Consider the following 57,671-nt stretch of genomic DNA (forward strand, 5'->3'; position numbering starts at 1 on the left):
CACACCCGTAGCTTGCATTTTTAAAGCAACTAAACGATATAAAGCACCTGATTCCAGTAATGAATAAGATAACGATTTTGCTAAAGCTTTGGCCACCGTACCTTTACCCGACGCACTGGGGCCATCAATCGTGATAATCGGAATATCATTTTTTTCTGGACGCACCAAAGAGGCAAAATGAGCAAAATAATGAGGGAATGTTTTAGAAACACATTCTGGATCATTAATCACGATTTTTTCTTGGAAAAATGCCGTCAAAGAAAAACACATCGCCATACGGTGATCATCGTATGTATCGATTTGTGCAGGCTGGCACTGCTCGATAGGATAGACGGTTAGCCAATCATGGCCACTTTCAACTTTGGCACCTAATTTACGCAACTCAGTTTTCATCGCTTCAATACGATCAGTTTCTTTCACTCGCCAACTGGCAATATTGCGTAACGTACAAGGACCATCCGCATAAAGTGCTAATACGGCGGCAGTCATCGCAGCATCGGGAATCAGATTGAAGTCTTTGTCAAAAGCTTTCAGTTTTGTGCCTAACGCAGGGCCTTTGATTTCCACACTATCGTCATGCCATAAAACAGTCGCCCCCATATCCTTAACCACTTGTGCAAACTCAATATCGCCTTGAATGCTTTGTTGATTAATGCCATATATGCGTACTGGACCTTGTCCCAATGTCCCCAACGCCATGAAATACGAGGCAGAAGAGGCATCCCCTTCCACTAAAATTTTTCCTGGACTACGATAAGTTTGGTCAGGTGACACATAAAAATGCGTCCATCCGTTTTGTTGAACTTCCACACCAAAACGAGCCATCAAATTTAAGGTTAATCGCACATAAGGTTTAGAAATTAACTCACCCAACACTTCAATATGCACGGATTGCCCTGTTTTTTGGGCCAGCAAAGGCGCCACCATCAGCATCGCACTTAAAAATTGACTCGATACATTACCTTGAATTTTAATCGTTTCAGGTACATTTAACGTCGCTGGTTGAATATGAAGTGGGGGATAATATTCATTCAAGGTATAGGTAATATCAGCCCCTATCTGCAATAAAGCCTCCACTAAATCACCAATAGGACGTTCCCTCATGCGAGCAACACCATCGACCGTGTATTCGCCCTCAGATAAGGCTAACGCAGCGGTCAATGGACGAAAAGCTGTACCCGCATTACCTAGATGCAAACTGGCTTTTTTATTAGGAAAATAGCCCAATGAACGAACAAAACAATCTGAACCTTGACGTTGAACCTCCACACCCAGATTCTGTAAAGCAGCGATCATCACGCGTGTATCATCTGAATCTAATAAACCTTGAATATGCGTATCACCAATACTTAACGCACTTAACAAGAGGATACGATTGGAAATACTTTTTGAACCAGGTAAAACGATAGCCCCCTGAGCCGTTGTGGCGTAAGGCAAATAATACTGTCGAATAGGATTCATGCTATACCTTAATATGAGAGATTCTAGAAGTCATGGCTTGAGAACGTGCATTTTTAAGCCATTCATCAAGTTTTTCAATATCAGCGGCAGCCACCAATGCTTTGACTTCTTTAATGCTAGCTTCGAACGCTTCTAACTCATTTAAAATCGTGGGTGCATTGGTAATAAAAATATCTCGCCACACTTGTTCGGGGCCAGCCGCAATACGCGTAAAATCTTTAAACCCTGTCCCTGCTTTACCCCAATCGATTTCATCATGCTTTGTGAGTGCATTTAAATAGGCCGCCGACAAAAGATGAGGCAAATGCGATAACTTCGCGTAAATCTGATCATGTGTTGCTGGCTCCATCATACGCAAAGACGCACCACAAGCCAGCCACAAAGCTTCCACCAATTTGAGAGATAAGGTGTGTTGATTGGGCAAAGGGGTTATCACGACTTGTTTATGACGAAATAAATCCGCATCAGCAGACAAAGGACCATTTTTTTCAGAACCTGCAATGGGATGAGCAGGAACAAACTGAGGACTGCGTTCTTTCAATATCAACAAGGCTTTGTCAATAACAAAACACTTTGTGCTACAAGCATCGGTGATAATATGATGGTCCTTTAAATACGGGTAAATTTCCTTGAAAATCTGCTCAATGGCCATCACTGGCGAAGCGATAAAAATCACTTCTACTTCCTGAACTAATTCAGACAAATCTTTGGCCACCTTATCGACAATTGCCATTTCTTTTGCCAAAGCCATCTCTGATTGATCGGGACTGCAACCCCACACCAACGTTTGCAAACCTGCTTTTTTCAAGGCTAATGCAAAAGAACCCCCTATCAGACCGGGGCCAATAATACCTATTCGTTTTGATTGCCAGTTATTCATACGTGATCGATGGGGTAAGAGCCTAACATACGGAAGAAAGCAGAGTTAGCTTTAATATCATCCAATGCCAAACGCACATTTTCATCATCATAATGCCCCTCCACGTCAATGTAAAAATAATAATCCCACTGACCATTTTTCGCGGGCCTTGACTCAAAACGCGTCATGGAAACACCATATTGGTTCAAAGGCGTAATCAAGTGATACAAAGCACCTGAGCGATTAGGAACAGCCACAATAAAGCTCGTTCTATCCTTGCCACTAGGGAGCGATTTAATACGGCCAATCGCCACAAAACGCGTACGATTTTGAGGATCATCTTGAATATCTCTAGCCACAATATCCAATCCCCAATAATCCGCCGCATGTTCGGCCGCAATCGCCGCAATCTGTTTAGATTCAGAGGCTAGTTTGGCTGCTGCAGAATTGCTCGTTGCAGGTACACAAGGAATTAAAGGATAAAATTGTCTGAGCCAAAGCTGACACTGTGCCAATGCTTGTGGATGAGCGTGTATTTCTTGGATACCTTCCATATTCCCTGATTGAGTCATCAAATTGTGACGAATAGGCAAAATTCTTTCAGCATGAATACACAAAGGCGTTTGCAACAGCAAATCTTGGGTACGATTAACAGCCCCCTCTGTGGAGTTCTCAACGGCCACCATCCCCACATCAGCACGCCCCGTTTCTACTGCACGAAATACTTCATCAAACGATGGACAAGCCAATTTGTTCACCGCATGACCGTATTGAAGTAAGGCAGCTTCTTCTGAAAATGATCCCTCAGGCCCTAAAAAAGCCACTGTCAGGCCTCGTTCCAAACCTCGACAAGCCGAAATAATTTCCATCCATACGGCTTCAATTGCTTTTTTGGGAAAAATTTTAGATTGGTTTTGTGTTTGTAATGAACGGATAATCTGAGCTTCTCGTTCTGGACGCAAGATAGGACCATCTGGCACACCATATTGACGTTTTGCTTCCCCTACATCGATCGCGGCTTGGGCCCTTTCATTTAAGAGTTCAAGAATCTTTGAATCTATTTCATCAATCTTGGCTCTTAATGGCAATAAAGCTTCTTGCAACTTATCCATTTCGTTTGGCAAAATCCTTCATAAATGCTATTAGTTTTTCAACGCCCTCTACTGGCATCGCATTGTAAATAGATGCTCTCATACCGCCAGAAATAGGATGTCCTTTTAAATTCAGCAACCCAGCTTCTTTTGACTCTTTTAAAAACAGTTCATTTAAACGATCGTCTAACAAGAAACTTACATTACAGATAGAACGATCTTGATGAGCCACGCGGTTTTTGTAGAATCCACTTTGGTCAATGTATTCATACAACATACGTGCCTTTTTAAGGTTTGCTCTTTCAATCAACTCCATGCCACCGATAGACTGCATATATTCTAAAACCAAGCCCATCACATAAATAGCAAATACAGGCGGCGTGTTTAATAAAGAACGTGAATCTGCCAACTTAGTGTAGTTCGCAAAATCTGGACACAAAGGACTGGCTTTACCCAATAAATCACGGCGTATCATCACCAAACTTAAACCCGCAATGCCTAGGTTCTTTTGGGCCCCAGCATAGACGATGCCCGCATTTTCCCATGTTTGACGACGCGATAAAAAGCATGAAGTCATATCGGTCACCACAGGTACGGACATTTTGGGAATATCTTCATACCCCAAACCACTTAATGTTTCATTATGGCAATAATGTACAAATGTCGCATCAGGTCTAACTTTCCAATCTTCAGGTTTAGGGGCCCAGTGTAAGCCTGGCACACCATCTTTGGCCTCTTCATTATTTGCAGTGATACGCATATCACCGTAAGCTAAACCCTGTTCATAAGTGGTTTTAGACCAGTTTCCTGAAATCACATAATCCGCTTTTCCAGGTAAATTTAAAGCGATGAACGCGTTCTGCAATCTCGCTCCAGCAGACATAAACACAAAATCATAATCTGCTTCACTGACTCCCGTTAAATCATACAAAGCGGATCGGGTCGCCAATAAAATCTCTTCAAAGTCAGGACCACGATGTCCCATTTCTAAAACCGAAACACCTTTGCCATGCCAGTCCAACATCTCTTCTTGAATCTTTTCAAGAACAGGAAGTGGTAACTGTGCAGGTCCTGCCGCAAAGTTATAGGGTGCTCTCATGACTTATGTCTCCTCTGTGTCATGCTCATTTTGTGATGTCTCATCAGCAACCGTCTCTGATGATTCATTTTCCTCATCAGATTCTGCAACACGACTGACACCTTGTAATTTCGTATCATCATCGATTCTAATCAATGTCACACCTTGTGTTGCTCTACCCATTTCTCGAATTTCAGAAACACGCGTACGTACGAGAACACCACCATTAGTGATTAACATAATTTCATCGGTTTCTTTAACCAAAGTGGCCGCCACGACTTTACCATTACGTTCAGATGTTTGAATCGCAATCATACCTTTTGTGCCACGACCATGACGGGTATATTCCTCGATAGCTGTACGTTTACCATAACCATTCTCAGTGGCGGTCAACACACTAAAGCCTGCTTCATCAGACGTTACCAACATAGCAATCACGCTTTGGTCTTTATCCAAATTCATACCACGAACACCGCTGGCCGCACGTCCCATGGGTCGAACATCACTTTCACTGAATCGCACAGCTTTACCTGCATCAGAGAACAACATCACATCGCTTTGTCCGTTAGTGAGGCCGACTCCAATTAAGTAGTCATCTTCTTTCAATCCCACTGCAATAATGCCAGCTTTTCTAGGATTAGAGAAATCAGACAAAGGGGTTTTCTTCACCGTACCTCGGGAAGTCGCCATAAACACATACTGATCATCTGTAAATTCTTTAACTGGCAAAGTTGCTGTAATACGCTCACCATCTTGCAATGGGAACATATTCACAATAGGACGACCTCGAGAACCTCGTGTACCCTGAGGCACTTGCCATACTTTTAACCAATACAAACGACCGTAGTTTGAGAAACACAGTAAATAATCGTGTGTATTAGCTACATATAAACTTTCTACCCAATCATCCTCTTTCGTTGCAGTCGCTAATTTACCGCGTCCGCCACGTTTTTGGGCACGATATTCAGACAAAGGCTGACTCTTAATATAGCCAGTATTGGACATCGTGACCACCATATCTGTCGGCGTAATAAGATCTTCGGTTTCAATATCTGAAGTATGAAGCTCAATATGCGAACGACGTACATCTTTTGCACTAACCACGTACTCATTCTTCAATGCCGTCAATTCGTCGCCAATAATCTGAGTAATTCTTTCTGGTTTAGCAAGAATATCCAATAAGTCGGTAATTAATTCCATCACTTCTTGGTATTCCTGAATAATCTTATCTTGTTCAAGCCCTGTTAAACGTTGCAAACGCATGTTCAAAATCTCTTGAGCCTGACCATCAGACAAACGATAGGTATTATCCGCTTGCAATCCATAATGAGCAGGCAAGCCATCTGGGCGATACGCATCACGACCACCCTCACCTGACTCAACACGTTGTAACATGGACAAAACAACAGATGAATTCCAATTACGTGCCATTAATTCTTGTTTCGCAACAGGAGGTGTCGGTGCCGCTTTAATAATCGCGATAAACTCGTCAATATTCGCTAAAGCAACGGCCAACCCTTCTAAAACATGACCGCGTTCACGTGCTTTGCGAAGCTGATAAACCGTGCGACGAGTCACTACTTCACGACGATGTGCCAAGAAGCACTCAATCATCTGTTTTAAATTCAATAATCGTGGCTGGCCATTCACCAAAGCCACCATATTCACGCCAAATGAATCTTGTAATTGGGTTTGTTTAAACAAATTATTCAAAACAACTTCTGGCACTTCACCGCGTTTTAATTCGATGACCAAACGCATACCATCTTTATCAGATTCATCGCGAATGTCAGAAATACCCTCGATTCGCTTGTCATTCACCAATTCAGCGATTTTTTCTTGCAATGTGCGTTTATTCACCTGATAAGGCAATTCATCCACCACAATCGCTTGACGATCCGCACTCTTTGGAATAGGTTCAAAATGCGTTTTAGCACGCATAATCACGCTACCACGCCCTGTTCTATAGGCTTCTCTGACTCCTGAAACACCATAGATAATCGCCCCAGTCGGAAAATCGGGAGCAGGAATTAACTCAATCAACTCATCTACGGTGCAAGCTGGATGACGCAAACAATACAAGCAACCATCTACAATTTCGCCAAGATTATGAGGCGGAATATTCGTGGCCATCCCTACCGCAATACCGCTACTACCATTTACCAGCAAGTTTGGCAAACGCGTCGGCAATATCAAAGGTTCTTGTTCAGAACCATCATAGTTTGGTCCAAAATCAACCGTTTCCTGATCAATATCACTTAGCATCTCGCCAGCGATTCGTTCTAGTCTTACCTCGGTATAACGCATCGCTGCGGGGCTATCGCCATCCACTGAACCAAAGTTACCTTGACCATCGACCAAAGGATAACGCATAGAGAAATCTTGAGCCATTCGAACCAAAGTGAAATAAACGGCCGAATCACCATGAGGGTGGTATTTACCAATCGTGTCCCCGACAATACGGGCAGATTTTTTATAGGCTCTGTTCCAATAATTACTCATCTCGTGCATAGAATACAGCACTCTACGATGCACTGGCTTCAATCCATCGCGAACATCAGGCAAAGCACGCCCAACAATAACGCTCATGGCATAATCTAAGTAACTACGACGCATTTCCTGTTCTAACGACACAGGAAGCGTTTCTTTTGCAAAAGAAAAATTTTCTTCACTCATGGATGATTTAAGATTAAATTTAAAAGGCTTATTTTATCATGCACTGGGGGTAAATACGCCCTCTTTTGAGTAAAAACATATGTTTTTTTCTTGCTATCCACACTCAATATTCCAAGCACGCAAATTTCACAACAACTCCCCTCCCAAGGTTAATCATAAAGCGTCCAGAAAGCTAAAAAACACAATGATTTCAAGATAACCCTACTATAGGTTCAAATAAACAAATTCTTTAGGGAGAGGCAAAGAAACATCACTTCTAATCAACACGAATCATACTGAGAAAGGATGGGAAAACTGTGTTTAACGAATAGATACCCTATCTGGTAAAAAGACGAGAAAACTCGCGTTTAACTAACGGACTTCTTATTTGTCGAAAAGGCATGAAACATCACTTCTAATCAACATAAATCATACTGAAAAAGGATGAGAGAACTGTGTTTAACGAACAGACAGCCTATCTGTGAAAAAGACGAGAAAGTCACGCTTAACTATCAGGCTTCTTATTGGGCGAAAAGACGAGAAAATCACGCTCAACTATCAGGCTTCTTATTGGGCGAAAAAGACGCGAAAATCACTTTCATCTAACACGAATCATACTGAGAAAGGATGGGAAAACTCGCGTTTGACTAACGGACTTCTTATTTGTCGAAAAGGCGAGAAAAACACGTTTAACTCACAAGCATCTTATTGGGCGAAAAAGACGCGAAAATCACTTTCATCTAACACGAATTATACTGAAAAAGGATGGGAAAACTGTGTTTAACGAACAGACAGCCTATCTGGAAAAAGACGAGAAAATCACGCTTAACTATCAGACTTCTTATTTGCCGAAAAGACGAGAAAATCACGCTTAACTATCAGGCTTCTTATTTGAGAAATGAAAAAAGTCAGGATAAAAAACGCTTTAAAGGGGCAATTAAGATAGTTTTGATAAAAAAGAAAAAGCCACTCACGCAGAGTGGCTTTAGCATATCAGAAAGTAGCTAATTATTTAGAAGCTACGATATCCAATACTACACGACGGTTCTTAGCACGACCTTCAGCTGTAGCGTTAGAAGCAGCTGGATCAGCCTCACCTTTACCGATTGTAACGATTTGGTCAGCTGGAACACCCTGTGCAACTAAGAATGCTTTAACAGCTTTAGCACGTCTTTCAGACAATGCCAAGTTGTAAGCTTCGCTACCTACTGAGTCAGTGTAACCAGTAGCAATAGCAGACTCAAGTTTCAAGTTTTTCAACTGAGCAGCCAATTTTGTCAATACTTCTTCACCAGCTGGTTTTAATACAGCTTTATCAAAGTTAAAGAACGCATCTGCACTTAAAGTGATCTTGTCAGCAGTAACTTCTTGAACTGCACCACACTCAGCTGCTGCTGTAGCAGGAGTCCAGAAGTTATTTTGCCAGCAAAGACCAGTTGTGTTACGCCATACTTGGCCAGAGCTGTTTGTCCAGTTGTCACTAGCTGAAGCAACTGTAGAAGCTGCAGCAACAGCAAGAGCTAGTGTAATTTTAGAGGTAAGTTTCATAATTCTCCTCGTAGGGCTTATGCTAAAGTTTAACTTGCAGCGAATACGCCGCTTCAAAAATCCAACTGTAAGTATAACATATAAACAATAGATTACAAAGCCTGCAATCTATTTATGTCACTTACAACTAGGTTTTATCATACTCTTTTTTTAAAAACATTGCAGACAAAATCGTCAATTCCTTTAAAAAATAAAATATTTTTCATGAATTTAATATCATCATGTAGTATTTTTACTACACCCACCATCTTCTCACCAACCACACTCCTTTCAACTTTACATTCCCGCAAACAAAAAAATTCAACTCACCCCTGCTTTCCACTTCACTCCTCATTTTCCCCACTCCATCTTGCCAACTCTCCGAGCCTCGCGTTCAAAGACCCCCATTATCATTCACTGACACCTTAACTTTTCCCGCCATCAACACACACCACATCTCCCACCCATCACCACACACCCCTGCTTTCCATTTCACCCCTCATTTTCTTCACCCCATCGCCACAACTTTCTGAGCCTCACGTTCAAAGACCCCCATTTATCATTCACTCACACATTAACTTTTCCCACCATCAACCCCCACCTCACATGTTCCTCGCACCACCCATCGCCACAACTCTCTTAGTCTCGCAATCAGGAAGCATGTTAAAATTTGCGACAACTTTAATATCGTTTTGTACGGGAGAACAAGCTATGTCAGCCAACGTCAACCCCTCTGAAATCAACAAATTCTCTGCCATTGCAGCCAAATGGTGGGATCCTAATGGCGAATTTAAGCCTTTACACGACATCAATCCATTAAGATTACAGTGGCTGATTGAGATGGCGGGCGATTTGAACCAGAAAAAAATTCTCGATGTAGGGTGTGGCGGTGGCATTTATGCCGAATCCATGGCGCTAAAAGGAGGCATCGTTAAAGGAATTGATATGGCGGAACGATCTTTGCAAACCGCCCAATTACATCGCTTGGAATCTAAAATAGATAAGACACAACTTGATTATCAAAAAATTCCTGTAGAAGACCTTGCCAAAGAACAAGCTAATACCTACGATATAGTCACTTGCATGGAAATGCTAGAACACGTTCCCGATCCTGTATCCATCATGAAAGCTTGTTTTGAACTAGTCAAACCGAACGGCTGGGTACTTTTTTCTACATTAAACAGAACACCAAAAGCCTTTTTTATGGCCATCATGGGTGCTGAGTATTTAATGAAATTATTGCCCAAAGGTACGCATCAATACGAAACATTTATAAAGCCGGGTGAGCTAGCAGAAATGGCGAGAATCGCTGGTTTGACCCCTGTTGCTTTTAAAGGTATTAGCTATCGCCTTGTCCAAAAAGATTATGTCCTGAGCGACAATACCTCTGTCAACTACATGATGATGACACAAAAACGTTAACGTTAAGAAACTAACAAAGTCAAACGATTATGCTTGTATTATTTGATTTAGATGGCACATTAGCAGATACGGCTCACGATCTTATTGCCGCAACCAATCACGTCAGAATTAGTCAGGGACTTGCTCCCATGCCCCCAGAGTTATTAAGAAATTCTATTTCGGCAGGGACAGTAGGTTTATTAAAAGTAGCATTAGGCATCGATAAAAATGATCCTGATTTTCCTAAATTGCGTCAAATACTTTTAGACTATTACGCCGATCATTTACACACGCACACCACTTTATTTCCTCATATCCGTGAGTTATTAAACGGTTTATCGGATCAAAAAATAAAATGGGGAATCGTCACCAATAAGCCAACACAATACACTTTACCGCTTATTGCATTTCTAGGTTTAGACAAAGATAGCCAAGCTTGTGTATGTGGCGATACCTTAATACAGGCCAAACCACATCCTGCACCATTGTTTTACGCAGCAGGATTGGCCCACAGTCATCCATCTGAAACGATCTATATTGGCGACAGCCTCACCGATATACAAGCTGCTCAAGCCGCAGGCATGAAAAGCATTGCTGCAGCTTACGGTTATTGTGATAGCGACGATGCTTTATCATGGAAAGCGGATGCTGTTGCCTTTACAAGCGAGGAATTAAGCGATCATATCCATACGTTAGCTCAGACACTCAACACTACACATTAAAAAAAGAGGCGTATCTCAACGCCTCTTGTCACTCATCATTACTCAACATCTTTTTTCTTACCAAATATCTCTACCCAGTAATTTAGCGAGTTTAGGATATTTATCAAGATTAAATATCGGTTCATGAATATCATTTTTAAGCTGTCTTTGATAATCTCTCAATATAATAAACACAAAGGGAGATAACAATAAAATCGCCACTAAGTTAATCAATGCCATTATTGACATCGATAAATCCGCCATATTCCAAACCATAGGCGTAGCAATTACCGAACCAATATAAATCGTGACCAGTACAGAAATACGGAACAAAAACACTAACAAAGCATTGTTTCTAATAAAGCGAATATTGCTTTCTGCATAAGCGTAATTTCCCACAATCGTAGAAAACGCAAACAAGAACAAAATGATCGCTAAGAAATCCGCTCCCCAAGAACCGACTTGGTTAACAATAGCCGTTTGTGTAATCGTCACGCCCTCTTCACCTAGGGTGTATGGACGAGAAATTAAAATCATCACCGCGGTACATGTACAAATCACAAAGGTGTCAACAAAAACTCCCAACATTTGAATCATACCTTGACTAGCAGGATGCTTGACATCTGCGGATGCGGCAGCATTCGGTGCAGAACCCATACCTGCCTCATTGGAAAACAAACCGCGTTGGACACCTAATACCATGGCTTGTGAAAAAATACCACCAAAAATACCACCTGCCGCCGCTTTGACATTAAATGCATCGACAAAAATATCATGAATGATAACAGGCACAAGTGGCAAGTTCATAAAAATAATATAGAACGTCATTAACAAGTACAACAACGCCATCACTGGCACTATCGCCTCAGCAATTTTTGATACACGTCTAATGCCACCAAAAATAATAGGCAATGTTAACAACATCACAAACAAACCAGAGTAAACATGTTGCGTACCCCAAGCTTTATTGGCCGCATTTGCCAAAGAATTCGCTTGCACCATGTTAAAGACAAACCCATAACAAAGTATCAAAGCCAACGCAAACACAATACCTAACCAGCGAGCTCGCAACCCTCTTTGAATATAATAAGCGGGGCCACCTAAAAAATGACCATTTGAATGATCTCTGATTTTAAATAACTGGGCCAAAGAAGATTCAGCAAACGCCGAGCTCATCCCCACTAAAGCGGTCACCCACATCCAAAAAACAGCACCTGCACCGCCCAGACTAATAGCCAATGCAACACCTGCAATATTACCCACACCTACGCGACTGGCCAAACCTGTCACAAAAGCCTGAAATGGCGTGATACCATGCGGATCTTCAGGATCTTGGCGACCCCATAACATTTCTTTTACACTGCGAGCAAAAAGTCTCACCTGCACCAATCCTGTGGCCAAGGTAAAAAACGCACCTGTTGCCAACAATACCAAAATCAGCACATCGGTTAGATAACCGTTTAAAAAAGAAACAGAATCATTTAATGAAGTAGCAAAGCTACTATCCTCTTGTACCATAGATGATTTCCTTTAATACTCGCTTTTATCAACTAAAACAGTTTATTGTATAACATCTTGCAACACAAAAAATCACTTAATACATAAATATTCGTATTTCTCAGTCACCTTACCCTCCCATTGAAAAAAGATTTTGCTTTGCACCCCACTTTGCCTCTCACTTCACTCTAAACAGTGCTAATGTTATAATTTTCCCTCGTCAATATATTCTTAGACGATGTATGATTCGATTCCTATCATCCACGTTTACATTGATTTTCATCGAATCAAGCCCCTCTGTTTTATAAAATCTTTTACCGATATTATTACAAAAGGAACTATCTTTATGGCAAATGAAATCCAACCGCTCACATCAGGTCACACCTCTGATGTCATTGCTTCAGATATTGGACAAAAAATAGAAGTTGCCAAACAATTTTTAGAAAAAGATCAGCTCATCGGTTTAGTTAATGCGGCCATTCCTTACATTACAAACTTTATCATCGCATTAATTATTTTTTACATTGGTAAAAAAATTGCCAAATGGTTGAGTAAGTTTACCGCTCGCATGGTCTCCAATTCATTAAAAGATGACATGTTGAGTAGCTTTTTTGGGTCGCTCGCTCAGTTTGCATTTCTTTTATTTACCGCGATTGCAGCACTTTCCCAATTAGGCGTAAACACTAGTTCATTAGTGGCATTGATTGGTGCGGCAGGTCTGGCCATCGGTCTTTCTTTGCAGAACTCGCTACAAAACTTTGCGGCAGGCGTGATGATCTTAATTTTCAAGCCATTTAAAAAGGATCAAACCATTCTAATTGGTAGCAACGAAGGCGTGGTCACTCGAATTGGCATTCTCATGCTAGAGTTACGCACAAATGATAACCGCGTGATTTTGATCCCCAATAACAAGGTAATGAGCGACAGTATCACCAACTTTCATCAAAACCCTACCCGTCGTATTGACCTAGTTTTAGACATCGCCTACAGTGCTGATATCAAAAAAGCCAAGGAGGTTATCAAAGATGTATTTAGTGCTGATGAACGCATTCTAACCGACCCTGAACCCAGCATTATGGTGGGAGCTTGGTGTGCCAGCAGCATTCAAATCTGGGCGAGACCTTGGGTGAAAGTGGCTGATGCAGCGGCTGTTAGAGGTGATTTACTAGAACGACTGAAATATGCTTTTGATGAAAATGGTATTGAAATTCCATTTAATCAAATAGATGTTCGAATCAAAGAACAAGTCGCTCCTAAATCTTCAACCTATCAATCTTAATTCAATAGACGTTGTGCCCATAGCATAACGTCTTTTACTTTTATGAGAAAAACCTTATCCATTATCTTATTATCTTTAGGTCTTGTTGCGTGTGGAACGGCTCAACAAGCCTCCGTTCAAGATACTCAGCAAAGCACCATTAAACCTTTTACCAACGCGGCACTATTTGTTCAAGATACCGCACAACAGTATCACATTGATCCCACTTTTGTGTCCAATGTTTTAAAAGAAGCACAGTTGAACGAAAAAGTCCAAGCTATTCTCACTCCCAAAGCGTCACAAAAACGTGCCCGACAAGATTGGAATCAATATCGCCGCAATGCACTGCATCCCTCACGTATCAAAGACGGTATCGAATTTCTTCACGCACACCATGCCCAGCTTTCCAAAGCCGAACAAATCTATGGAGTACCTGCATCGATTATCGCCAGTATTATCGGGATAGAAACGCGTTATGGCAAGTATATGGGTAACTTCAAAACGTTAGACGCTTTATATACACTAAGTTTTTACTACCCCGATCCCAGCAGAGAAAATCGTATTCTTATGTTTAGACAACAGCTAGCTGCATTGATTTACCTAGCTCACGAGGGGCGTATTGACTTAAACCGTACCTATGGTTCCTATGCAGGTGCCGTGGGTTACCCCCAATTTATGCCCTTGAGTATTTTAAATTATGCAGTGAATGAACAAGGTAATGCTCACGCAAAAATTGATTTAGATAATCATATTGACGATGCGATTATGTCTGTGGGCAATTATTTTAAAGCTCATGGTTGGGTAACGGGTATGCCTGTATTCATCGAACATTCTGGCCCAATTAGCGATGAAGAACTTCAAGCAAAAGGCTGGCGACGCGTTGTACTCAAAAACTATTCCAATCAAACAGAAGATGTTCGTATTGCCACCAAAAATTTTGATGTGATTCGTGCCTATAACCTCAGCGACTTCTACGCGACTTCTGTTGCAGATTTTGCCAAGATTTTGGAGACCTCTTATGGAAAATAATATTCCTGCTAACATCGCCAATATACTTCATCGTATTGAAACCGCGGCCATTCATGCACAAAGGCAAGCAAACGAGATTCGCTTATTGATGGCCACGAAAACCGTTAGCCCTGACAGAATCAAAATAGCCTTGGCAACTGGACAAACCTTAATCGCTGAAAACAAGGTACAAGAAGTCAAAGAGAAGTTTGAGGCCCTTCAAGCTATCCCACATGAATCGCATTTTATCGGACATTTACAAACAAATAAAATTAATGAGTTACTACGATATGACATCCAATGTATTCATTCCATGGATAGATTGGATTTAGCCAAAAAATTACAAACCCGTTTAGAAGCCCAAAACAAAACGATGTCCGTACTCATTCAAGTCAATACATCGGGAGAAGAAAGCAAATATGGCTGTTCGCCTCAAGACACCTTATCTTTGATCAAAGAAATCCATCAAATGCCTTCTTTACAAATCAAAGGATTGATGACTATTGGTGCCAATACACAAGATGAACATACCGTTCGTCAATGCTTTCAGCTTCTTAAATCGTTACAAAACCAAGCTCAAGAGATGCTAGGAACGGCATTACCCGAGCTATCTATGGGTATGAGTGGCGATCTAGAACTTGCCATTGAGGAAGGTGCTACCATCATTCGCGTCGGCAGTGCGATTTTTGGACAACGTTCCTACACAAACGTCTAACGATTACTTATATAATATGTTTTTTTTGATTATTTTTAAGCAAAGGACCTCAAAATGAGCCAACACCACTACACTACGAAGTCAAATGGGTTATTAGAGCGACTGTTTCATCTAAGCTCGCTCAATACCAATCCTAAAACCGAGTTTATCGCTGGTTTAACGACGTTCCTTACCATGAGTTACATCATCATTGTCAATCCGCTCATCTTGGGTGATGCCGGCATGGATAAAGGTGCTGTGATGGTCGCCACATGTATTGCTGCAGCGATTGGATGCTTCATGATGGGATTGATCGCCAACTTTCCGATTGCACTTGCACCAGGGATGGGCTTAAATGCGTATTTTGCCTATAGCGTGGTTATTCACCAAGGCGTGAGTTGGCAAGTTGCTTTAGCAGCTGTTTTTTGCTCAGGTATTTTATTCCTGTTGCTAAACTTTTTTAAAATTCGTGAGGCCCTTGTTAATGCTATTCCAATGGCATTAAAAATGTCCATTACCGCTGGTATCGGCTTATTTTTGGCCCTTATCTCGCTTAAAAATACAGGCATCATTATTCAAAACAACAATACACTAGTCGCCATGGGTGACTTATTTACTTATAAAACTGGTTTAGCTGCCTTGGGATTCTTGCTCATTATCGTATTAGATCAGCTACGTATTAGAGGTGCTATTCTAATTTCTATCTTGTTTATCACGATAATTTCTGCCATTTTGGGTTACTCAGAGTTTCACGGCGTTGTGGGTGCCATCCCCTCGATTGCACCGACTTTCGCCCAATTAGACTTTAGTAATTTATTCCGCCCAGATATTGTTGCCATCATTTTTGTTTTCTTATTAGTGGATTTATTCGATAGTACTGGCACGTTGGTGGGGACTGCTCATCGTGCGGGTTTATTAGTAAACGGTAAATTACCTCGCTTAAAACGTGCTTTATTAGCCGACTCTACTGCTATTATTGCAGGTGGCGTGTTAGGAACCTCGTCAACCACTCCTTACATCGAATCTGCTTCTGGTGTGGCTGCAGGTGGACGTTCTGGCCTAACGGCTGTAGTGGTGGGTATTTTCATGCTAATTAGCTTGTTCTTTGCCCCAATCGTATCAAGTGTACCTGTTTACGCAACCGCTCCTGCCTTAGTTTACGTAGGTATTTTGATGATGCAAAGTTTATTGCATATCGATTGGAAAGATATGACAGAAGCGGCACCTGCGTTCTTAACCATCTTCTTTATTCCATTTACCTACTCTATTGCAGATGGTATTGCAGTAGGATTCATCAGCTACGCCGTCATTAAATTATGTACTGGCAAAGCTAAAACCGTTCCTTATATGGTATGGATTGTAGCCGCCATTTGGTTAGCAAAATTCTATTTCATTGGCGGTTAACCCCCTGACTCTTGTGAGTTTTTCAAAGCCTCTATCTCTCATGGATAGAGGCTTTTTTTAATACTTCTTCAATAACTCTCAATCTAGCCTGTTCAATGACGTGAGGAATATCCTTTTTTTCTACCTCCTTTAAAAGCGTAGAAATGGGAATATTGATGATCGCGTCTCGACAAGACTGCCAAAACGTTTTTTGATGATTCAGTTTTAACAAAGACATCGTCTCTAAACATGCGGCGAAACGTTCTGGACGACGTATGGCATCACATCCTAATAAAACAGACAAAGCTTGTGATGCCTGATTAGGTAGCATACTTAGCGATGGAGCATACCGTTGTAATAATCTGGCCAAATCATAACAATCATGAGGCAGTTTCAATACTGCATTTAATACGTCCAAATCCGCCTGATACGCTACCATGGCAAATCTTTTATTCAAGTCCACCGCGTCCGATAAACCATCTAACAACTGGCAGTTTAATAGTTGTCCGCCAAAGATAATATCCGCTGCCCCTACTGCCTCTAAAACAGACCACATTCTACTAGGTTGTGTTTGCAACAGTCCTCGTGAAACTTCTTTCCAAACACGTTCTGCTTGCAAGGCATTTACCTCACCTGAATGCACCATTTGTTCACAAAGTGCCTGTGTTTCTGGACTTAACTCAAAATCTGAAAACTTAGCTGCAAATCTAGATAATCTCAATATTCTCACGGGATCTTCAACAAATGCAGGCCCGACATGCTTTAACACTTTTTTTGATAAATCTTCGCGACCATGAAAAGGGTCATGAATTCTACCTTGACGGTCAACTGCTATCGCATTAATCGTTAAGTCTCGTCGCGATAAATCTTGTTCTAAAGTGACATCTTGTCCTGCATAGAATTGAAACCCTTTATATCCCAAAGCCGTTTTTCGCTCCGTTCTTGCCAAAGCATATTCTTCTTTCGTCATGGGATGCAAAAAAACTGGAAAATCAGCTCCTACTGGGATAAACCCCCTAGATTGCATGTCTTGAGGTGTACTTCCCACCACTAACCAATCTTTATCGCCCAAATCTTGACCTAATAAAAAATCTCTTACTGCCCCTCCCACCAAGTAGAGATTCAGCCCTTTTGTGTATTCGTCCTCTTTAGGCAATAACGATTTAACATCCATCTTTAATATCTTTTCAATCTATCAAAAAAACTGTTTAGAAATTTTTCTATACGACTTTTACACCTTAATCAACAACATTTTAATCGATCAACACATCATATTCTTTGACTGCACCTATCGTCCCACTACCACCGTTTATTCGGTAATTTTAGCCCCTATCAGAAAATCCAACTCCATGTATTCATCACACTGACGAAACCTACCATAGAACGATCGGTTTTTTACACTTGATTGTCAGGCAAATAAATTATTTAAAACTCATTTTTTATTATAGTGTTTTTAATCATCGCCAAAGTAGTATGATATGTAGTTAACAGCATTTAAGCCACTTTTAGGTATTCATGATGAACATTAGAAAAGAATTAATAAGCAAACGTCAGTCGTTAAGCCACGATTATCGTTCTCATGCTTCTGAATTGATTGCTCAAAAAGCATTAGATATCCTTAAAAAACTTCCAAAAGGAACATTGATCGGGCTATTTTACCCATTGGGAGAAGAAGTCGATACGAAAAACTTAATCACCACATTAAATCAATTGGGCTATGTTACTTGCTTGCCTGTTACGGTTTCCAACCAACCTCTAGAATTTTACCGTTGGCATCCTGAATTACCTTTAGAGGCTGATAATTTCGGGGTAATGATTCCCAAAGATCGCACAGAAAAAGTTTATCCCCAAGTATTTATCACGCCATTACTGGGTTTCTCCATAAAAGGCGATCGAATTGGTTATGGAAAAGGTTATTACGATCGCACCTTTCATGCGTTCCAAAAAATCCATCCTAACCTTAGAAAAATCGCTGTTGCGTTTGATATTCAGGAATTACCTGCCGATTATCAGGCCCAAGCACATGATGTTCCAATGGATATGGTGATCACTGAAAGTCGTTTGATAACGATACACGAATAAAAATCTTTATTCACTGCATTCTTCTTTCACATCTACCCATTCATTCACGCTTTTTAATATCGCCATTATCTATAGTAAAATAGGTCGTCTTAATCAAATGGCACACTGATTAATCATCTATATCATTCCAACCATTTGGTTAAATCATCTAAATAACCCTTTGATAAGGAGAATCCTATGAGTCAAGTAACATTAGGTGGACAAGGCATCGAAGTAAAAGGAACATTCCCTCAAGTTGGCGATGTACTTAACCATTTAACATTTACAAATAAAGAATTAGCTGACATCGGCTTGGATGCTTATGCTGGCAAACGTAAAGTATTAAATATTTTCCCAAGTATTGATACCGCTGTTTGTGCAACGTCAGTACGTCATTTCAATGCCGATGCAGCGAATTTAAACAATACCGTTGTCCTTTGCATTTCAGCCGACTTGCCTTTTGCACAAAGCCGTTTTTGTGGTGCAGAGGGATTAAAAAACGTTGAAACATTATCAACATTCCGTCATCACGAAGTTCATGAGGCATTAGGAGTGGCAATTACTTCTAGTATTTTAGCGGGTCTCACTGCTCGTGCCGTTATCGTTTTAGATGAAAGCAACAAAGTTATTTACAGCGAATTAGTTTCTGAAATCAAAAACGAACCTAATTACGAAGCTGCTTTACGTTCACTTTAATAAATCAACTCCACTCCTATTTATCTTTGAATCGATAGGAGTGGCCTCTCAAACCATCCTCCATACCATTCGTGTGCGTTGGCTAAGCATTAGAACATGATATGAATACCCGATGCTAAAACGTTAACATCGATATAAGCTGTAATGCCCGTTACATCACCTGTTATCGAATCCTCTTAGTCTATTCGGAATGATCTTAACATTTAAACACACAAAAAATTAAAAATCTTCTGCATAATCTAAGAAATTGATACTGAAGTATGGCATAGAATTACGGGAATTTAAGTTTTTACCACCTTTCCTGAACCACCCAAAAAAAATACCGATCGCATCAGCAATTGACAACGATCGGAATATTTGGCAATAGTCTATATTAAGTTTTACCAACGGAAAGTAACTCCTACTGATGTTGATAAATCACCATTTGAATTTACAGCGCCGGTAACTCTCATCGCTACTTTACCTGTTTTTGATAATCGTGAGAAACCTACCGCCATTGCATTTTCTCCTCTATAATTAGCGGCTCCCATAGCTATAGTCGAAGTACCTGGATGCACGGAAGACTGCAAGTTAGTGGAAGCCAAAGCACTTGCTACATTAGCACGTACTTCTTTTTGTAAATCCTTAATTGCTGTCTCGTAATTATTCTGCATCGCTTGTAACTGTTTCATGTTCACAACATCTGTTTCAGCCAACGCATTACCTACATTTTGAATACGATTGCCTCCGTTATTCAAGCCTGCATCGGTTAAACTCACATTAAGAGTAGGATCGGCATCTGATGGATCAATCATTATGCCTGATGACGTCAAATGAATAGTAGCATTTTGATCGTCACCTTTAAGCACGATACTGCCTGCACCGGTTGTCTTATCAGAAGATATGACAACACCATCTTGTCCGTTTGAACCATGTATCACAATCGACCCTGAGTTATCATCCGTGCTATTGGAATCACTACCCTTATCATGAACAATCGTCACCGTACCACCAGTCGGTATATTACCTTTTTCGGTCTTATTACCCACTGTAATCGATTCTTCAGCAGTTAGATCCGTGCCTGTCATATTATCAGCTAGTTTTATGATCAAATTACCATCTTGATCCATTTCTGTCAAAATATTATCAGCACTATATTCAGATTCATCGATAGCGGAATCACCTATATTCGGATCACCTTTAATACGAATCGTAGAACCTAAGGCAAAGGTCTTTTCTGTGACCCCAGAAGATCCTACTGACTCATCTGCCGATATGGTTAAGCCAGATTGGGCAACAGCCTGTAAATCAGCAATATTAACTGCTTTGTTTAGATCATCACCACTACTACCTAATAGACCTGACGTACCATCTAAATTAGATCCAGCAACAGTTTGACGAGCAGCTTGGATGACGTCAGCCGGATCAGTCGAAGTAGCGACCACGTGTTCAATACCATTAGCCACATTCGTCAACTGCATAGGATCTTTTAAAGCGACTTTGACTGCTACGTCATCTACCTTAGTACCTGATCCATCAGCCTGAGTATTATAAGTATCACCTACTTTATAAACTGGTATTAATGAACCGTCATCTTGTTCCACTACAAAATGAGCAGGGAAGTTCTTATTCGCCACCACATCATTAAGCAGAGACTCTTGATTAGCACTAATCGTTACCGTATTAGTAGTCGCATCAGCACTAAGTTTAATGCCTTTCCCCTCTTTCAAGGTCAATACTGAATTTGCAGGGTTAATTACCTCACCATTATTCGTCACGGTACCTTGATAATGCACTTTGCCATCATCCACTTGAGCCACTTTCACCGTCCAACCAGTGTCTTGTGCGTCTTTCACATCCTTAATCTGCTTGGTCAATGTACCCGCTTGCTCCTCTAGCTGGTCATAGGTTTGTGTTAAGTCAGCGACTTGCTTATCCAAATACTCAAGATTCGCTACACTATTAGGATCATCTGACATTTTCACATTCTGCAAACGCTTTCCTGCATTATCCAAACCTTGAACGGTTAACGACGGTCCTTTCGTACTATCTGTCTGATCAGATGGTGTAGTCGCTAACTGTATGCCCTCTTTAGTGACCGTCACTTCTGATAAGCTACCGTCATCTTGAGTATTTTTAAAGCTTGCCGAATTTAGGTTTTCTAACTCTTTTGACAAAGCAATCAATAAGCTTCTTTCTGCCTGAGCATCTTTTGTAACAACGATATTACCATCAGCGGTATGATCATCATCTAATTCAGTCATCGTTTCACCCGCAGCCACATAGCCACGAACTGCTAGTGCAGTGCCTAACATGCGATGAACGGATCCGGTGTTACCATTAAAATCCATGCCTGCCTGTGCCAAAGCTTGTAAATCAGCCACCGTTGCTACTTTTGTCAAATCGCTATCACTCATTGACAATAAACCATTTGTGCCGGCAATAGCTTGTTTTGCATCATTTTCAGAAATAGGTTTACCTGTTGTCGGTAACCCTAACCCACTAGCGATATTTCTTAATAAAATCGGTGTTGTGGTCTGTCCATCCGTATTTACCGCAGAAAGAATGATTTGATCTTTGGCAATGGCATCACCGGATGTTTTACCGTCTTTCAACTGACTATTTTCTGTGTCACTAGGACGGTAGTAATCATCACCAATTTTCACAAGTCGCTCACCATCAGGAGCGGTATAGACAATATTACCTGCCAAACCATTTCGTAACGAAGTAATCAAATTACCTGATCTACCATCCTGACCATCTTTAGCAGAGATATTCTGACCGGCAAGATTACTGTTGGTATCATCACCTTTTATCTGTTTTCTCACTACTTCATATTGGGATACATTGATCGCATCACCTTCTTCTTTACCCTCAGCAATACCTTTGATCTCAACAGGTTCTCCATTTTCATCAGCTAATTTCAAAGCACCATCATCCAAGACCGTCAAATCTATATGTTCATCGGGTGAACCAACTTGGTAAGATTCCGAGGTCACACTAGATAAGCCTGTTAAATCTTTTGATAATTGGATAGTCAAGTTTTTATCATCAGCTTTAACATACAGATTATTTGTTGCTGTATCTCCAGTTACCGTACCCTCGCCCTGAATAGACAAATCACCACCCAAAGTCACCGGTACTGTTGTCGTTGTGTCATTACCAGTAAAGTTCAATCCTGACGTTGCGACAGCCTTTAAATCAGCCAATGATACTAATTGATCAAAGTCTTCATCCGTCATGGTTAATAAAAGGGTGACTGCTTGTGTTACTTCATCAACCGTCAAAGGCTGATCACCCGTACTAATGCCCAAAGCTGTCGCCACATTTGACAAGGTTTCTGGTGTGATGGTTGTGCCATCAGTAGCCACAGCAGATAACACCACTTTATCATCAGCAACCTCTGAAGCGCCTGAAATAGGAACACCTTGATTCACTTCTGTAGCTTTGTAGAATTTCTCGCCAACCTTACTTAAGCGATTACCCTCTGAATCTGTATAAACAACCGTTCCGCCTAATCCTTGACGTAATGCCAAGATCTGTTGGGATGCTGACTGTCCATTTAGACCATCTTTACCTGCTGCAGAATGCTCAGCAGGCGTTTCTGGAGTATCAGACCCAACCACCAGTTTTTTCACATCATCAAAGTTCTGACGATTGATTAAATCTGTAACGTTTTGTGCATCAGCAATATTATTTAACGTCACAGTTGAGGAACCATCATTGCCCGTCAATTTTAAAGTACCTTTATCTGATGATAGACTAATTTTATCGTCAGATGTACCGAGGTTAAACTGTTGAGTTGATGAAATGGTATCTAACCCTGTCAACTGATCAGCTAATTTAATTAGTATGGTTTGATTATCTGAATTCGCATCCACCACAATATTATTCGCAGCCGTTGCTGTACCTAAATCAGCACCACCTAATAAATTCAATGTCGTACCCAACGCACGATTCACCGCCTGATCCTGATGATCCACAAAACTTAAACCTGCGATCGCTAAGGCTTGTAAGTCACCGGTGTTCACTGCTTGATTAAAATGAGTCGCTGTTAATAAGCCACCTTGACCATCTTTATCGCTACCAGCCATCAACTGACGAGCTTCTTCTGTGCTAATTGGTGCATTCAAAGTATTGGATTTACGCCCAATTCCACTGGCAATATTCGATATAACAATATCATCCGTTGTTGTTCCAGTAGCATTGACCGCAGAAATCACGATATTTGACGTATCAACTTGATCACCTTTCGAACCATTTTCTTGAAGATGATAGTAATTCTCACCTTCCTTAACTAAACGTTGACCATTTGAGTCGGTATAAACAACGGATCCCGAAGTACCGTCACGTAAGGCAAGAACCTGATCTGATAATGATGAGGTACGCTTACCATTCAGACCATTTAAACCATCTTGAGTAGCAACAGGACCCATTTGTTCTGCAGTCACTGTGCTTGAATCCCTACCCACCAAGGCTTGCAATTCTCTTAATTGCTTCATATTAATCGCACTTGAAGGATCTGTTGCATCGGCCAAGTTAGTAATCTTAATAGGCCCACCATTTGCATCTGATAGTTTTAAAGCGCCATCAGGAGTTTTCTCCAACTGAATATTACCAACCTTAAAGCTATTAGCTTGAACGTCTTTCAGATTACTCAACGTACTGGCCAATTTCACGGTTAAGGTGTCACCAGATGAGGCAATAACACCGATATTCTGACCGCTAGACAAATCACTTGCCCCACCAGAGAAAGCAATTTCCTGCGTTAATGCTTTCACCAAACTACCCTCGTCCGTGACAAAAGTAAATGAACCCAAAGCATCACGCCATTTATCTGCATCGATATTAGATGCATCTGTTTTCACATAATTGACCAATTCGCTATCAAGATTACCACTTGAAGTGCTAGAAGCTTGTTCTATCAACTGTTTAGTCGCATCAATCACATCTTTTGCGGTTACCAAACCATCTTTATCAGCAGTAACCGTTGAATCATTTACGGTTAACTGACCTTTTTTGACGGTATAAGTAACGATATGGCCATCTGTATTATTCGGGGTCAAAGTAACGGTTGTATAGTTACCATCTTCTACCGTCACTGTCTTACCTGAGTGAATCGTACCGGCGGACTTACTAGTACCGTGTGAACCCTGAATATTCCACCCTTTGCTTGCCAAATCGTAAGCTTCTTTGACCGCACCTCGAGTAGCCAACCTGTCGTCCTCACCATAATCAGCCGATGTGGCACTCGTGCGATTTTCTAAACCAGAAACCGATTGGATACCTTTTAGATCGCTAGCCAGATCATAGCTAATACCCGTACTATCCACGGTAACGTTCAAATTATTATCCGTAGTATTCGGTGTTTCTGATGTATCAAATACCAATCCCTCTGACAAAGTGGTCGTTTTCTCTTCATCATCAGTTGATACTTTATACGCAAGCGTTGCATCATGTTTAAAGTTCTGTAAACGTTTGTTTAATGTATCATTGATCGTTGATGTCCAATCTTTGGTTTCAACCAAATAAGTATCAGGATCATTCGCATCAGACGTTACAGTCACATTATCGCCTGCTTTTATAATTGTTTTCTGCTTAGCGGATTCATACACTTCTTCGATGGCATCATTAATATTATTTGCATTAGTACCTGCAAACTGATCGGTATCTAATGTACCATCTGTTTTCTTAGAAACGCCTACGATCGTTGCCATGTCACCCTTTACCTGATCTAACTGGCTGTAATTAATCAAAGCCGTATCGTCAGATACATTACCCGCTGCAATATTTGTTAATTTGACAAAATCACCATCGCCTAATACCAAGCTGTTGTCAGATGTTTTCAACGTAATATTGTCTGTACCACTGCCTAAAGCGACGGTCTGCGTACCTAATGCACCGAGTCCTTTCACATCTTTGGCTAGTTGTATATTCAATTTACCCTGTGAGGCAGTGACTTTAATGTTATCTGTGTCACTGGTGCTAAGCGCATTTGATCCACCCGTTACCTTAATCGTACTATTAAGTTTTTGTGTGGTACTGCCTATATCGCCTGTAAAGGTAATACCTCCCAAGACATCACGCCAATTTTCAAGAGTGCTATTAATATTGCTAGCATTCGCATTTGCCAAATTATTGATTTTTTCTGTAACGTTATCCGGAATATTCTGAAGACTAGTCGCTTTGTCACCAAAACTTAAAACAATATTACCGTTAGCATCGCCTGTTGCCAAAATACTCTTGGCTTGACCATTAGCATCGGTGGCTCCTGCAATCGTCAATGTATCTTTGTTTAGAACCATTGACTTCGCATTTTCATAAGTCGCCTCTTTATTATTGTCTGCCTTATAGTGTAAGGTCAAATCTGCATAAGCATTTTCTCGATCACCTTTAGCTTTCTTAATCGCCTCAGTAATAGCTTGAGCTGTATCTTCTGCTGTCGCGAAAGTTGAATCAGCCGCGCCTGTCGTATTGTCTGTCACAACACTACCACGTTCAGGATCAAACTGTACATTTTGTACGTTCACGTCGTATGAAACACTAACATCTGTACCTGACTTAGTTACTTTAGCTTTGGTCCCTGTGCCATCTGAAAAATTCACAGTATGACCTGCTGATACCGTTATCGCGTCACCTGTATCAGGTGCAATCTTCCAACCTTTAGTAACAGCCTCATTGTAGATAGCTTGAACATCCGCTTCCGTAGCCACTTTGTTTTCATTACCATTGATGCCATAGCTGGAATCAGTCACGTTAGTAGTGGAATTCAACCCATCAATACTTGTAATACCTGTCAATGTACTGTTTAGGGTATAAGTAATTTGTCCATTCTCACCAACGGTTACGCTCGTATTTTTACCATCAACAAAGTTCAGAGCTGAGTTCAACATCACATCTTTTGAGGTGCCAGCTACCGTTACGTTTAATGATTGTTGGTCAAAATGATTCGCCAAGTCTTGTTTAGCATCATTGATCTCAGTTGACCAATCATGATCACTGATCGTGTAAGTACGTGTATTATCGTCATAAGTGACGCTAACATGTTCCCCCGCAACAAGCTCGGTTTTCGCTTTAGCGTTCTGATAAATCGTTCTAATGAGTTCAGAAACCGTTTTCGTACCAGTCTGATCACCGTAGTTATTAACAGTCAAACTCATTCCATCAGATCCAACGGTCACACCATTACCCAATGCATCAGCGATACTCTTGGTCATCGCTTTTAGTTGACTGGCATTGACTAAATCTGTTGCATTAACAGCATCAGCAACACCAGAAACCGTGACTAAATCGTTGCCATTACCTAGCTGCAAACCATCGTTATCACTTAGTTGCAAGGCAGAATTGCTAGAGTTACCTAAAGCCATAGTGGTACTTGCCACGCTTTCTAAACCTGCTAGATTTTTGGAAAGTTTTATCGCAAGACTATCCTGATCAGCCACAACTCCAATATTTCCCTCTGAAAAGGTCTTGTCAGAATCTGGATGACCGCTTATTTTCAGTGACTGACCTAATTGTTGATGGGTAGCTGTGTTACCATCAGCGGTATAACGAATCTTTCCTAAGGTCTCTTGCCATTTTTCTTGATGAATGCCTTCTGCATTAACACCTACTTTGGCTGATAACGCATCATCCAAAGTAGTAGGCAGATGATCGATTTTGGTTTTCAAATCTGATTTAAGACTAATTTCAATATTCGATCCATCGGCTTTTGTAATAATATTACCATCACCTTGCAAGGTCAATTTCGCATTTAAATCAGTCAAGGAAATACTACCCTCGCCCTCATTCGCCGCATAATTCAGTTTCAAGCCTGATAAAGCTGTATTAGCATTCTCATCAATCGCAGAAACTGCCTCAGTAATCGCTTTAGCAACATCACCTGCTGTGACTAATACCGGTGTATCCGACGTACCTTGTGTATCAGCAGTAACTGTTTTACCATTAACCGTCAATGTAGTGGTATTGACATCATAAGAAACGGTTGCCCCCTCTTGCGTTTGAGTAACGTTAGCTTTTAACGCATTCCCATCAACAAACGCCACTTGAGTACCGGGAACCACTTTATTCGTCTGTGTTTCATTAGATGACTTAATAAACCAGCCTTGATTGATCGTAGTATAAACAGATTTAACCGCAGACTCGGTTGCAACTGACTGACTACCATAAGTAGAATCCGTTACATTAGCTCTAGCATTAGAAGATAAAACAATACTGCTAACATCCTTTAACTGAGATTTCAAACTATAACGTACCACGCCATTGGCCTCAGCAGATACCGTTAAGTTTTTACTACTATCATCAGCACCGCTTGGGTTCACTCCAAATATCAATCCAGTAGCCAAAGTAGTTGTTTTGGTTTGATCTTCGCCTTGTGCTACATACGTCAAAGAATTTTGTTGGAATTGGTTCTGAATATCCAACTTCAACTTATTAATCTGTTCGTTCCAATCCGTTCCTTTGACAATATAAGTATTCTCATCTGATTCAGAAACTTTGACCTCCAGCTGATTGCCCCCAGCGACTTTTACCTTCTTCGTTGCCTCTTGGTAAACGCTATTGATGGCATCACCTATCGTTGTCTGTCCCGTACCTGCAAAATTATCAACAATCAAATTACCTTCTGCATCAGTCGTTACACCGTCGCCAAGGAAACTGGCAATATTACCTCCCAACGCCTGTTTCGCTTGAGAAAGGTTAATGACATCATTACTATTCGTTGCATTAGCAACATTATGAATCACTACTGCATCTGACTGACCGCTACTTAACTTTAATGTATTACTTTCAGGGCTAGATAATGTAATATTTTTGACCGTACCACCTGTTAACACTAGCTGATCACTAGCCACATTATCCAAACCTTTCAAGTTTTTACTTAACTGTACCGTCAAGGTCTGATCAGAAGCCACTACGCCGATATTCTCATCCGTCAAGGCAGTTAATGCATTTTGATCCAAACTACTGCCGGTTATAGTTAAGGCGGTATCTGCCCCTAAGGTCTTTTGAACACTACCTGTATCCCCCGAAAAAGTCAAACCACCCAACTTTTCGTTCCAGGCACTTACATTAATGCCTGAAGCATCTTTCTTCGCATAAGAGGCGAGTTGTTGAGTTTGCTTAGTACTCGCATCAGAACTAATATCGTTCACCGCAGTATTCAATACGTTTTTCAACGTATCAGCAGTCACCAATCCATCCTCTGTACCCGAAAGGATAACATTGCCCGATTCATCTGTAGTTAAAGTAGCCACTTTTGCCGATACAGTTACTACGCGATCGGTAGCATCAACAACCGTATTTGTTAAGTTACCGTTTTCAAAAGTTACCGTTGCTCCATTACTCACCAATGTAGGAGCCACTGTACCGCTATCTCCCTTAATACTCCAAGATTTATCAATCTCGTTTTTAACCGTTTGAATTGCACTACGTGTCGCCGCACGTGTTGGATCAGTGGCATAATCAGAGGCATCTGGGGTATGTTGGGTCAAACCAGAAATACTTGTAATACCGGTTAAACCCTCTGAGTTTAAAGCATAACTAATCTTACCGCCTTCTTCTGATTTAACCGTTAAGTTCTGATCATTTACATCAAATGTTAATCCTTTGCTCAAGCTCGTGGTTTGGGCATTAGCTCCATTAGCTTGATACGTTAAATTCTTAGCGGTTTGGAACGCTGTTTTCGCTTCTGCTTGTTTATTAGCGATTTCACTTGTCCAGTCTTTACCCGTAACAGTAAAACTTCCATCACCATTATCAGTGACCTTGATATAGTTTCCATCGCCTTTAACATTTACTAAACTGTCTTTTGCCGATTGGTGAATCTGTTGAATCGCCTCAGTTATAGTCGATTTTCCAGTGCCACCAATATCTGCCGCTTTCACTTGTCCATTCTCGTCTAGCGATACGCCCAATGCTTGAGCAATACTATCCTCTTGAGATTTAAGTTGAGCAAAATTAATAGCATCTGTTTGACTAACCGCTGATGCTACTTGAGTAACTTGACGTTCACTACCCGTAGCACCCACCGATACAGCACCTAACGTTTTTCCTGTTAAATCAACGTTACCATAAGGTGCAATAATATTCGCTGCCTCACGATCAGCCTGAGAACCACTACCCAAAGCCACGCTATTTGTAGCGTTAGCAATTGCATTCACACCAATAGCAATCGATTGTTGACCTTTAGCACCGCTGTTGTCTTCGTTTGATCCTTTTGTCGTTTCATTCACTGATACATAACGTACTGCTGAATCATTTGTCGTAATGGTATATCGTGCTTTATTTTCAGCAGTCGTCATATCTACCGACATACCACTGCCAGCTACTAGATCCAGACGGCCCTCTGAAGTCAGTTGACGCGTCGTTGATGAAGTCCCTGTTGTGGCGATTTGCCAATTCACATTATCCGTAATGATTTTTTGAATATTAGCTTCACCTGTAGAAGTAATATTACCTAAATCAGCATCCGCTGCATTTTCCACAATACGACTAAAGTGTTCAGGTAAGCTATTGATGATAGCCGTTAATTTATCGGATGGTCTAACAGAGACAGCATATGTTTTAGCACCTGTAGGATCAGAAACACTTTCATAGTTGACAGATAGCAATCCACGATCATCTGTTCCCAAAATCAGTCCTGTCGTATCTTTCAGGGTAACTGTACCTTCACCCGAGTTACCTTTTGTTTTTAGAGTCGTTGAATATGCAGCAAGTTGTGAGCCTGTGACGGCTTGACTACTTGTTGTGGCATTCGCTAAACCTGTTAGCTTATATTCCCCATTATTTGACGATACAGTCAGTTTCCCAGGCTCAGAAGAAGCTAAAGTAATGCCATTAATTCCCACAGTAGTAAAACTAGGCTTGTCGCTTAATCCAATATTCAATGTCGCTACATTTTTTGAAGCAGACACCGTAGTCTTCATATTCCGACCATCTCCCTTGATAGTCAAAGAACTGCCTAAATATTGTTGACTGTCTGTGCTACCGTCAGAAAAAACCAACCCTTGGTTTAAATGATTAATCGTTTTTCCAATCAAATCCACCAAAGTAATATTGTCTGCTTGGGTCGAGGCACCATTAGCATTTTTAAATATTGCATTGATAGGCGCAAAACCTGTTTTAGCCTCATCGACTTCCAAACCCAAGGTATCTACAACACGTTTAATCTGAGAACCATTAATCGCATCATTAGATGTTGTACTTATTTCCCCCTCACTGACATTACCCAGTGTAAGTGCTGTCCCTAAAGCCAGTCCACGATAAGTGTTCGTACCACTGCCACCGTTATACACCTGTGCCGAAGCATCATTACGTACACCAATTTTTACTCGTGAAGCAATATAATCTACTGCTTTACTGGTAATATGCCCTGCTTCATCAACAGGGTAATACTTACCTTCGCTATAAATCACTTGTTGCTTCTTGCCATTTTCTTCTACATAGTAAACCATGTTAGAAACACGATTCACAGAACTCAAAGCGGTCAACTGACCGACAGTAGCCACATCCGTATCTAATGCACCAGGAGCTACGTTAATCACACGTCGTACACCAACTGGTTGCTTACTATCACCACTTGACCAGCCGCCTACCGATACAAATCCTGCTGCCTCATCTGTTCCCAAATCAAAAGTAGAACCTTGTGCCACATAAGGTGCTAAATCAAGTGCAGATGTCCCTGAAAGCGTTGCTCTTGAAATATCAGAGGGATCATAATAATAAGTAGTAGCGGAACGATAACCTAACGCAACTGAGTTAACACTGGTAGCCCTAGATGAACTACCAATGGCTAATGAATCTCTAGCTTGAGCCACGGCACTCTCACCAACAGCAATAGAACCCGTTTCTGTTGACTGAGCATTGACACCGATTGCAATTGATCGTTCTTTCGAAACACTAGCATTCACGCCAATTGCAATAGATTCACTTCCAAAACTCCTTGCTTTGTTACCCATAACCAGTGTTTTATCTGCATCACTGTAACTAGCTACCCCCATTAATACTGAGTTGTTTGCATTAGGACTTGCGTAAGAATAAGATCCAAACGCTAAGGTATTCGATCCCTCAACCATTACAGCATAACCTAATGTCATGGCATTGGTACCCAATGCATAGGCATGACTACCTAATGCGACTGTATTTTTAACACCATTTGCTGTCTGACCTTTCGTAATTTTTTTATTTTCTGTGCCGTCTGAGTTATAAATGGTCAAATACACATTACTAGTATCTTGCTCTATATCAGATCGAGAGATAGCATTCGTCGCATTATCAATCGCCTGATAATATGAGTCATCGTTATTTGAGGTATTACGGGCTAATGAGGCATAAGATTGTTTAAGTGTATTGACACTTATTGATGAAGTTTTAAACTTAGCGCCCGATAAAACCAATGTCCCCATTGCTACTGAATCAGTGGCGATCGCTCTAGAACGATAACCATAAGCCACCGCACCTGAATTTGATGCTTCTGTAAAATTACCGACAGATACAGAGTTAGGTGCAAATACCCATGCCTCGTTACCAATCGCACTTCCGCCTTTCGCAGTACTGGCTACAAACGAACGCAACCCTACTGCAGTCGCTTCGTCAGCAAAAGCAAACGCTAAAGAACCAATAGCAGTCGATGCTTTACCCAAAGCCAAGGTTCGACCACCGACAGCAATGGCACCTGTACCTGCCGCTAATGTTGGGGAGTATTGATATGAGCCAGCTCTATTATACAAACTATTAAAATTACTCAGTGTCATATAAGAACCACCGACCAAGATATCACTTACTCTTGTTAATAAAGAAGCACCTAGGCGGTCAGCATAAAGACCCCCACCCAAGTCATCATTACCAATTGCAATCGCTGAAACACCTGACGCATAAGTATCTGAACCGATGGCTAGAGACTGTTGATCTGCACCTGAGTTTTGTCCAACCACCACAGCCTGTTCCCGCGCTTTTGAACTTGCGCCAAAAGCTATACTTCCCTTTGGAATTCCTACTGCTGTATCTTCTGCCTTAGCATTATGACCGAAGACCACACTATTCGTGGCATAAGATTTTGCATTAAAACCTAATACTACACCTCGATTATACTGGGTAATGTTATATCCACCACTTACATTTGTTACTACCGCATTAGCAGCATCAGCTCCTATAACCACCGATTGAGTAGAAACCAAACAAGGGGACTCAATCGTATATGAACTTGTACTGGTACCTGTTGGATTCAAAAATACAGAACGTTTATAAGGTTTATTAGGATCAGTTAAATCTTTATAAGGAGAATCAGCTGCAGTAGCCTCATTACCTATATTTGACCTAATATTGCCACTGACAACCACTAATGTACCTGTGCCACTAGGATAGCAACCCGCAGCTACTGACCAACCCGGTATTAGAGAAAGTCCCAAAGCAATACTTAGCAGCAGCCCTCGAAAGCTAGGTCTCTTCAAAGACTTACTGTTTTTTTCTGATGACTTACCTCTATTGGTAGATAGTTCAGATACCACAACGATGCAATTTCGCTCTCTACTGTATTTTGTTTTGTAAACTTTATTCATAATATTTAACTTTTAAAACAAAGTTACCCTACATACTGTGTGGACAACTCTCTTTTTTAAATCCCATTGACCGTTATCTCAATTACTCATGTTTCCATGTATAAAAACCACTAACTGCACCGCCAGTTAACCCTTTGTTATTAATCGTTGCAGTTGCTTTATAACCATAACGCCCTGTTTCACTTATTCCTGATATACCAAACGCAGCAGCTTTGTTCCCTTTATAAGTAGCCCCCCCTACTGCCAAAATCGTCGTACCAGGCAAGTAAACATCTTGCAAACTCGCCACTGCTGCAACACTAGCAATGCCTGCCTGCGAATCTTTATTAATTCTACTTAAACGTTTATCCATAGAACTAATCATCCCTTTAAGCTGACCAACATTTGCAGCATCATTTGGATTAATACCTGGTGCGATATTCTGAATGCGATTACCCCCATTATTTAACCCTTCATTTGTTAATGAAACAGTTAAATCAGGACTAGCTTTAGAAGGTGAAATCACAATACCATCACCGGTAACAGTGGTCGTAACATTATCTTTACCTCTAATCACCATATTACCATTTCCATCGCTATCTGAAGCAATCAATACAGCATCTTTACCATCTTGACCATCTTCTCCACGAATACTGATCGTGCCAGTACCTTGTCCAGCATCATGAACAATCTGAACGGTTCCTTTCTGAGGTTGACCGTCACTATCTTTCGGCCCTACCGTTACAGAAGTAGAAGCAGAGATACTATCATTTTGCGTGCTTTTCTTAATCATGATAAGAATCGTACCATCATCCTCCATAGTCGTCACGATATTCTCTTCGCTAAATCGATCAGGATGAAGCGGATGATCCGTACCTTTAATCGTCACGGTTTCACCCAAATGCTTACGCACGGTACCCTTATTCGTCACAAATTCAAAACCAGATTGAACCAAAGCCTGTAAGTCAGCCACGGTTGCTGCCGATTGTTGATGTTCAGTATCTTTTAGCAACGTATTAACTGCATTAATCGCCTCTTCAGTAGTGATCGGTTCGGTATGTTTTGATCCCACCAAAGCACTCGCCACTTGCCCTAATTGTTTCCGTCCATCGGTCCCTTCCAAGGCAACTTGAACATCATTCGCGGTTATCGTTACACCTGAACCATCTGCTTGGGTATTAAAACTACCATCCTTCATACGATATAGTTTATTACCTTCACGATCAACATACATGGCAGGGAAATTACCTTGTGATACGGCTATATTTTGCAATGCCTGATTATCAGTAGTAATCGTTACTGTTTGATCTTTTTGAGTTAACTGAATGCCATCACCTGCTTTGAGTGTTAAATTAGGTTGATCGCGATTCACACTGATAGTTGAGTTATTGCCATCCGCATGAGCGATACCCAAAGTCCAACCTTTATTAAGGTTATTTTCAATCTGTTGAATATCCGATACGATCTGATTTACTTGAGGTGTCAATTCATTCACCTTGTTCTCTATCGGATCGATACGACTGTCCACATCCTGTTTGGTCACACCATCTGTATTGACCGTAGCAGACGCCACATGTTGGATTCGTTGTCCACCATTATCTAAACCTTCTTCATTAAGAATAATCGTCACAGCTTGGCCATTATCATCTTGACCAGTAATATTGACGCCATTAGCTGTTAATTCAGTTTTTTGCTGATCCGAACCAAATTTAGCTGCAGTCAATTCTTTCAAATCTTTCGCCAATTTAATAAGTAAAGCTGAGTTTGTCTCATCTGCTTCAACAAAGATATTATTATCAGAAGTATGAGTTGCAGTACCGGTACCTTTAATACTTAATCCCGTACCCACAGGACGTGACGAACGTACATCGCTGGCATTACCACTGAAATTAAAGCCTGCTTGAGCAGCTGCTTGCAAATCTCCTAAGGTTGCTACACGATCTAAATTCTCCGTAGCGGTCAACAAACCAGAGGTCCCATCCATCTGATCACCCGCAATAACTTGACGCGCAGCATCATGATGGATCGCTTGTGGACGGTTGGCATCGCCTGAAACACTATTATCAGTTGCACCGGTTAGCCCTAAACCACTGGCTATGTTCGCTAAAATCGCTGGATCAGTCGTTTCTCCTTTTGCATTAACTAAAGATAAACGAATCTGATCGTCACGCACCGCACTAGCACCAGTTTTTACCGCACCACTATCATCGATATCACTAGTTCGATAAAAATCACGTCCTATTTTCACTAAACGTTCACCATTAGCATCGGTGTAAACCACGTTACCTGCTAAACCGTTACGTAAAGCAGAAATCTGCTCACCTTGTGTTTTGCCATCTAAACCATCTTTGCCTGATGCAGACAGAGCGTCTCCCGCAGAGTTACTTTGTCCGCCAATGTACTCAATCAATTCTTTGATCTCTTGGTATGCAACAGCGGCATCATGACTACTACCTGTTTTCACACCCACCACAGGTACAGCATGATCAGTCGTTTTTCCTTTACTGAATTTCAATGCACCATCTGCTTGGCTTAAGACTACTTGATTTTCACCATTTTTAACAATCATCTGATTAGCATTCACGCTATCTAGATTTTTCAATGTATCAGAAAGCTGTACTTGCAAACCGTGGTCTTTGACAAGCACATTCAAGTTACCTACTGCTGATTCAAAAGTCTGGTTACTAGCATAAGTTCCCTCACCAACTATATTTAAGGTTTGTGACAGCGCTTGATGTGCTTGCCCATGATTACCCGTATAATTAAATCCTGCTTGGGCTAAAGCTTGTAAATCCGCAACTGTTGCCGCTTGATTCAAGGCTTGACCTGATAAATGAAGCAGACCACCTGTTATTTGACCATTCATTGTCGTGCCAACTACTGCTTTTTTCGCTTCATCAGCACTCAAAGCCGTACTTGAGTTTATACCCAAGCCACTTGCAAGGTTCAATAAAGGCGTTACCGTCGTGGTTTCACCCGTTGCATTAACTAAAGATAAAACAATCTTATCTTTAGCTACTGAAGTAGCATTAGTGAGATCATCGGTATCCGTCACTGTTGAAGCAATATAATACTTATCCCCCACTTTAACTAGACGCTCACCTGCTTCATTTGTATAAATGACACTACCAGCCAAACCATTACGTAAAGCTGACAACTGATCTGCCAGTGTCAAGCTTCCATCTAAACCATCCTTACCGGCTGGTGACGTATTATCTTGAGACGCTGTCGTTCCTGTACCGATCTGTTGTTCCAACTCAGATAAGACCTTATAAGTCACCGCACTGTTAGGGTTCTGATCATCTGAAGCAATATTCGTGATTTTAACGCTCGCTCCATCTTGACCAGACAATTTCAAGGCACCTGAATCATCTTCTGTCAAAGTAATCGTTGCATCACCAGCACCCAACGTCAACTTCTGACTGTCTGCAGACGTCAAACCTTGTAGGTTTTTAGCCAATTTAACAGTTAAAGTATCTTCTGCTGTTTTCTCAACGATCAAATTATCCTGAGCGAAACCACCCTGATAAGTACCCTCTCCTTGAACGCTTAAGGTACTACCTAAAGCACGTGTTACCGTCTCACCTGTATTACCTTTAAAACTCATTCCGGCTTCACTGATTGTTTTCAAATCATTTAAACTCGCCAAAGTACTCAATCCTTCTGTGCGAACTAATAAATTCGCTACTTTCTCAGATGCAGTAGTCGCTGTATCACTTGCTGTTATCCCAGCGACATTTCGTAAAGTAGTGATGGTTTGCGTACTACCATCTTGAGGATTTACAGTTGATAAGATTACATGCTCACTATCAACTGCTGTGGCATTCGGTTTAACCGATCCATTCTCAATATCACTGGCTTTATAGAACTGCCCATTATTAACCACTAGACGTTCTCCAGCCTCATTCGTATAGACAATAACACCTGCCGTGCCATTTCTCAAAGCCACAATCTGTGAGCCTAAATCACTGGCTCCATCTAAACCATCTTGAGATGAAGCACTGGCACCTTGTGAGGTACTCTTGCCTGTTCCAACCAATTCTTCTAATGGTTTAAAATCTACATAAGTCGCCGCATCGTTATCATCTTCACCCGCTTGGATATTGGTAATACGCACGCCGTTGCCTGAGGCATCAGCTACCTTTAAGGTCGCATTGGCAGGATTACTCAATACAATACCATCCGATCCACCCACCGTTACTTGTTGAGAGGTTACGGTATCTAAGCCAGTTAAAGATTTAGCCAGTTGAATCTTAATAGTATTCTCATCACCTTTAATAACGCCAATATTATTTGAAGTCAAATTGGCTTCATTACTTACCCCGCCTTGAAGACGTAACGTATTACCGCCTAATGACAAGGCTTGAGTTGCACCAATATCGTCTTTAAAGGTCAAACTTCCCAAAGCATCTTGCCATTTAGACACATCAATATTATCCGCATCCACATTCGCATAAGATTTAAGTTTTTCAGTGGTTTCCGTAGCGGATTGTGATGTTTGAGCAGCAATCGCTGCATTGACAACCTCTTCAACATTTTCAGCCGTCACAAAACCATCTGCCTGACCAGAACTTAATTCAACGTCTGAAGAGCTGGTATTATTGCCCAATGTTGCACTGGTCAAGGTGTACGTCACGTTAGCATCATCATTATTCATCGTCACCGCTGCAGTTAAGCCATTTTCACCTTTAAAAGTGACCGTATGACCTGATGCCACATTTTGTGTCGTACCATTAGCACTGATATACCAACCCGCATTTGCCAATTGGTAAGCACTTAAGACCGCTGATTCAGTTGCTGCTTGCTTAGCCGCATTACCTGAAGCATACATATTTGAGTTGGGCGTCACAGTAGTATCTAATCCTGTAATACTGCTAACACCTGATAATGTCTTATTCAAAGCAAAGGTAACCTGACCGTTGTCATCAACGGTTGCTGTCATATTCTTACCATCTTTAAAAGTGAGACCTTGAGTCAAAGTAGTCTGCTGATCACTGCCACTGGCTGCTTTATAATGCAAGTTTGCTGTTAAGAATTGTTGCGTGATATTTGTTTTCTGCTTATCAATTACCGACTGCCAATCTTTTACTGCAGCAACCGTATAAGTCAAGTCACTAGGTTCAGTCTCGCTATCCAAATCAGGACTAACAGTAGTCATCGCTTTATTCGATGATTTTACTTTCACCTGTTTACTTGCCAAATCATAAACCTTACCAATCGCTTCAGGAACACTTGATTTACCCGTACCACCGATATTACTAGCATCACTACTGATACCTAAGACATCATTCACTGAATTAGCCAATCGATCCACTTGAGCCTTAGTGACTGCATCATTTGCACCCGTCCCCTCAGCCAAATTCTGAATACGAACAGGTGTTCCAACTGTACCTAAGGTCAACTGATGACCATCTGACGATAAGGACACTGTACTTGTTGTATCGCCAAGGTTCACTTTCTCAGCTTCGACACGCTTTAACCCTTTCAGATTCTTAGATAATTGGATCGTCAAAAGATTTTCTTTAGCAGTTACCCCAATATTACCCTCACTCAGATCCGTACTTGGTGAACCGCCTTGAATATTCAAAGTTTCACCCAATTTTCTTACCATAGCTTGACCACTATCATCAGTAAAGGTAATACCTCCTAACTGATTATTCCAAGCATTGGGATCAATATTTGAAGCATCTTTATCCGCTTTTTCACTTAAGGCATGATTGGTATCCGTAGGTAGGCTCTCCAACTTAGCTTTCAAAGCATCTGATAGTTTAATCTCAACGGTTCCATCTTCGCGAGACACTGTTTCAATCTGTCCTTCAGTCCCTAAAATACTTAACGTACCGCTCTTCAAACTAATACTGCCGCCTGTTTGAGAATTACCTTGGTATTTCAAAGGTGCATCTTTTACTTGAACGGTCGTTTTCGGCGCATCACTCCCTTCATGATCCTCTTTTTCAATAACGACCAAACCAAGTGCCACAATCGCTTCATTTATCGCTTTAGCAACTTCTCCAGCATTCACATAATGAGCATTTGATGGTAGAGTTGATGAGGTTGTTGCGGTAACTTTTGAATCCTTATCGACGGATAAGGTCGCACCACGCACACCGAACATAGCCACCGTTGATTCACCATTTTCACCACCATAATTAACCGTGGCTAGAGTTCCAATACCATTTTTAAAAGTAACAGTATCACCTGGTGTAACCGTTGCTTGACCTTGAGAGGAAGTAGCGATCCAACCACCACTAATAGTTTTCTCTAAATCTGCCAAAGCTGCTTCAGTCGCCACCTTCGTATTTGAGCCATAACCATCCGCACCCGCTTTACGAGTCGTGTCTAACCCAGTAATCTTATCAATACCCGTCAAATGAGTCGCTAATTGGTATGTAATACTACCATCATCTTGAATCTTAGCCACTAAATTATCATTACCTGATTGGAAAGATAATCCTTGTGATAACGTGGTAGTCTTGGCAGGTTGTACACCATTGGCGGTATAACTTAAAGATGCCGATTCAAAACTTGACTTCGTCTCATCAGCTATCTTATCCACCTCAGATTGCCAGTTCTTGCCTGCCACTAAATAAGTAAGACGATCTGTACTAGGTGTTACCGTAATATGATCACCTGCTGTTACTTGAACACGGCTATCTGTTGCTGTCTGACCAATCGTTTCTAAGGCTTGTTGAATCGTCGTAGCACCTTCAACACCTGCAAAATCTTTAATTGTTACCGTACCATTTGAAGCAGTCGCTCCCTCACCTAACACTTGAGCCACTTCATCAGCCAATTGTGTTAACTGAGCATAATTCACCGCTTCCTGATCTGCGCTACCGGCTGCTACCCCATTTAAGGTTACTGCAGATGAATCAGTCGCTGAAGAGAGTTTTAATGTTGTCGCATTATCACCGGTACTTAATTTAACATTGCCAATCTGTGCTGTTTCTGTTTGTACTGAAGTCAACCCTGTTAAACGTGAAGCCAGTTTCACTTCTAATTGTTGTGCTGATGCCGTCACAGCAATATTATTATCAGACAAATCTTCTGTCGTACCTGTATAAGCGCCACGAACTGTTAAAGAAGAACCCAAATGACGATCAATAGCACCTGAATCTCCTGCAAAATTCAAAGCACCTACTGCAGTTTGCCATGTTTGACGATTAACATCTGTCACACTCGTTGCATCTTTATCCGCTTTACCCGCTAATAATTCATCTGCATGACCATTAACTGCCTGTAATTTTTCCTTGACACTGTCCACTAAATCAATCGTTATCACACCATCTGATTCAGCTTTTGTTTTCAAGTTCAGGTACTCAGCATCTTTTGTCACAAATCCAAACACATCACGGGTTAAACTTACTTGACCGGTTGTATGATCATCACCTGCTGTATTTAATATTAAATGACTAACACGATCAGATAGACCTTGACTTGCATTACCCACTGCTTTATTGACTGCCTTAGCTATTTGTTGAGCTGTCACAAAACTATCTGATGCTGTTTCTGTATTTGAAGCAGTAACTGTCGAATCTGTTACCGTCAACTCATTTTGTTTTAAGGCGATATTAACTGAAGCACTGCCATCAGTAACATTTACATTTGCTTGTGTTCCCTTACCATCTATAAATTTAACAGTTTTACCAGAAGTTACCGCAATACTAGAATGACCTTCGGTATTAGATGATAAAGACCAGCCTGTTACATTCACCTGATCAGATAATGCCTTAACAGCAGATTCCGTGGCAACACGTTGTTCATTACCCGCAACACCATAATTCTCAGTTGTACCTGCTTGACGTGTCGTATCTAACCCACTGATTGAACTAATACCTGTTAGGTTTTTATTTAAACTCAAAGTAACTTGACCATCTGCTGCTACCGAAGCAGTAATATTCTGATCACCCGCAAAACTCAAGCCCTTATCTAAAGTAGTGGTATAGGCATTCGTGCCATCTGAATAAGCCAATGTAGCGGTCGTTGTTAAATTACTGACCGTATCTTTTGCGGCATTTTGAATATCAGAAGACCAATCACGTCCGCTGACTGTATAGGTATTACCTTCTTGACTCACGGTGACATATTCATTACCGGCTTCTACTTTTGTCTTAACCTTTGCCAACTCATAGGTTTTAGCAATCGCCTCTTCTACATTCCTTGCATTGGGTACATTTGCATAATTCTCTAATGTAACCGTACCGTTTGTCCCATCGTAAGTACTACCTTGACCTAAAGCTTGTGAAAGCTTGCTAAGCTGATTACCTAAATCTGCTACAGTTGCCGCATCAGTATCTTTTTTACCTCTTGCCACATTAGTTAATTTGACAGGTGAATCATCATTGCCTAACTTAAGTGAATCGCCATTCACAGTTAAATTAACATCACCGACCTGAGCTGCTATCGTCTTAACTGAGCTTAACCCTGTTATATCTTTGGCCAATTTCAAACTCAACTGCTGACCTGAGGCCTCCACCCCAATATTATTTGAAGTTAACTGACTCGCATCAGTCTGTCCGCCTTTTACTGTCAAAGTCGTACCGAGTTTGCGTTCAATCGTCGTTCCATTTTGATCAGCAAATTTAAAGCCACCTAATGCCGCTTGCCATTTTGCTGTCTCAATATTGGACGCGTCGATCTGAGCATAATCTTGTACAGCAGTCTGTGTACCCGCCTTACCTTCTGTCACGATATTTTGGATGATCTCATTAATAACATTGGTATAGTTTGTACCCGTCACAAAACCATCTGAATCACCACTATCAAGAGCCAACTGATTATGCTCATTTTTCAGTGTTGCTTGTTTCAACTGATAAGTCAAAGTTGTATCTTTCGAGGTAGGATCTTGAGACATACCAACCGTCAGACCGGTACCGGCTTTAAAGGTGACCTTATCATCTAAACCAATATTTGATTTTACCGTTGCTGCCGCACTGTCTTTTCCTGCTAAAACCCATGCTTGATTAGTTTGGTCCAACAGCGATTTCACTTCCGATTCAGTCACTGCCTGAGTAGCGTTATTACCTGTGGCATAGTCATCAGCTGTTGCCTCTTGACTATCGGCCAAAACAATTTTCTTCACCCCAGAAATGGTAGAACCCAAATCATAACGCACTTGACCGTTCGCTTGTGCAATAACGTTTAGATTCTGATCACCTACCGTAAAATCTAAACCTTGATTTAAAGTCACTGTTTTCGCAGAGGCATCTCCTTTAGCTTGGTAACTAAGGGGTTGATTCGCTAATTCTGCTACTAAAGCCGTTTTCGACTGGTTAATCTCTCCCGACCAATTCTTGTCAGATACGTTAAAATCATCGCCCGTTTGAGTTACTGTGATCAAACTATCCCCAGATTTAAGACTATTTTTCTTATTCGCAGCAGTCTGAGCATGGTTTAAAGCAGTCGTCAAATCCGTAGCAGCACCTTCTGCATCCAAAGAACCTACTTTCAAAGACCCATCTTCATTGACCGTAGTGCCGCCTCCAATCACATCTGCCAAACGTTGTGACAAGGCTTTAAGCTGAGACACATTAACCGCATCAGTATCTTCACTAGCTCCTGCCACATGAATTAACTGGCGAAGTTGACTATCGTTCCCCAAAGAAACTGTATTCTCCAGCACCGCATGGCTATTAGAACCCAAAGCGATTGCATGAGCAGCCGTAGCCTTAGCGTTGGCACCGATAGCAATAGCTTGATCACCCGTCGCACCATTATTGGCATAATTAAGGGTTGTCGCGTCTGTTCCATTCGCATTCAATCCCACATAGCGCATAGGTACGCCCTTAGTGGCGATACTGACAATAATTTCTTCTGTACCTTGTTCAACCTTAACATCCGTATTGTCATCACCGCTGACAAAATCAATACGTCCACCATGACTAATTGTCGCTGGTGTCGCTTGTTGAGCATCATCAGCACCCACATACCATTTCACCGCATTCTTGGCTAACGAAGCAATCTTATCGGATGCCTGACCCTCATTATCCAAATTCGATAAATGACGATTGACTTTATCCGTTGCAGGCAAATCCGGCAATCGGTCTAATTTTTGTTTAAATTCATCATTCAAAGATAAAACAACGCTTTGACCTTTTACCTTAGTAGCAACATCATCTGTACTTTTAAAGATTAATACATTATCTTTTAAATTAAATGAACCACTGCTAACGCTTTTTTGTCCATTCTCATCAACCGCTTCTGCCGTGACATGTAGCTGCTTACTGTAACGATCCGTTAACTGATGTAATAATATCGCATCCGTTGAAGTGTTTGAAATCACCCCGTCCGAAACACCTGTCAATAACACACCATTAGCAGGCATACTACTTGATGCCAGTGTTAAACCCGTATCGTTTGAAGATAAAGTAACATCATCCACTGTTACTTGGGAAAACACTGGGCGATCAGATAAAGCAACTCGTAATACCCCGTTGTTATCAATGACTGTTTTCAGATTCTTACCTTTATAAGTACCATCCAAATCACTTGCCAATAAGTTAACCGTTGAGCCAAAGTAAAGCGTAGCACCACCCTCATTGCCTTTTAGCATCAAGCCACGATTCATCGCATGAATCAAGTTCTGAACTAATGTAACAGGTTGATTACTTGTATTTTCTTCTTTTCCTAAAGAATTTTTCAAAGCATAAGTCTGAGTAGGCAAAGCAAATTGAACTGTTGTAGAATCATATGTCAATCCAATCTTATCTGCTAACGCCTTGAGTTGTGAACCATTAATCGCATCTTCTGAATCATCGGCAATGCGACCAGCTGCCACATTTCCCACGACCAATGAATTACCCAAAGTTTCTGAATTTACATTGTTCGTCACGGTAGCATCTGTGTATGCTTGACGATTACTTTCATCAAAAGCACCCACTTTGACTTGCGAAATATCAAATGCCTGTCCTTCGACAATCGGTTCACCTGTTCTAGGGTTTACCGCATGGAATTTTTGGGTACCATAATCAAACTTCACCAATACTTTTTGACCAGATGTTTCTACGTAATAACGCATACTCGGATTCGATGCAGCGTATTCCAATGCTTTAAGCTGACCAACGGTTGCGGCATCACTATCCAACGCACCTGGTGCTACATTGACAATACGACGTGTCCCTATCTGACCGTTTTCATTAACCCAACCGCCTACTGAAACAATACCATCATTAGCATTGGTAGCCACTGCGTAGTTAGATCCTTTTGGCACATAAGGCGATAAGCCAAAAGCCGAAGTGCCTGTCGTTGTAGCCGTGCGTTCATCAGCCTTTCCACTGTAGAAATAATTAGTGGTAGAACGATAACCTAAAGCAATCGAATTTTCTAAATCAGATTGTGTATTATTACCGATTGCCATAGATGCCACACGAGAAGCAACCGCCCCCTGACCTATTACAAAACTTGATTCAGCAGTTGAATTCGCTCCAACGCCAATCGCTAAAGCATTTTCACCTGATGCGAGTGAGGCGTACCCCAAAGCCATCGCATTGTTTGCTTTTGCTCTCGATACAGCCCCCAAGGCCATACCGTTTACCCCATCAACATAAGAAGCTACGCCAATGGACATACCGTTGGTAGCAACATCTGTCACATAAGCATAAGAACCAATAGCAAGCGAGTTATTTGCATTAGCAAAAGTAGAATAACCCAAAGACATCGCATTATTTTTTAATGCTAATGTATAAGAGCCAATCGCTAAAGTATTTTTGACCATATTGCCCGAATCATCTTGCGCTCCTAATGTCTTCTTAATATCGACACCACCTACGGTCAAGTACACTTTACTGTCTTTTACAAAATCTACAGGTGTTAATTGACTAGAAGCCGATGCAATCTTATCTAATGCACTATCAGTCAATAAAGATTGAGCATTAATCTCAGAAGCAGCCATTAATGATTTTTTTAAGCTTTGCAAATGTTCATTAGTTGAGGCAATACGCACACCAGAATACGCACGCGTACCTAATGCAACCGCATTCGTTGCTGAAGCAGTTGAGCTATAACCATAAGTGATCGCTCCTAATTCAGAAGCCTCAGTTGCATTACCAATCGCCACAGTATTAGATGCAAATACACGAGAAGCATTACCCACAGCAGTACCACCCACTGCTGTATCACTTACAAAAGAACGCAATCCGAAAGCCGTTGCTCCTTGAGAAAATGCCATCGCCAAGGGACCTACAGCCGTACTAGCATCAGATAATGCAATTGAACGTCCTCCCAAAGCAATTGAACCCATACCAGAAGACACTGTCGGTGAATACTGACGCGCATTCGTATAACTAGTGTCAAAATAAGCAGATACTGTTTGACCTACTGAACTTGCCACATTGGTTAATAAATAATCGGGAATCCTAGACTTTAATAAACTTACCATATTCGGTGATAAAGCATCCGTATAACCACCGGCATCCGCACCCAAATCATCACTACCAATCGCAATAGCTGAAGCACCTGAAGCATAAACTTCCGCTCCCAAAGCAACAGACTGTTCACCTGCGCCCGAGTTTTGGCCAAATACCACACCCTGATAATCGGCTCTAGCAAAAGAACCGACAGCAATACTACCTCCATCTGTACTAGTGGATCCTGGTTTAACATTGGCATTAGCACCATAGCCTATCGCAATCGCATTACCAAGATTCGCTTGAGCATTCGCACCATAAGCAATAGACCCTAATTTATTTCCTTGAGCATTATTCCCAATCACAACTGACTGACTACCTACAGCATTACATGCAACAGTGTGATCATAATTTGTGGGGTTCAAAGCCACACTCTGTCTATTATCATCATACGAACAATTATCCGAAACACTTCCACGACTAATAGTCAAGGCAGCATAGGAACTAGGTGTCACTGACAGCAATAATAAAGTAAATAAAGAAAGTTTAAACTTTCTCATACCCAGAATATCCCCAAAAATGCCGGAAGTTTTTTCTGAACTTTTACCATGATTCGATACCAATTCTGATACTACCACTGTGGCATTTCTCTCTTTTGAAAACTTTGTTTTATAAATCTTATTCATTGACTTCTTCACACAAAAATTCGCGAGTTAAACTACCCATATATCTTATGGGCATCCCCTTAGTTTCTATAAATGGTATAAAAAGCACTGACCGCACCCACTCGATCTCCGCTACTGGAATTACTTGACCCCATCACTCTAAATCCACGTTTACCATCATCACTAACACTCGTCACACCAATTGCCATTGCTGTCTGCCCACGATAATTCGATATACCAACTGAAAACAAATTTTCTCCTGCTTTTACTTCTTTATTCAATGAGGCAAATGCAGTGGCTGCCGAAAGACCAGAAATATTTGATTTTCTAATATCAGAAATTTTCTTTTGTAAAGGCTGACTAGATGTCAACAACTGTCCCAATGTCAAAGCATCCGTATCATCAATACCTGGTGATACGTTTGTAATACGGTTACCACCATTATTTAACCCACGATTACTTAAAAAAACTTCTTTTGTTGGATCCGCTGAAGAAGGAGTAATAACAACAGCTTGATTATTAATTTGAGTTTTTACATCTTCACCATTCAACGTAATCATACCGTTACCTAATGAATCACCCTCTATACGAATAGCATCTTTACCATCTTGGCCATCAGCCCCTTTAATATAAATTGTACCTTTTCCAGTTGACTCATCATGTTTGACCATCACGGTACCTTTTGTAGAACCTGTAACCTCATCATTACGTCCCACGACTAAAGTGTCTTTTGCTCGCATGTTGATGCTAGATTGACTCTTAGCCAACTTGATAACAATATTGCCATCTTGATCGACAGTTGTAATAACATTAGCAGTATTATATTTTGATAAATCAACATGTTGTTTACCTTTAAGTTTAATCTGTCCACCTAATGCTTTATGAGAGAAATTACCTGAATTAGCCGCAAAAGTTAACCCAGCTTGTGCCACTGCCTGCACATCCGCTACATTTACCACTTGTTTTAACTGTGATCCGCGAGCATTCATCAAGCCCCCTTCCGTTTTCTGAGTACCATCACTTTGAAGTACTGTTTTTCCTAAAACCACTTCCTGAGCCTCTTCAACAGCAATAGGAGTCGTTTGATTCAACCCTAAACCACTCGCAACCTGAGTCAAATTCAGCGCCTTACCGGTAGCAGAAGGATCTTTAAGTGCAACACTCACCACCTCAGGTGAAACTTCTTTTCCTGTACCATCTGCTTTTGTATTAAAAACCTCTTTACCGTTCTTCATGACTTTAAAAACCTGTTTACCACTGCCATCTTGGTAAATCATTGGTAAAGCATCAGTCATCAAATCCTGAGTTATACCATCAACATCTGTTGCAATCGTAATAGCACCATTAGTATGCGTTAACTGTGTATGATTACCCGCATTCAATGTTAAGGTAGATGAATCTTTTTTGATTTCCGTTGAACTGGTTTCGCCATGATTATCGATACTGAGTTTCCAGCCTTTTTCCACCTCTGTACTTAAATTCGACAAAGTTGTATCACTATTGTCCATCTTACCTTTCAGATTAGTCAGTGATGTATTGACATTACCCACTTTTTGTTCAACATAAGATTTAGTTGAAGCGTCGTTATCCTTTTCAGGTGCTTTTACATTGGTAATTGCTTGATTACCTGCATCAAATCCTGACGATTTCAAACTCACGGTAGTAGTGTCTTTTGTGATGGAGATACCATCTGCACTGACTGTGGTAGTTGGTGTATCATTTGATGTTGTATCAACAAACTGTGCAGATTTTAAATTTTGCAAATCTTTAGCCAAACGTATTAACAATGCAGAGGTATCGGCACTCACCCAGATATTACCTGAAGCTGTGTCATTATTGCTTAATGTTGTTCGATTACCTTGACCTTTTAGTGTCAATGACTCACCTAGATTCACATGAACGCTTTGATCATCATTTCCCACAAAATCCATGCCTGCTTGAGCGACGGTCTGTAAGTCTGCAACATTTGCGGCATGATTCAGCTTAGCACCTGAAATACTCAATAAATTCTGAACACGATCTACAGCAGTTGATGATGGTTCACCCCCTATCGCACTAGCCACATTTGATAAAGTAATGACCTGATTACCTGCATCGCCATTAGCATTCACTGCTGACAACACAACTGATGATGAATCTACTTTGGTCGGTATCACTTCTGTGGCAGCTGTTTTCAAACTACCATCTGCGTTTAAATCTGAGGCTTTATACCATTTACCCTCTTTCTGGACTAATAAATTATCCGCATATCGAGCATCGCCTTCATAAGCCAAATAATATTCGCCATCAATCATCATCAAACGTTGTCCAGAAGCAGTCGTATAGACTATATTTCCGGCTAAACCTTCACGTAAAGCCAATAATTGATCCGTTGCACTCTTACCATCTAAACCATCTTTACCAGCAGGAGAAGTTGGATCTGATTTACCTACCTGACTTGGACTACCAATAATTTCAGTAATTCGATTCAACTGCTTACGAGTAGCCAATGCCGTTGGATCATCACTTTCCGCAATATTCTTTAACTGAACCGGTTTATCGTTTGCATCCGATACGTTCAATACACCATCATCAGCAGACAACTTGATATAAGTCGTACTATCGCCGATCTTTAAGGTCTTCGTTTGAACTTGTTTCAACCCAATCAAATTCGCAGCGAGTTTCAACGTCAAGTTATCATTGTCCGCTACCACTGCAATATTATCGGCAGCAGAGCTAAAATCACTACCCGCCTCCTCACCTTGAAGGGTGAGCGTTTGAGCTAATCCACGTTTCAGTGTTCCTTGATTACCTGCAAAAGTGACACCTGTTTCCACCACTGCACGTAAATCTGCCACTGTGACTGCTTGTGTCAAACCATGTCCTGACTGTTTCAATAAATTAGCCACTTGTGTTTGGGCATTTTGTGAAATCTGATCAACAGAATCCAAGCCCAAGGCACTAGCAACATGACGTAACACAATCGGATCCGTTGTACCACCATTAGCATTCACCAACGACAAGATAACCTGATCATCTGATACGGCATTCACCCCTGATTTGGGTTGACCTTTTTCATCGATATCACGTGTCAAATAGAATGACGACCCCACACGCACTAAGCGTTCACCGGTTGTTGTGGTATAAATCACCGTACCGGCGCTACCCTGTCTTAATGCCAAAATCTGATCATTCAAAGACTTGCCATTTAGACCATCTTGAGCCAAAGCAGAAGCATTGTCTATCGTGGCGGATGACACATCACCAATCTTATTCTTCAACTGATCTAACTGTGCTTTGGTCACTGCATCCGCATCAGCAGTACCAGCTTGAACATTCGTAACGCGAACTGGTTCATTCTCAGCACCTAAAACCAAGCTATTTTCACCCGCTTTTTTATTGAATGCGATAGGATTATGTTGACCTAAATTCAATGTCTTCGTTGTTACCGATGTTAAACCCGTTAAAGCGTTCGACAACTTCACTATTAAACCATTGTCAGGATGACCGTTTACCTCTAAATAGGAAGCATCAAAAGCACTGGTATCGGTTATCGTACTGTCGCCTTTTATCGTTAATGACGTTCCTAGAGGACGATGAATTGTATCACCTGTATTCGCTTTAAAATCTAAACCTGCTTGAGCCAATACTTGCAAATCACCCACTGTTGCCGCTTGCGATACATCTAGACCTTCTGCATTCAAAGCTTTCAGTTTCGACTTCGCCTCATTAACGCTCAACGCCGTCTTATCCGTAATATCTAAACCACTAGCAATATTATTCAGTGAAATAGGCGCTTGGGTTGATCCTAAAGCATTCACAGCCGCCAATCTTACTGAATCTGATGACACAGCAGCTCCTGAGACCATTGTCTGACCTTTTTCATCGACAGTAACTTCGGAACTACGGTAATACACACCATTTACCAACGTTAAACGATTGCCCTCTTCATCCACATAGACCAAATTACCTGCCAAACCATTACGTAAAGCCAATAACTGATCAGCCGCACTCTTACCATCCAAACCATCCTTACCAGCTGGGCTATCTTGAGATGACTGTGGTGTAGCGCCCCCGATCTTCGTTTTCAGCTCACTCAACTGTCTCATGGTAATCAAATCAGATGATTGTGTACCGTCAGCAATATTTTCTATTTTTACAGAAGACCCACCATTTGAAGTCAAATTCAATGACCCCAACTCATCATCCATCGCAATATTCAAAATATTATCATCATTGCCAACTTTTAGCGTACCCGTAGCCACACTTGCCAAGTCTTTTAGTGTTTTGGCCAATTGGACTTTAAAGGTCTTAGAAGCCTCATCATAGATGATACCGATATTTCCATCCGTTAACTCAGTAGCTCCACCTTTTAGATTTAAGGTTTCTCCCATCATACGGGTAATCGTGGTAATATCATGATCACCTTGATAACTCAGATTACCCAACTTCTCACGCCACGCTGTTTTCTGTGTATCCGAATTCAAATTACTCGCATCTACTTTAGCTAATGTCGTTTCTAAATCACTAATCGTAGCTTCATTAGAAAGGTTCTTCACAGCAGTATTTAACACCTTAGCCAAATTATCACTCGTTACATAGTTGCGTTCATCACCTGAAGCCACTGCTAGCTTATTGTCAGTCGTATGAGTCAAAGTTCCTGTATTAATATCAATTTTTACTGTCGCATTGGAATCCACGACATTCACTGTGGCTTTTGTACCATTTGCATCCACAAAACTAACTGTTTTAGCCGGTGCAAGTTTTGTACCCAATTCATCATTCGCAGCAATATTCCAAGCATTATTAGCCAGATCATAAACTTCTTTGACAGCCGCTTCAGTCGCACCACGAGATATATGATCTCCGGTACCATAGCTATCAGCATCAGAAGCCTTACGTGCTGTTAACCCAGAAACTTTTTCAATTCCAGTTAATTCTGATGTCAATGCATAATTAACCTGTCCACCCGTCTGACTGCTCGCTATTAAATTAGCACCGGAAACAAAGGTCAAGCCTGTACCTAAGTCAACTTTTTTAATATCCGTTTCACCATCTTTACGATATGAAAGCTCTGTTTTATCATACTGGTTATTCAGGTCTGTAACCGCCTGATTAATAGTAGCACTCCAATCTTTAGACGATACGGTATAAGTATCCGTCTTCGAATCATATGCCACCGTGACGTCTTTACCTGCTTTAACGACCGTTTTCTTATCCGCCTCCGTTTTTGCTTTACCTAAAGCATCAGCAATACTCGTTGCCCCATTCACACCATAACCATTCGATAAAGTTAATTGACCCGTAGCAGGATCCTCACTAACTTCACTACCCAAAGAAGCCTTAATCGTGTCTTTGACAGTTTTAAGATTAGCTACCGTCGCCGCGTCATTATCCGCTTCAGCTTTAATATTGGTAACCGAAACAGGCGCATCATTCTGTCCCGACAATTTCACAGCATCATTGTCTTGTTGAATCGTTATACCGTTGATACTTAACTGTTCGCTCTCAACCGACGTTAAACCATTTAGATTTTTTGCCAATTTAACGTTCAAGGTATCTGTTGACGATTGGCTGACTGCAATACTGTTTTCCAATAAATCCGATGAAGCACCCCCAGTAATACTGAGCGAGGATCCCAACAGATGCTCACTGTTACCAGCATCCCCTGCGACAGTCATCTTACCAAGTTGTTGACGCCAACTATCCACATCGATCGCTTCTACACTCGGTATTACCGTTGTTTTCTGACTAATTGTAGTCGTTAAATCTTCAGGTAAATGATCTATCTTATTCTGTAAGGTTTCATCCAATGTAAGAGTAATCTGTCCCTTATCATCAGCTGTCGTACTCAACCCTGAATTGTCGGCACTAACTACGCCAAAAACGCCGGTAGCAATTTTGACAGTTTTGGCAGTTTCATCGGAATCAGCTTTATAACGTAGGTTGAAACTGTCAATATCCATGCCCGTTTCATCCAGAATATAACGAACCGCATCAGAAACAGCCTTAGCCACACTATCCGCAGTCGCATAACCTGGGGCCGTCTGACTGTAGGTATCGCTCACCGTAACACTACCGCCATCCGTTACGCTCAATCCCTTGGTTTGAAGATGATAAGCGACATCCACTTGATCAGCTTGATTCGCTGTTTTCGCTACAGATACTGTTGCACCACTACCATTGACAAAACGTACTGTCGATCCAGTAGCCAATTTACTCGGCGTCGTGCTACCATTCTCACCGGCAATATTCCAACCCTCTAAGACTTTGGCATAAACCTGTTGAACAGCTGCCTGAGTAGCCGCATTACCTGCATTCTCACCTTGACCATAGTCTGCTTGAGTTGACGGATCTCTAGATTGCGTTAAAGTAATACTCTCAATGCCCGTCAAATCACCTTCAACAGAGTAAGTGATACCATTATCATTCCAAGAAGCCTCAGTATTCGCTCCATTAACAAAATTCAAACCTGATTGAAGTGACGTTTTCTTGCTCGTACCATTAGCTTGATATTTCAAAGCATTTTCAGCCAAGATCTCACTCTGCGTCTGTGTCTTTTTGTCCTGAATCGCTTGTGTCCAATCTTTACCCGTTACAGTATAAGTAGTTGTCTTCACATCTTGTTCATCAGTCGATTCTTTCGAGGTTACTGTTAAGCCATAAGACTCATTCGCCTGTTTTACAACGATTTTCTGATCAGACTGTGTCTTCGTCTGTTCAATCAAAGACGAAATACTTTGTGGATCAGCTGTTGACCCTTTGTTGATAGCAACTTGATGTGAAGCGTCACCTATAGTGGCAGGTGGCGTTCCGATTGCACTTACGACAGAATTAGCTAAAGCCGTCAACTGTCCATAAACCAAACCACTGTTTGCATTGGTTCCTGCTTTGAGATGAGTCACGGTCACGTTGCCGCCATTTGCTGATAAATTCAAATGCGTTTTATCGGAAGCAGATAAAATAATCTCACCATCATCCTTAGCGATCTTCAGTTTTTCAGTCTGTACGTGATTAAGACCGTCTAACTGTTTCGCTAATTTCAGTGTTAACTCTTGTCCATCTGCCTGAACAGAGATTAAGCCCTCTACCGTATTGCTAGCACCCCCTTTAATTGGAAGTGGATTCTCTCCCAAACGACGATCAACACCATTGCCTAGATCTCCTTTGAAAGACAAAGCACCCAACTGTGTTTGCCATGCTGAAACATCGATATTACTTGCATTTGCATCAGCTTTTTGGTTCAACTCAGCATTACTATCCGTCGGTATATGATTAAGTTTGTCTTGAGTACTTGATGACAACGATACGACAACCTTACCGTTTTCATCAACTTTGGTAACAATATTATCCCCACCTAAAATTTTCAGTTTTTCTGTTTTGATATTAATCTGCTTGGTCTCTTTATTCGTACTACCAATATAAGACAAAGTAGCTTGAGCAACATTAGAATCATTATTTGAATTAGCATTGCTTACTGCCTGTGAAATAGCGGCAGCCACTTCTGAAGCTGTAGCAAAACTAGGTTTGCTCGTTGATGTATCACCTGCTACCACTGATTTATTCTGTTCATCATAAGATAAACTCGTGGTATTGACATTGAATTGATAAGCCAACACATCATTATCTGTGCTGACACGGGCAGAAGTCGTCCCCAAGCCATTATCCAAAGTCACTTGTTTACCTAAGCCAACTTGTTGCGCTGTCTGTGCATTACCCTGTGTTCCTTGGATATTCCATGAAGCAGTGGCCTGTTCATACACCGATTTGACCGCAGCTTGTGTTGCCGCCTGATTCGCATGATCACCTACACCATACCCCTCACTAGAAGGATTACGTTCATCAGTCAAGGTAATACTATCCAACCCTGTTAATTGACTATTTAACTGGTAATTCACCTTACCATTTTCATCTGTACTAGCCGTTAAATTATCGCCTTTAAAAGTAAACCCTTTAGTTAAAGCTGTCTTCAACTTCTGTTCATCGGTTTGGCCCTCTATTCCATAGGCAATCTGCCGTGAGCCAAAAGTCGCCTTTTCTGCCTTAAGTGTATCCGCAATACGAGAAGTCCAATCCGTATTGTCATTCAAGGTATAAACCGTATCCCCCTCATCATCAGTAGAGACCGATGCTTGAATATAACGACCATCACCCTTAACTACAGTTTTATTTTCGGCAAGCGATTTAACCTCTGACAACGCCCCTGAAATCGTATTAGCGGATGTACCCGCCACTTGATTCTTCGTATAAGAACCGTCTGTTCCAACCGTAATATCGCTAGCTAATAAATTTTTAATCGTACCTTGCGTGTCTGTTAAATTTTCAAGAGTAGCTACATCCGCTATCTCCGTACCTTTACTTATGTTTGTGATACGAACCTGACGACTAAGATTTAAACCACCATCTGATGCTTCTGATAGCGTCAGTGTGCCATCAGTACCCCCCCCCAGCTGTAATTCTCCTACTTCAACTGAATTTAACCCGCTCAATGAACGTGCTAACGCAATATTCAACGTATTATTAGCAGCATCAGCCAAGACACCAATATTCCCTTCCGTTAACTTATTCGCTCCACCTTTGACCGTTAAGGTACCGCCTAAGTTCACATCTGTAGTCTGACCGCTATCACCCGCAAAACTAACAGGACCCAAGGCACTACGCCAATTTGTTATATTTGTATCAATATTACTGGCATCAGTTTTGGCATAATGTGCTAATTGATCTGACAAATCATTTGTTATCTGTTCGCCCGCCTGAGTTTTTACCTGTTCAATCGTATCCTGAAGATCCTTAGCCGTCACGTAGCCTGCCCCATTTTGGGCAGTGGTCTGAGTGCCTGTATGACTTAAACCTGCTGAAGTAATATTGAATTTTACCGTTGGCTGATTATGATCAAAAAGGACATTTGATTCGATACCGTTCTGACCTGAAATGATCACGGTTGTATCCGAAGCTACTTTCTCATTCTGATCATTAACCGTCATATTCCAACCAGCTCTGATCTTGTTATAAACAGTCTGAACAGCTTGCTCAGTCGCTAGACGATTCGCATTATCACCTTTTGCAAAATCACTTGCACTACTATCTCTGGCTTCTAGGCCTGTAATCTGCTTGATATTTTTCAAATCTGAATTTAGACCTAACTTCATCACACCATCAGATGCTACACTGGCATTGATATTCGTACCATCAACGAAATTCAAACCTTCCGTTAAAGTAGTTTGTTTAGATGGTGTCACGCTCGACGAAGTATAAGACAAGGTAACTGTACTCTTGTTATTATTCACGCTATCAACAAGAGATTGAATCTCAGATGACCAATTTTTACCGGTAATCGTATAGATAGCCACATCATAAGTAACACTATCAACATGATCACCTTTTGAGACAGTAATAGCTTTATTGGCGCGATCATTCAATGTACGAATCGTTTCCGCCAAGTTAATTGGAGTCTTACCATCACCTGTTGCGATACTGCCATCTGCGTTTGCGATCGCTCCGCCACCCAACACAGAAGCTAAATTTTGGGCAACAAATCTTAACTGTCTTAAATTTACCGCATCGGTATCTTGCGTTCCATCAGCCAAATTAGTAATGCGACGTTGCAAGCTATCAGAACCAATAGATAAAACATTAGCACGTGTCACCGTTGAGTTTGAACCCAAAGCAATACTCGAGGTAGCATTACTATCTACGGACGCCCCCACACCCATAGCAACTGACTGATCAGCCTTAGCTCCAGAATTATCGGCATTAACTAAATTAGGATCCGTATAATTGATACTAATAAAATGATTAGGAGTCACCGAAGAAGAAATCTGTACCTTAGTATTGTTCGCGTTCGTTCCCGGAACAACATTAATATGCGTATCTTCATTACCCGCTTTAAATACTAAACGCTGACCTGACTTCAACGTCAAACCTGCATTAGTTTGTTGACTATCTGACCCAATCGTCCACGATAAATTTTCTTTTGCAATATCAGCAATCTTACTCTTACCGGTATCACTAATATTGTCTATGTCTTTCGTTAACCAATTCAGATTATTATACTTATCAAGTTTACCTACTTTATTTAAATACGTATCTGTCAAACTAATATTAATACGATTATCTTTAGCTTCTGTGGTCAACGTCGCCCCATCACCCAACACAGATAAAGATTGATTGGATAGATCAATATCACTTTCTGTCTTGGATGAGGATATACCATCATCTGCAATCTTTAAAATCTTACTATAGTCATTTAAAGTCGCTAACGTCAACAAAGCATTCGCCGTGCTTTCATCACGCTTCAAACCACTTAAATTACGATTTCCCAAACTGATCGTCTTATCACTATCAGAGACAGTCAACACCGTCTGACGAGCATCATTACCCACTGTTAAACTTGAGAACGATGGAGTCTGAGACACAGACAAGGTAATCGTACTAGACCCTGTTGAATTATCACGCACCAATTTCGACGATAGATTCTTACCTTTATAATCATCCACATCACCTGCCACAACAGATAATTTACCGCCAAGGTATTGGACATATTGGTTGGAATGATTATCTCGGTAAGTAATACCTTTATTCATCTGCGCCAGTGCAGCTTGTACCGCTATACCAATTCCTGTGTATGTTTGGGTACTTCCATCAGCTTGATTTAAAGCTGGCAGAGTAGATAATGGTTGTAATCGCTTAGCTTCACCATCCAAGGTCAAACCATTTATTGATGACAAAAGTGCCTTCAACTGTGAGCCATTGATCGCTTCTTGAGAATTTAATGATACCTCACCTGCTTTAACACTACCCAACACCATACTGTCGCCCAGCGTTCTGACTGTTTGGTTCGCTGTAATAGCCTCATCTTGATAAGCATCAGAACCAAAGTAATTCTTTATACCAATCTTAACACTGGATGGATCATAAGCTTTTGCAGAAGTATTAGGGATACCACTTTGGGTATCAACAGAGTAAAACTTCTTCATTTGGTTGTCGTAGGTCACCTTAATCTTTTGACCATTTTCTTCGACATAGTACACCATATTGGCTTCACGGATAGTAAATTCCAAGGAACGCAATTGACCAACTGTCGCAATATCTGTATCCAAGGCACCCGGCGCCACATTCACAATACGACGTAAACCTACTGATGAAGTGCTATCATTACTTTCATTACCCGTAGCCCAACCGCCGACTGAAATCACACCCGCCGCATTTGAAGTATTAATAAAATAATGTGAACCATCTGCAATATATGGCTTTAATGTCAAAGCACTCGTTCCACTTGTTTGTGGCTTACGAACATCAGATCCATTATAAAAATAAGTTGTTGTCGAGTCTGTTCCCAAGGCGACCGAATTAATAAGGCTTGCAGATGCATTTTTACCAATAGCTGTTGACTGCTGGGCATTTGAAGCAATTGAAGAGTCTTTACCTATCGCCAATGATGCAACAGATCCTGCCCCCGAGTTAATACCCACAGCCATCGCACGTTCAGCAGTCGCTTCAGATGAATAACCAAAAGCCAATGAATTTGTTGCTGTAGATCTGGTACCCGATCCCACCGCCATTCCACTAACACCGCTCACATAGGAAGCTACACCCATTGCCATACCATTATTGGCACCCGCTTTCACATAAGAGTAAGGACTTAAAGCAAAAGAATTATCCGCATCAGCCAATACAGCATAACCAATTGCTAATGAGTTCTGCTTAATTGCAAAAGTACTACTACCAATGGCAATAGCATTCTTAGCTCCTGCTTGCGACATACTCTTCTGAACAGATATGTTACCAATTGTTAAATAA

20 protein-coding genes (2 of these 20 only partly in view) are annotated in these 57,671 nt (G+C 41.1%); 9 read left to right on the forward strand and 11 right to left on the reverse strand.

What is annotated here, in order from left to right:
• The 5 genes in view from aroA to gyrA are tightly spaced (at most 3 nt apart) and all read right to left on the reverse strand, a layout consistent with a single transcriptional unit that may run on beyond the window.
• Window positions 1-1,461, reverse strand: the 5' portion of a protein-coding gene (gene aroA / locus IX83_RS05750; protein ID WP_051919389.1) for a 3-phosphoshikimate 1-carboxyvinyltransferase. It extends 507 nt beyond the left edge of the window; only the first 1,461 of its 1,968 coding nucleotides appear in the window; it begins with the start codon at window positions 1,459-1,461; the stop codon falls past the left edge of the window.
• 1 nt (window position 1,462) lies between these two features.
• On the reverse strand, window positions 1,463-2,341 hold the full coding sequence (locus IX83_RS05755; RefSeq protein WP_038500163.1) for a prephenate dehydrogenase: 879 nt from the start codon (window positions 2,339-2,341) through the stop codon (window positions 1,463-1,465).
• On the reverse strand, window positions 2,338-3,432 hold the full coding sequence (pheA, locus tag IX83_RS05760; protein WP_038500166.1) for a prephenate dehydratase: 1,095 nt from the start codon (window positions 3,430-3,432) through the stop codon (window positions 2,338-2,340). Before pheA ends, IX83_RS05755 begins: the two co-directional genes overlap by 4 nt.
• Complete coding sequence (gene serC, locus IX83_RS05765) at window positions 3,425-4,510, reverse strand: 3-phosphoserine/phosphohydroxythreonine transaminase (RefSeq protein ID WP_038500169.1); 1,086 nt, start codon at window positions 4,508-4,510, stop codon at window positions 3,425-3,427. The genes pheA and serC overlap by 8 nt, the downstream gene beginning before the upstream one ends.
• Window positions 4,511-4,513: 3 nt before the next feature.
• Window positions 4,514-7,165 (reverse strand): DNA gyrase subunit A, encoded by a 2,652-nt coding sequence (gene gyrA, locus IX83_RS05770; protein ID WP_038500172.1) that lies wholly within the window; start codon window positions 7,163-7,165, stop codon window positions 4,514-4,516.
• Between the two features lie 423 nt (window positions 7,166-7,588).
• On the opposite strand from gyrA, the gene IX83_RS09030 reads away from it, so the two are divergent.
• Window positions 7,589-7,750 (forward strand): hypothetical protein, encoded by a 162-nt coding sequence (locus IX83_RS09030; RefSeq protein ID WP_158074686.1) that lies wholly within the window; start codon window positions 7,589-7,591, stop codon window positions 7,748-7,750.
• A gap of 402 nt (window positions 7,751-8,152) precedes the next feature.
• Here IX83_RS09030 and ompA read toward each other — a convergent pair whose 3' ends face one another.
• Complete coding sequence (gene ompA, locus IX83_RS05780) at window positions 8,153-8,692, reverse strand: outer membrane protein OmpA (RefSeq protein WP_038500178.1); 540 nt, start codon at window positions 8,690-8,692, stop codon at window positions 8,153-8,155.
• A gap of 690 nt (window positions 8,693-9,382) precedes the next feature.
• Here ompA and ubiG point away from each other — a divergent pair.
• Both ubiG and IX83_RS05790 read left to right on the forward strand, forming a co-directional pair.
• The gene (gene ubiG / locus IX83_RS05785; protein ID WP_038501664.1) at window positions 9,383-10,093 is read left to right on the forward strand and encodes a bifunctional 2-polyprenyl-6-hydroxyphenol methylase/3-demethylubiquinol 3-O-methyltransferase UbiG; all 711 of its coding nucleotides are present in this window, start codon (window positions 9,383-9,385) and stop codon (window positions 10,091-10,093) included.
• 29 nt (window positions 10,094-10,122) lie between these two features.
• Window positions 10,123-10,794 (forward strand): HAD family hydrolase, encoded by a 672-nt coding sequence (locus IX83_RS05790; protein ID WP_038500180.1) that lies wholly within the window; start codon window positions 10,123-10,125, stop codon window positions 10,792-10,794.
• 57 nt (window positions 10,795-10,851) lie between these two features.
• Here IX83_RS05790 and IX83_RS05795 read toward each other — a convergent pair whose 3' ends face one another.
• Window positions 10,852-12,291 (reverse strand): alanine/glycine:cation symporter family protein, encoded by a 1,440-nt coding sequence (locus IX83_RS05795; RefSeq protein WP_038500183.1) that lies wholly within the window; start codon window positions 12,289-12,291, stop codon window positions 10,852-10,854.
• Between the two features lie 325 nt (window positions 12,292-12,616).
• On the opposite strand from IX83_RS05795, the gene IX83_RS05800 reads away from it, so the two are divergent.
• Genes IX83_RS05800 through IX83_RS05815 form a run of 4 tightly spaced genes read left to right on the forward strand, consistent with a single transcriptional unit; the run spans window position 12,617 to window position 16,634 of the window.
• On the forward strand, window positions 12,617-13,549 hold the full coding sequence (locus IX83_RS05800; RefSeq protein ID WP_038500186.1) for a mechanosensitive ion channel family protein: 933 nt from the start codon (window positions 12,617-12,619) through the stop codon (window positions 13,547-13,549).
• 42 nt (window positions 13,550-13,591) lie between these two features.
• Window positions 13,592-14,557, forward strand: a complete 966-nt coding sequence (locus IX83_RS05805; RefSeq protein ID WP_051919391.1) for a lytic murein transglycosylase — start codon at window positions 13,592-13,594, stop codon at window positions 14,555-14,557.
• Window positions 14,547-15,251 (forward strand): YggS family pyridoxal phosphate-dependent enzyme, encoded by a 705-nt coding sequence (locus tag IX83_RS05810; protein WP_038500189.1) that lies wholly within the window; start codon window positions 14,547-14,549, stop codon window positions 15,249-15,251. Before IX83_RS05805 ends, IX83_RS05810 begins: the two co-directional genes overlap by 11 nt.
• 54 nt (window positions 15,252-15,305) lie before the next feature.
• Window positions 15,306-16,634: an NCS2 family permease gene (locus tag IX83_RS05815; RefSeq protein ID WP_038500192.1), complete on the forward strand. Its 1,329-nt coding sequence runs from the start codon at window positions 15,306-15,308 to the stop codon at window positions 16,632-16,634.
• Window positions 16,635-16,665: 31 nt separating this feature from the next.
• On the opposite strand, the gene IX83_RS05820 is transcribed toward IX83_RS05815, so the two are convergent.
• Window positions 16,666-17,787 carry a CCA tRNA nucleotidyltransferase gene (locus IX83_RS05820; RefSeq protein WP_051919393.1) on the reverse strand — a complete coding sequence of 374 codons (1,122 nt, stop codon included), beginning with the start codon at window positions 17,785-17,787 and terminating at the stop codon, window positions 16,666-16,668.
• Between the two features lie 341 nt (window positions 17,788-18,128).
• Here IX83_RS05820 and IX83_RS08610 point away from each other — a divergent pair, with 341 nt between their 5' ends.
• Together IX83_RS08610 and tpx are read left to right on the forward strand one after the other, a co-directional pair.
• Window positions 18,129-18,695 (forward strand): 5-formyltetrahydrofolate cyclo-ligase, encoded by a 567-nt coding sequence (locus IX83_RS08610; RefSeq protein ID WP_077315822.1) that lies wholly within the window; start codon window positions 18,129-18,131, stop codon window positions 18,693-18,695.
• Between the two features lie 177 nt (window positions 18,696-18,872).
• Window positions 18,873-19,370, forward strand: coding sequence for a thiol peroxidase (tpx, locus tag IX83_RS05830; RefSeq protein ID WP_038500195.1), 498 nt, complete (start codon window positions 18,873-18,875; stop codon window positions 19,368-19,370).
• A 380-nt stretch (window positions 19,371-19,750) separates the two neighbouring features.
• Here the strand turns inward: tpx and IX83_RS05835 are convergent, their stop codons facing one another.
• The 3 genes from IX83_RS05835 to IX83_RS05845 form a co-directional block, all read right to left on the reverse strand.
• Window positions 19,751-32,905, reverse strand: coding sequence for a YadA-like family protein (locus IX83_RS05835; protein ID WP_038500204.1), 13,155 nt, complete (start codon window positions 32,903-32,905; stop codon window positions 19,751-19,753).
• Window positions 32,906-32,987: 82 nt separating this feature from the next.
• Window positions 32,988-45,914 (reverse strand): ESPR-type extended signal peptide-containing protein, encoded by a 12,927-nt coding sequence (locus IX83_RS05840; protein WP_038500216.1) that lies wholly within the window; start codon window positions 45,912-45,914, stop codon window positions 32,988-32,990.
• A 59-nt stretch (window positions 45,915-45,973) separates the two neighbouring features.
• Window positions 45,974-57,671 carry the 3' portion of a YadA-like family protein gene (locus IX83_RS05845; RefSeq protein ID WP_038500219.1) on the reverse strand. It continues 1,277 nt past the right edge of the window, so the window shows 11,698 of its 12,975 coding nt (coding positions 1,278-12,975); its start codon lies off the right edge, out of view; the stop codon is at window positions 45,974-45,976.

Source organism: Basilea psittacipulmonis DSM 24701, from assembly GCF_000743945.1.
GTDB lineage: Bacteria > Pseudomonadota > Gammaproteobacteria > Burkholderiales > Burkholderiaceae_B > Basilea > Basilea psittacipulmonis.

What these genes read in the sequence shown, in the direction of transcription:
- IX83_RS05755 (WP_038500163.1), bottom strand. Translation starts at nt 2,341, where the DNA reads ATGAATAACTGGCAATCAAAACGAATAGGTATTATTGGCCCCGGTCTG.
- pheA (WP_038500166.1), bottom strand. Translation starts at nt 3,432, where the DNA reads ATGGATAAGTTGCAAGAAGCTTTATTGCCATTAAGAGCCAAGATTGAT.
- serC (WP_038500169.1), bottom strand. Translation starts at nt 4,510, where the DNA reads ATGAGAGCACCCTATAACTTTGCGGCAGGACCTGCACAGTTACCACTT.
- gyrA (WP_038500172.1), bottom strand. Translation starts at nt 7,165, where the DNA reads ATGAGTGAAGAAAATTTTTCTTTTGCAAAAGAAACGCTTCCTGTGTCG.
- IX83_RS09030 (WP_158074686.1), top strand. Translation starts at nt 7,589, where the DNA reads ATGAGAGAACTGTGTTTAACGAACAGACAGCCTATCTGTGAAAAAGAC.
- ompA (WP_038500178.1), bottom strand. Translation starts at nt 8,692, where the DNA reads ATGAAACTTACCTCTAAAATTACACTAGCTCTTGCTGTTGCTGCAGCT.
- ubiG (WP_038501664.1), top strand. Translation starts at nt 9,383, where the DNA reads ATGTCAGCCAACGTCAACCCCTCTGAAATCAACAAATTCTCTGCCATT.
- IX83_RS05790 (WP_038500180.1), top strand. Translation starts at nt 10,123, where the DNA reads ATGCTTGTATTATTTGATTTAGATGGCACATTAGCAGATACGGCTCAC.
- IX83_RS05795 (WP_038500183.1), bottom strand. Translation starts at nt 12,291, where the DNA reads ATGGTACAAGAGGATAGTAGCTTTGCTACTTCATTAAATGATTCTGTT.
- IX83_RS05800 (WP_038500186.1), top strand. Translation starts at nt 12,617, where the DNA reads ATGGCAAATGAAATCCAACCGCTCACATCAGGTCACACCTCTGATGTC.
- IX83_RS05805 (WP_051919391.1), top strand. Translation starts at nt 13,592, where the DNA reads ATGAGAAAAACCTTATCCATTATCTTATTATCTTTAGGTCTTGTTGCG.
- IX83_RS05810 (WP_038500189.1), top strand. Translation starts at nt 14,547, where the DNA reads ATGGAAAATAATATTCCTGCTAACATCGCCAATATACTTCATCGTATT.
- IX83_RS05815 (WP_038500192.1), top strand. Translation starts at nt 15,306, where the DNA reads ATGAGCCAACACCACTACACTACGAAGTCAAATGGGTTATTAGAGCGA.
- IX83_RS05820 (WP_051919393.1), bottom strand. Translation starts at nt 17,787, where the DNA reads ATGGATGTTAAATCGTTATTGCCTAAAGAGGACGAATACACAAAAGGG.
- IX83_RS08610 (WP_077315822.1), top strand. Translation starts at nt 18,129, where the DNA reads ATGATGAACATTAGAAAAGAATTAATAAGCAAACGTCAGTCGTTAAGC.
- tpx (WP_038500195.1), top strand. Translation starts at nt 18,873, where the DNA reads ATGAGTCAAGTAACATTAGGTGGACAAGGCATCGAAGTAAAAGGAACA.
- IX83_RS05835 (WP_038500204.1), bottom strand. Translation starts at nt 32,905, where the DNA reads ATGAATAAAGTTTACAAAACAAAATACAGTAGAGAGCGAAATTGCATC.
- IX83_RS05840 (WP_038500216.1), bottom strand. Translation starts at nt 45,914, where the DNA reads ATGAATAAGATTTATAAAACAAAGTTTTCAAAAGAGAGAAATGCCACA.